Source organism: Nocardia sp. NPDC050378 (genome assembly GCF_040655675.1).
Taxonomy (GTDB): Bacteria; Actinomycetota; Actinomycetes; order Mycobacteriales; family Mycobacteriaceae; genus Nocardia; species Nocardia coubleae.
The window spans coordinates 1-56,188 of sequence record NZ_JBFAKI010000019.1; the positions used below are offsets into that span (position 1 = coordinate 1).

Here is a 56,188-nt window from a genome sequence, read left to right on the forward strand (position 1 = left end):
CCCACGACCGGGGGGTACGCGAAGGCTGGAACCAATAAAAATATTGGCACTGACATTCATCGACACACTATTGAGTTCTCAAAGAACACACGCACCAGCAGATCGCTGAATCTCTTCAGATCTTCCGCTGGGCAACTGTTCCAGCCTAACCCCGCTCCCAGGCGATGTCAATCGTTACCCTGGTCACTTGATCTTGGCCTGTCAGGCGCTCTCCGGCTCTTGCGTCCGTGTCGCTCTGACTTCCAATAAGTTACGCGCCGGATAACGCAACGTCAAATCGCCTGGACACCAGCGCATTCCCCCAGGTCAACGCTTCGACGGACGCCGTGGAGCCGGCCTGAATCACACGAATGTGATTCAGGCCTCCGCCTACGGCTCAGGCTATCCGACGCACGCCCGCCATGTTCTTCTTTCCGCGACGCAGCACCAACCACTGACCGTGCAGGTAGTCGGCGTCCGACGGGGTCCAGTCGATGTCGGCGACGCGCTCGTTGTTCACCGAGGCACCGCCTTCGTTCACCGCGCGCCGTGCCGCTCCCCTGCTCTCGCACAGGCCCGAGGCCACGAGCAGGTCGACGATGGTGTCGGGCTCGCCGGGCGCGACCTCGGCGACTTTGCCGTCGATCGCGGTCTCGCGCAGGGCCGCGCCGAGCGTCGACTCGGGCAGTTCGCGCAGGTCACCACGACCGAACAGGGCCTGGCTCGCCAGTTCCACCGCCCGGGTCTCGGCTTCGCCGTGCACCAGGGTCGTCATCTCGGCGGCCAGCCGCTTCTGGGCCTCACGTGCGAAGGGCCGTTCGGCGGTGGCCTGTTCCAGCTCGTCGAGTTCTTCACGGCTCAGGAAGGTGAACCAGCGCAGGTACCGGACCACATCGGCGTCGGCGGTGTTCACGAAGTACTGGTACCAGGCGTAGGGGCTGGTGAGTTCCGGATCGAGCCAGAGGCTGCCGCCACCGGTGGACTTGCCGAACTTCATGCCGTCGGCCGAGGTCACCAGGGGGACGGTGAGCGCGTGCACGTGCGCCCCGTCGACTCGCCGGTTGAGTTCGACGCCGGCGATGATGTTGCCCCACTGATCCGAGCCACCGACCTGCAGTGTGCAGCCGTGTTCACGACGCAGCTGCAGGTAGTCGTTGGCTTGCAGCAGCATGTAGCTGAACTCGGTGTAGGAGATGCCTTCGCCTTCGAGACGCCGTTTGACGGTGTCGCGGGCGAGCATGACGTTCACAGAGAAGTGCTTACCGATATCGCGCAGGAAGTCGACGGTGGTGAGCGGTCCGGTCCAGTCCATGTTGTCGACGATCACCGCGCCCGTCGGCGAATCGTCCAGGTCGACGAACCGCTCGAGCTGGCCGCGGATGCGCTGCGCCCATTCGGCGACCGTGTCCGTCGAGTTCATGGTGCGCTCGCCCACGTCGCGAGGATCGCCGATGAGGCCGGTCGCGCCGCCGGCGAGCACGATCGGGCGGTGACCCGCGCGCTGGAAACGCTTGAGCGCGAGCAGCGGAACGAGATGGCCCGCGTGCAGGCTGGCGGCGGTCGGGTCGAAGCCGGCATACAGCGTCAACGGCTGCGCGGCCGCGGCTGCGCGCAACTCGTCGAGGTCGGTGGACTGCGCGATCAGGCCGCGCCAGGTCAGTTCGTCGAAGATGTCGCCGGTCACGAGGATCTATCTTTGCGCATCGAGTCGGCCGGGCGCACCCCGGTTATGTCCTCAGGTCCGGGCGCGGGTGATCCAGGCGATCAGCTCGGCTTCGACCTCGTCGCGGTCGACCTCGTTGAGGACCTCGTGCCTGGCACCGGCGTACACCCGATAGGTGAGGTCGGTCAGGCCCGCGTCGCGGTAGCGCTGGACCAGCAGATCGCTCAGTCGCAGTCCCGCGTTGAGCGGGTCCTGGTCGCCGACCATCACATAGACGGGCAGGTCGGGACGCACGACCGGCTTCACCAGCCGCTCGGTGGCGACGGCGGCCAGCTCGCCGAGGTTCGTCAGGTCGATGGCGAAGCCACACCAGGGATCGGCGATGTAGGCGTCGACCTGGGCTTCGTCGCGGCTGATCCAGTCGGCGTCGGTGCGGGTCGGCTGGAATCGGGCGTTGAAGAAGGCGGTCAGGTCCCCGCCCGCCGCGGCGATCTCGGCGAACAGCCCGTCGACGGCGGTCGACCCGCAGAGCACGACGTCGTCGACGAGGTCGGCGTGATCGAGGATGTACTGCTGCACGGCGAAGGATCCGAGACTGTGTCCGAAGAGGGTCACCGGCAGTCCGGGATGACGTTCGCGCAGGATCTCGGTGAGCGCCACCAGGTCGGCGACGAGCAGGTTCCAGCCGTCGGGGCCCAGCTCGCCCGGTACCTCGCCCATGCTGAGTCCGTGGCCGCGGTGGTCGTCGGCGTAGACGGCGAAGCCGAGAGCGGACAACCGCTCGGCGAGATGGCCGTAGCGCTCGGAGTGTTCGCCCATGCCGTGTGCGATCTGCACGATGCCCTGCGGTTCGGTGTCCGACGGCAGCCAACTGCGCACATGTATCTCGGTGCCGTCGGTGCTGGAAAAACTGAACACGGGCGCTCCTGGGATGCGATCTCGAACCGGTCCCTGATCGTCGCACCTGCGTGGCGCGCGCCACAGTGGCTTCGCAGATGAGATCGGCGCCGACACTTTGTCTCCCGCGACCGAACCCACCGTTCGGTCGCGGGACTGCCCCGAACACGCCGAGATCACCGGACTCGGTGTCCGGTGATCGTCAGCGTGTCGGATTCTGGCTCATCGCGTCAGCGCGGTGATGGTGGCGCGGCGTTCGTAGGCGATCCAGGCGAAGATCGCGGCGAGCACCAGCGGGAAGATCGCCATTCCGGGCAGGTCGGCGATGAAGGCCTGAGTGGCGGCGGCGAGCACGGTGAGCACGGAGAGGCCGACGGCAGCGAGACCGCTGAGTCGCGGGACCATCAGGCCGATACCGCCCGCCACCTCGACCACGCCGATGAAGATCAACAGGCCGAAGGGGATGGTGAAGTTCGCGGCGCCGTTCTCCATCAGAGTGTTCGGGATGACGAGCTTGGGGCCGCCCGAGGCGATGATGAAGAACAGGCCGAGCACGATCTGCAGGGTCCACAGGACGCGGTTGCGGATCTTGCCGGGGCGGTAGGTGGCGGCGGTGGAGTTCGCGGAAAGCGTGGCGGTGGTCATCTTCTCGTCCTTCTGGTCGGTCGCGCTCGGTGGGTAGCGCGTTCAACTGATAGGACGGACCGTCGCCGCAGAACTCATCGCTGTCGGCGAAAAATTTCGAAATCCCGGCTAGATCACGGGTTTGGTGGCGCGGGGGCTGCGCCGGTAGGTCGAGACGGCCGACGAGCCGGGCAACCAGAACCGCCAGGGCACCTCGGCGGCCAGGCGCACCCCCACGCGCGGACCCGAGGCGACCTCGGCCGGCGGCACCGGGGGTTTCAGTTCGAGCCGCACCTGCGAGAACGGGTCGAACAGCTCGGTTCCGTAGTCGGACAGGCTGATTCCCAGCGCACTGCCCACATTGCCCGGTCCCCGCGCGAGGTCGGCGTCGGTGCGTGCGGCGGGCCTGCGCGCACGGGCGATCTCGGCCCCCTCGACCACTTCCCCGGCCCGGACGAGCACCGCGCACGCGACACCGTCGAAGCCGGCGGTCACGTTGACGCACAGGTGAATTCCGTACGAGCGGTACACGTAGAGCCGCCCGGCGGGGCCGAACATCACCGCGTTGCGCGCGGTCGGTCCCGGCCACGAGTGTGCCGCCGGATCCGGCCACGGCCCGGTCGCATCGCTCCCGTAGGCCTCGACTTCCACGATGCGCATCGCCACCGGCCCCGACCTCAACACCGATCCGAGTACCCGGCACGCCGCGGCGGCCGGGTCGACAGCGAGTTCCTGAGCAGACACGACGCCCATTCTCACCCGCAACGATCCGCGCGAGCGCCACACCCCCGTCAGCCGAGCAGGTCGCGACCCTGACTCAGGCCGGCGAGTTTGGTCGGGTTGACCTGGAAACGCAGGTTCTGGATCCGGCCGTCGACCAGGTCGAAGGTGAAGGCGGCGCCCGGCGTGCCCGCGAAGGTGATCAGTGCGCCGAGTTCACCGTTGATGTCGGTGGCCGCGAGTTCGGCGCCGGTCGACGACGGTTTGGCGAGCACACCGAGGATCCAGCGCGCGACATGATCGGGGCCGTGCAGGGGGCGGCGAGCGGCCGTGACGATACCGCCACCGTCGGACCAGCAGGTCACATCGGGAGCGAGCACGTTCATCAAGGCGTTCAGGTCCCCGCCGGAGCAGGCCGCCATGAACTGTTCGGTGACGCGGGCTCGGGCGGCCTTGTCGGCGTCGAAGCGTGGGCGTCGTGATTGGACGTGGCTCTTCGCGCGGTGCGCGATCTGGCGGATGCCCGCCTCGGAGCGGTCGAGTGTTTCGGCGATCTCGGCGTGGGAGTAGCCGAACACCTCGCGCAGCAGGAACACCGCCCGTTCCACCGGGGTCAGCGTTTCCAGTACGACGAGCATGGCGGTGGAGACGGTGTCGGCCAATGCGGTGTCCTCGGCGATGTCGGGTGTGGTGAGCACCGGCTCGGGCAGCCACGGGCCGACGTACTTCTCGCGGACGGCGCGGGCGCTGGTGAGCCGGTTGAGTGCGAGATTGGTGACGGTGCGGACCAGGTAGGCGCGGGGGTTGGCCACCGCCGACCGGTCGGTCTCGTGCCACTTCAGCCAGGCGTCCTGCAGGACGTCCTCGGCGTCGGTGACGGTACCGAGCATGCGGTAGGCGGTGGCGAACAGCAGCCTGCGATGGTCGACGAACGGGTCGTGCTCCTGCATGTGCTCAACCATGACGGACGAGATCGCGGGTCGCCGCGCCGCCCTTGGACAGCTGCACATCGACAGGCATCCGCTTGGTCACCTTGATCGCCGGTACGGGAGTGCTGCTGACCATTTCCTTGTAGGTGCGGGCGGCCCAGCCGGTGAGGTAGAACCGGCCGGGTGTGTCGTCGGCGCGGGTGAACTGGATGACGGCGGCGCGGCGCCCGAGGCTGACGGGCTGGTGGAAGTAGCCGAAACGGAAGGGGCGCACAGCCTTTCCGCGCAGCTCGGCGGCGATCGCATCGGCGGCGTAGGTGGCCGAGGGCAGCCCGCTCTGGCAGGTGCCGTGGATTCGGCCCCACGGTTGACGGATCGCGGCGGCGTCGCCGATGGCGCGAATCGTGGGGTGCGAAACCGACTTCAGCGTGGGTCCGACGACGATCAGTCCGCGTTCGTCGGTCTCGATCCCGGACTCGGCGGCCAGGGTTGACACGCGTACGCCGCTGGTCCACAGGGTCAGATCGGTGTCGATCCGCCGGCCGTCGGCGAGGACGACGGAATCGGCGGTCACCTCGGTCACCCGCTGACCGATCTGCCGCACGATGCCGAGCCGGTCGAGCACGGTGTTCAGATAGGCGCGGGCTTTGGTGCCCATCATGGCGCCGAGTTCGCCGGAGCTGACGAGGGTGACGCGCACGTCCGGGTGGCTTTCGGCGATCTCGGTGGCTGCCTCGATCCCGGTGAGGCCGCCGCCGCACACGGTGACGGCGCGGCAGGCTGTCACCCGTCGCGCGAAGTCGTGCGCGCGTCGGGGATCGTTCAGTGTCCAGGCGTGGTCGGCGACGCCGGGGACCATGGAGGTGTCGGTGCTGCTGCCGAGGGCGTAGATCATGTCGTCGTAGGTGATGTCGCCGAATCCGTCGACGTACACGCGGCGGGCGTCCGGATCGATGGCGGTGGCGAACCCCTGGACGAACCGGATTCCCGTGCCGTCGAGGATCGTCGGGATGTCGTGGTGCGCCAGCTCCTGACCGGCCGCGATCTGGTGCATCCGGAGCCGTTCGGTGAACCGGGCCGAGGGGTTGACCAGGGTGATGCGCACGTTCGTCTTCCTGGTGCGACGGGCCAGGCGGACGGCCGCGAGCAAGCCGGTGTAGCCGGCGCCGAGGACGACGATGCGGTGCGTGGTGGTGGTCATGTCCTGCTCCTTCTCGGTGAGGTTGTGCATGGGACAAGGCAGAAGCGTCGAATGTGACACCCGCCGAAGTGACCCGCATCACAGCGATGGTCGTCGAGCCCGGTCGTGCTCTCGCGACACTCCCGGGTCACGAACACTGACCCTTGCCTTGTCGCGGGTGTGGAGTTAAATTCATCAGGTAGTGAATTCAACACTTGATGAATTGAGGCGACCATGTCGCGCACCTCTTCACCACCCGCCGTGGAAGTGGTAGGACTGACGGTCCGCCGAGGGAAACGCACCGTGCTCCACGGACTGGATCTCCAGATCGCGCCGGGAACCATCACCGGGCTGCTCGGGCCGTCCGGATGCGGGAAGACCACCCTGATGCGCAGCATCGTCGGCACACAGCTGGTCGAATCGGGCACGGTCACCGTCCTCGGCGAAGCCGCCGGTAGCGGCGGGTTGCGACACCGGGTCGGGTACGTCACCCAGGCGCCGAGCATCTACGCCGATATCAGCGTCCGCGACAATGTCGCCTACTACGCGGCGCTCTACGGGCGCGCCCGCCACGACACCGAATCCGCCCTCGCCGCAGTCGGTTTGACCGATCACGCCGACCAACTGGGCGACCAGCTCTCCGGCGGTCAGAAGACCCGCGCCTCGCTGGCGTGCGCGTTGGTCGGCAGGCCAGAGCTGCTGGTTCTCGACGAACCGACCGTCGGCCTCGATCCGGTGCTACGGGTGGAACTGTGGCAGCGATTCCGCGAATTGGCCTCGGCGGGAACGACCCTGCTCGTCTCGAGTCATGTGATGGACGAGGCCGAACACTGCGACCGGCTGCTGCTGATGCGCGACGGCGAGCTCATCGCCCAGCTCAGCCCCGCCGAACTGCGGGAACGCACCGGCGAACAGAATCTCGAAACGGCGTTCCTCACCCTGATCACGAAGGGAACGCGGGCATGAGCACTCCCTACACCGCGACCACCGGCCGGATCCTGCGGCAGCTGCGCAACGACCACCGCACCGTCGCCATGATCCTCGTCGTCCCCGCCCTGTTGATGACGCTGCTGTATTTCATCTATCAGGACGCGCCACAGGCGCCACACACCCCACAGACCCTGTTCGACCGGGTTGGCATCACCATGCTCGGCATCCTGCCGTTCATCGTGATGTTCCTGATCACCGCCATCGCCATGCAGCGCGAACGCACCTCGGGCACCCTGGAACGGCTGCTCACCACTCCCCTGCGCAAACTGGATCTGCTCGCCGGATACGGCACCGCGTTCTCGCTGGCCGCCGCCGCGCAAGCCGCCATGGCATGTGTTGTGGCGTTCTGGCTGCTCGATCTCGAGGCGGCGGGCAGTCCGGGGTGGGTGATGCTGATCGCCGTGGTCGACGCCGTGTGCGGGGTGGCGCTCGGCCTGCTCGCCAGCGCTTTCGCCCGCACCGAATTCCAGGCGGTGCAGTTCATGCCGGTGATCGTCGCGCCGCAGATCTTCCTGTGCGGCTTACTCGTTCCGCGTGATCGGCTGCCCGGCTGGCTCGAGGCGATCAGCGATGTGCTGCCGTTGAGTTACGCGGTCGACGCGCTGCAGCAGGTGTCGACGCATCGCGATCCGACCGCGACCATGTGGCGGGACATCGCCGTCGTCGCCGGATTCGCGATCGTCGCCCTGTGCCTCGGTGCGGCGACGTTGCGCAGGCGCACCCCCTAAGTACCCGGAGAGGTCCAAGATGAGCGAATCAGGCTCGGGCACCGCGAAATCGGGGCGAACCGGGCGCAGGCCCGGCAACACCGACACCAGGACCGCAATCCTCGACGCCGCTCGAACCCGGTTCGCGGACAACGGTTTCCGCAATACCTCGATCCGGTCGATCGCCGCCGACGCCGAGGTCGATCCGGCGCTGGTGCACCACTACTTCGGCACCAAACAGCAGTTGTTCGCCGCGGCGGTGGACTTCCCCGCCGACCCGGACGCGACCTTGAACCTGGTCGACCAGGCGCCGCTCGACCAGTTGGGCGCGACCGCGATCCGGGCGGTGCTGACCGTGTGGGACTCCCCCGCGGGACCTGGGATCGTCGCCATGACCCGCAGCATGCTCGGCAGTGGGGAGCCGACGCTGGCTCGTGAGTTCCTGCTGCAGGTGGTGCTCGAGCGCGTACGGGCGCGCATCGCCACCCCCGACGACGACGGGCGCGCACGGGTGGCGCTGGCAGCGGCGCAGATGATCGGGGTGCTCACCGTGCGCAAGCTCGTCGGTGTGGAACCGCTCGCGTCGATGCCGATCGAGGCGGTCACCGAGGCGGTCGGGCCGAGCCTGCAGCGCTATCTCACCGGCGATATCGGAAGCGCCGCGAACTGAACCTCAGTTCGCGGTGCGAACCAGCACCGATGCTCGGCGAGATATCACGTGACAGCGGTGTGTGGCCGCTCCCGGACCGGGAACAGCGTCGTCGTGCTCGGATCAGGATTCGGCGAGGAAGAATTCGTGTTCGGCGTCGGTGACGTCGCGAGCCTCGTCGATCAGCAGCACCGGGATACCGTTGTCGACCGGGTAGGCGCGACGCAGGCGGGGGTTGTAGAGCACGCTGGCACCGGCTTCGGTGCGCACCAGCTGCAGCGGGCCCTTGTCCTGGGGGCAGGCCAGCAGGCCGAGCAGAGTTGCGTCGATGGTGGATTCGTGCGCCATGGTGCCCAACCTACCGCGCCCGCCGGAACGAGATGTATCGGTGTCCGAAGAAGCTGAGCACCGCGACCAGACCCATCACCACCACCGACGCGGGTTCGGCGGGAAACCCGAACGCCTTCACCGCGAGTTCCGCGAGCACCACGTTCAGGACGAGCCCGCCCGCGTTCACGCCACAGAAGGCGACGAAGTCACGCAGGAGCCTGCCGCTGACCCGGAACACCAGGGTGCGGTGCAGGACGAACGCCACCACCGTGCTCACCGCGTACGCGGCGACGACGGACAGGCCGGGGCGGTCGTCGCCGAGTACCTGCAGCCAGCACACGACGAGCACCATGCCGAGCAGCGTGTTGAATCCGCCGACGATCGCGAACGCCAGTTCCTGACGCTTGACGATCCGCAGCAGTGGGCCCGGCGTGGCGAGCACGCCGTCGGCGGGGACCGCCTCGGTGGTCATCGCAGCGCGTCCGCGAGTTCGGCGTCGCCGTCGGGGATGGTTTCCGCGGCGGGCGCTTCCTGTTCGGGCTTGCGGCCGCGCACGTACAGCCACTGGAAGAACGCGAGCCCGAGCAGGCCGAGGCCGATCGCGGCGCCGCCGATCTTCCAGCCCGGCGGACGCCAGGCCAGTTCGAGTTCGGCATCGGTGGTTCCGGCGGGGATGTCGACGGCGACGAAGCTCTTGGCGACCACCTTGAACGGGATGTCCTTGCCGTCGAGGCTCACCCGGTAGCCCGGCCAGCCCAGGCGCGCGAACACCACGCGGCCACCGTCGGCCGAACTCACCCGTACCTTGCTGGTGGTGTCGCTCTCGGAGGTGGAGACGGCGGTCGCGTTCTCGACGGCCGAGATGCGGCCGTTGCGGGTGGAGATCAGCCCGTCCTCACGTTCGAGCACCGCGATGTACTTCTCGTGGCCGGGATAGTCGACCCACTTCCAGCCCGCCGGGGCCGGTTGGGCGGCGGCGTCCGGGTAGAGGGCGCGGTGCAGGACCACCCGGTCGACGTTCATCAGGTCGACCACGGTCTTGCCGGTCGACGGCTCGACGGCGAACGCGCGCCGGTAGGCGTCGGGGCAGACGCTGGTGTCCCAGCGCATGCAGAGCATGTCACCGAACCAGTAGTGCCCGTTCGGGGTGTAGCCGCTGACGTAGGTGCGTTCGATGTCCTTGGCGTAGTTGCCGAACACCAGCGACCCGTAGGCGCCGTCGAGGGTGCGCTCCCCCGGCGGGATCAGGGCACGGTCACCGAGTTGCAGGGTGGTGCCCGCGAATTCGGGGAACGCGGCGCGGGCGGCGGCCCGGTCGCTCGGCAGATTCCAGCTCATGGGTGTCGGCTGGGCGCGTTCGACCTGGATGTAGGCGATGGGGAACACCGCGATGATCGCGACGGCGACCGCGGCGGTCGTGCTCTTCTGCACCGCCAGCCACACCACGGCCGCACCGAGCGCCGCGATCGCGAGCGCGGCGATCACATGGGCGATCCAGTTGTGCGGGTCGGCCGAGAACGACCGCACCCACAGCAGTCCGATCAGCACAGCCGCCGCGATCCCTCGCGCCCGCCAGTCCTTGAAGGTCGCGAACCGGCCGAGCAGCACACAGACCAGCAGCAGCAGACCGAGCGCGACCATCGGCAGCACCCGGGCCGGCCAGCGCAGCGGGCCGATGGTGCCGGGACCCGCGGTCCACATCAGTGCGGCGATCGCGAACACGGCGATGCCGGTGAGCTCACGCCACGCACCACGCGCTCGGTTCCAGTCCACGAATGCCAGTGCCGGAACGAGGAACCAGGCGATGTAGACCACCGGCATCGGCTGCACGTAGCCCCACCACGAGGTGAACGCGGGCAGCGTGGTGGGCAGGCTCGCGTTCAGCGACTCCGACCACGGCACGGTGAGGAACTGGTCGTTGTTGATCTGGGCGGTGCCGCGCCAGGTGACCTTCGCCGACAGCATGCTCGGCAGGTAGGTGGCCAGCCCGGCCAGCGCGGCGAGGCCGGAGACGAGCAGCAGTCGCAGCGTCGGTCGCCAGGTCCGCTGGTAGACGAGTTCGCCGATGGCGACCGCGCCGATCATCAGCCCGGCCTCGACCGCCGGGAAGATGTACTGCACCGAAATCGCCAGGTACAGGTACACGAAAACGGGGATCGGGCCACCGTTTCCGCGCGCGTAGCGCACACCGGACGCCCATGCGTGCACCATCCACGCGGTGCCGGTGAATGCCGTCATCCAGCTGGCCTCGTCGAAGAACAGCAGCCAGCCCGTGAACGGGATCGACACACCGGCCAGCGCCGCCCACTGCACGCGCGAGCCGTAGACCAGGCAGATCCGGTAGACACCGAGCCCGAGGATGATCGCGAAGATCAGCTTCACCACGGTCGCGTAGAGCACGAGGTTGTCCACCGAGGGCGCGATCAGATCGATCAGCAGCTGCGGCGGATTCAGCAGGCCCGCTTCCTCGATGGCGTAATTGCCCGCCATCCAGTGCTCGGGAACCATCACCGGCAGGTCGCCGTCGCGCAGCCGGTTGCCGAGCATCACCCACAGCGGCACGTACTGCGATTCGGTGTCGTCGGTGTAGAAGTGCCGGACGTTGGCGAGTAGCACCGCGCCATAGCCCGCGATCACGCCGAGGGCGGTGATCAAGCCCCAGATGTAGACGGAACGTCGGGACGGGTTTCTACTTTCCACCACGAGCACCAGACCCTACAGGCATCCCCGCGTGACAGCGCCTCGCACAGCCCGATCCGGCGCCGCCGACCCGTCACCGTGCGGTGTTAGAGTGCCCACACCCCTCGCCTGCCAAGACACCGAAAGTCGACCCATGCCGCTTCCCACCGCACATTCGTCCCGGTCCGGCGCTGTGCCACGCGCGGGCGCCGCCGAGCGCAACGGTTCGCATCCGGTGCATTCGGTGTCGGTGGTCGTCCCCGTCTACCGGGGTGAGGACACGATCGCCGCGCTGGTCGCCGAACTCGACGGGCTCACCGGGCCGAGTACGACCGCGGCGGGCGCACGGTTCGCGGTGGAGGAGATCATCCTCGCCCACGACAACGGGCCCGATCGCTCCGATGTGGTGCTGCAGCAACTGGAAGGCTCCTACCCGCAGGTGCGCGCGGTGTGGTTGAGCCGCAACTTCGGTCAAGACGCGGCGACCATCGCGGGCATGGCGGCCGCGCGCGGCGACTGGATCGTCACGATGGACGAGGACGGCCAGCACGACCCGGCCTTCATCGCCGACTTCCTCGACGCGGCACTGGCCTCGCGCGCGGATCTCGTCTACTCCAAGCCGTCCAACACCCGCCCGCACGGCTTCCTGCGCAACCTCACCTCACGCGGCGCGAAGATCGTGCTCGCCACGGTGTTCGCCTTCCCCGATTCCACCCGGTTCGAGAGCTTCCGGCTGATCCGCGGCGACATCGGCCGTCAGCTCGCCGAGGTCGCGGCCAACGGCGTGTACCTGGATGTGGCGCTCACGTGGGTGGTCGGCAATACGGTCTCGGTGCCGGTGGTGTTGCGCGCCGAGGGCCGCGACGAGTCCGGCTACAACTACCGTCGCCTGTTCTCGCTGTTCTGGAAGATGGTGTTGTGCAGCGGAACTCGCGGCCTGCGGCTGGTGAGCATGCTCGGTGTGAGTCTGGCGCTCGCCGGTGTCGCGATGGCCGCGTTCATCGTGGTGCAGGCGCTCACCCAGGACAATCACGACCCCGAGGGCTGGGCGTCGATCATCGTCGTGCTGCTGCTGTGCTCGGGCGCCACCCTGTTCTCGCTCGGCCTGATCGCGGAGTATCTCGGTGTGGCCCTGCACATCCTGGTCGGTAAGCCGCTGTACCTGACCGTGCAGACCCCGACACCGCGCCCGGATACGATGCACGCGCCGGTCTCCAACCATCGAGTCGACGTCGCGGTGCCGGCAACCGTGACGGACAAGGACCTTCGCGAGTGAACGACCGCATCATCTTCAGCAGGCCGTTCCGTGCCGCCGCCGAGCGCGCCAACCTGTCGGCCGTCCTGGATTCCGACCACAGCCACGGCGACGGCCAGTTCACCAAGTCCGCCACGGCCAAGATCAAGGCCATCACCGGCGCCGAACACGCGCTGCTCACCACCTCCTGCACGCACGCGCTCGAACTCGGTGCGCTGCTGCTCGAACTCGGGCCCGACGACGAAGTGATCGTGCCGAGTTTCGCGTTCACCTCGGCCGCCACCGCGATGGCGTTGCGCGGGTCGACCTGTGTGTTCGTCGACATCGACGACGCCACCGGCAATATCGACCCGGCCGCGGCCGCCGAGGCGATCACCGCGCGCACCAAGGCGATCGTCGTGATGCACTACGGCGGTGTCGCCGCCGAGATGGAACCGCTGCTGGCGCTGGCCGCGCAGCACGGTGTGGCGATCATCGAGGACAACGCGCACGGCCTCGGGGGTACCTGGCGCGGCAGGCAGCTCGGCACCATCGGCACGGTGGGCACCCAGAGTTTCCACGACACCAAGAACGTGCACTGTGGTGAGGGTGGGGCGCTGCTGCTGTCGGACGAGATCCTGATGGGTCGCGCCGAGATCATGCGTGAGAAGGGCACCGACCGGGCCCGTTTCCTGCGCGGGCAGGTCGACAAGTACTCCTGGCAGGACATCGGGTCCAGCTACCTGCCCAGCGAACTCAACGCCGCCGTCCTCGACGCGCAGCTGGCCGAGTTCGACACCATCCAAGCCGCCCGCCACCGGGTGTGGGACACCTACGCGGCCGCGCTGCCCGACTGGGCCGCCGCCAACGACGTGCGCCCGATGACGGTGCCCGCCGACCGTGGCCACACCGCGCACCTGTTCTACCTGCGGATGCCGACCGAGGACAGCCGCGACGGGATCATCGCGCACCTCGCCGAACGCGGGATCGTCGCCCCGTTCCACTACATTCCGCTCGATTCGAGCCCGGCGGGGCTCAAGTATGGGCGCACCCCGGTGCCGTGCACGCGCTCGGCGGAGTTCTCGGCCACCATCGTGCGGTTGCCGTTGTGGCCGATGCTCAGTGAGGCGCAGCTCGGCCGCGTCATCGATGCCGTCACGGAGTACCGCGTCTAGGTTTCGGATATGACGAGGGCCGCCCGGTTTCGCCGGGCGGCCCTCGTCGTCGATGTGTCAGTCGCCGCCGAACAGTGCCGCCGCGGCCGCGTCGGTGAGCACCTCGTAGGTGTCGGTCTCCCGGTTGTAGATCCAGGTGCCCGGCCCGGCCTTCGGGTATCCGGCCGCCTGGACCGCCGACGCCGAGGGCCGGAAGCTCGCGCTGCGCGGGATCTCCTCGACCAGGTAGACCAGGTCGGGCCGCTGACCGCGGTCCAGCGCACGCATCGCCTCGGTGACATCACCCGGTTCGATCCGGTACCCCTCGCGCACGCTCAGCGCGGCCGCGGCAAGGGTTCCCGAGGGGGTCGGCAGGGCGAAGGCCACCTCGAGGTCGACCGGGGTGATGTCGTTGAGCACGTCGACGATCGGCTGGGTGAACACCGGACCACGAGCGGTGCGGATCACCGTGTCGCGGCGGTCGACGAGCCAGTAGTCACCGTCGCTGTCGCGGCGGAACAGATTTTCGGTCGGCCACCAGGCGTCGCCCGCGCGGAACACCCCGCGCAGCCCGCCGTCGGAGATGTCACCGCCGTCGACGGCCTTGCCGAGCAGCAGGCCGGGTTCGTTGTCGGCGCAGCGCCGGGCGAAGCCGTCGTCGCCGACGAGGATCTGCTCGCTGACCGGGTCGTAGGCCACGAGTTCCACCGTCGCGGTGCCGGGAACCGGCCTGCCCTTGGCGCCGATCTTGGCGCCGGTGACATTGGCGAGCACCACGTCACCGTCGATGGAGGCGTAGAACTCGAGCACCCGCGCGGGCGCGAATTGCTCGGTGGTCCTTCGCCACAGCCCCTTGGGCATACCGGAGCCGATGAACAACCGGATCGGATGGTTGTACCCGGCCGGGAAGACCTGCGCGTCGAGCAGATCGCGCAGCATGGTCCAGGTGTAGGTGACGACGGTGACGCCATAGCGGTGCACCTCCTCGGCGAACCGGCCCGGGTCCATGTCCACCGGCCTGGCCAGCGCGATGCGGCTGCCGCCTGCGATCGCGCCACCGAGACTCACCAGCAGGCCGGACGAATGATGCAGCGGCGCGAGGCAGTACACGGTATCGCGACGGTCGAGGTCCGCGGCGCTCGCGGTGCCGAAGGCGGACAGGGCCCAGCGGTGGTTGGTGATGTACTTCGCCTCTAGCCGGTCGCCGGTGCCGAGCACCAGCACGAAGGCCAGTTCGCGGGCGAGGCCGGGGTTGGGCCGGTACCACGCGGGCACGCGAACCGTGTCGGGGTCGATCTGTTCGAGGTCGATCACCCGGTCGCCCGTCGGCACCGCGAGCCGACGCTGGTCTCCGCCGCCGAGCACGAGCACCCGGGCGTTCGTCCCGGCGGCGGCACGCAGATTCTCCGGGTCGGTGACGAGCGTCTTCACGCCGGTGAGTTCGATGGCCCGATCGAGTTCGGCGCCGGGGGCGAGCAGCACGGCGACGGCACCGAGGCGCGAGAGCGCGGCCACCGAGGCCAGCGCGCTCGGGCGGGTCTCCATCACGATGCCCACCCGCATGGCGGGCCGGATGCCGACGGAGATCAGGCCGCGCACCACATTGTCGACCCGCTGCTCGACGGCGGCATTGGTGTGCACGCGGTCGTCGAACAGAACCAGGTCTTTCTGGGGCGCGCGCTTGGCGTGTTCGCTGAGCAGTTTGCCCAGGGAGATACGAGTGTGCGGCTGGATCATGCCCAGGCGGGTCAAGCGCGGCAGGGCGCGCGCCGCCTCGCCCGCCATCTCGATGGAGCCGCGGATCGTGCTGCCCGCGACGCCTTCCAGCGCCTTGCCGACCCCGGCGCCGGCCTCGGCGAGGCTGGCGGCGGTGTGCACCATGCGGGTGGCCGCCGTACGCGGGGCGTTGCCCGGCACGTGTTCCTGCATCGGGACGATGGTCTCGGGCAGCGGGCCGTGACCGTCCATCCAGGCGATCCAGTCACGCACCATCGGCCAGGTGTGGTTGGTGGCGGTCGAACCGGCGACCAGACCGAAATGACCCGCGACGAGGCTGGCCTCGTACACCTCGGCGTGCGGCGCGGCGCGCACGATGCCGCGCACGGCGGCAGGCTGGCCGATGTCGTCGACCTCGCCGACGAAGGCGAGGATGGGGCACTTCAGTTCGGCCAGCGAGACGGGATGATCGCGAATCACGAAGCCGCCGAGCATCATCCGGTTGTGCGCGACGAACTGCTTGAGCAGGTCGGCGACGGCGGGCCCCGCGTATCCGACCCAGCCGTCGCTGTTGAGGAAGCGGCGCTGACGCTCCTTGGGCAGCAGCGCCTCCCGGTCGTGCAGCTGCATCAGGAAGTCGATGCGCGACTTCGCGGTCTTCACCGGGTCCAGCATCTGGAAGCCGAAGCGCACCATCGATTCGGTGATCGGCAGCCGGTGCATCACGTGGTCGGCCAGGAAGTCGGCCACCTCGGACACCAGGCCGTAGGGCAGCCCGAACGGCATGCCGGCCACGATGTCGACGGGGCTGCCGAAGGTGACGATGGAGGCGACGCCCTTGCCGTAGCGGTAGGCGGTGGTCTGGTAGGCGAACATGCCGCCCTGGGAGTAGCCCATCAGGTGTACCTGCGCGCCGGTGGCCTCGCACACGGTGTCGATGGCGGAGTTCACGGCGAGCACGTGATCGGCCAGGTCGCGTTCCCAGCCGCCCTCCTCGGTGGCGGGGGAACCGAAATCGATGACCCAGCAGTCTATTCCGCCCGCGTTCAGAATCCCGACGGCGCCGCCCGCCGCGTTCACGTCCCAGATGTCGGCGTTCACCATGAGCGGCGGAACCAGCAGCGCCACGGGACGACCGGGTGTCGTGTCGTCGGGGAAGTAGTGCCGCAGGCGGTACATGCGTCGGCGTTCGACGACCTCGAAGGGCGAGGACTCGACGTCGTGCGCCAGTCCGCCGAAGCGGATCACCTCCAGCCCGTTCTGCGCGGTAGCCAGCAATCGCTGCACCGAACCGACCACACCTTTTGGACTGATATTCACCGTTCCCACCTGACCCTACAGACTGTGATGCACCTCACACACCCCGATGTGCTCATATGAGCTAACCACACCGGACCTCCATTATGTGTCGGCTGTGACAGGCCGCATGTTGCGGCGTTTCATGTCACACCACGCCGGTCGGCGGCCCCTTCGCCACCGGCGCGGCCGCAGTCTGAAACGAGCGTGTCACGGAGCCGGAAGTCCAGGTGCTGGGCCGGCCGTTCACGGACACCGCCGTGTCCGCAATCGCCTATCGCACAAGGGATCTCCCGGTCAGGACGCGATTTTTCGCGATCGTGCGCGAGCGGGGCTTCCAGCACCTAACATCGTTGTCGTCCGGAACGCTCTGCCGCACATCGCTTTTCGTGCAACACGTTTCACACGCCGGGTTCACCCGCGCAGGACCATTCGCATTCGCTTCACCAACGTCCCAACCTGTCGTCGCGCGACGACAGGTCGATCGGCCGTACCCGAATCCACTCGAGGTGAGGATGCTATGACCATCGAAATGCCGCTGCCCACAGACAATTCAGTACGCAAGAGTCTGTCGACCACCGCAGCACAGAAGCTCACCCACACCACCAAGTCCGAGCCGCAGATGCAGGGCATCAGTTCGCGCTGGCTCTCGCGCGCACTGCCATGGGTGCAGGTGGCGGGCGGTATCTACCGGGTCAACCGAAGGCTCACCCATACCGTCGGCAACGGGGAGGTCGAATTCGTCGTCGACGGCGCCCGGGCCAGGGTGATCCCGCAGGAATTGCGCGAACTGCCCCCGCTGCGCGATATCGACGACGACGACCTGTTGCGTCCCCTCGCGGACAGTTTCGTGCAATACGATCTCGACCCCGGAACCGTGCTCGCGGAATTCGGGAATCCGATGGATCAGGTCATTCTCGTCGTCCACGGGAAACTGGCCAGGATCGGTTCGGGTGAATACGGGGAGGCCACCAAACTCGGTCTCCTGTCCGGCGGTGACTATTACGGCGAGGAGATGCTCACCGACCCGTCGGCGATCTGGCCGGACACCGTGAAAACGGTCACCAAGACCACCGTCCTCTGCCTGCCGAGGCAGGAATTCGAGCAGTTCCTCGAGTCGACCCCCGGCCTGGCCCGGATCCGGGCGGATACGTCGACCGCGCCGACCCGGAACCAGAATTCCAAGGGCGAGGCCGATATCGAGATCGCCTCGGGCCACTCCGGGGAACCGTTGCTCGAGGGCACCTTCGTCGACTACGACGCCAGTCCGCGCGAGTACGAGCTGAGCCTGGCCCAGAGCGTGCTGCGGATCCACACCAGGGTCGCCGACCTGTTCAACGACCCGATGAACCAGGTCGACCAGCAGTTGCGACTCACCGTCGAAGCGCTCTACGAGCGTCGCGAACACGATCTGGTGAACAATCCCGACTTCGGCCTGCTGCACAATTGCGATCTCAAGCAGCGCATCACCACCGAATCCGGCGCACCGTCCCCCGACGACATGGACGAATTGCTCAGCATGCGCCGTGGAACGAAATTCTTCCTCGCCCACCCGAAGGCGATCGCGGCGTTCGGTCGTGAATGTTCGCGCCGCGGTCTGTACCCCGACCCGGTGGAATTCCAGGGTCATCGGGTGCCCGGCTGGCGCGGTGTGCCGATTCTGCCGTGCGGCAAGATCCCGATCAGCGAAACCCAGACCACCTCGATCATGGCGATGCGTATCGGCGAGAAGGACCAGGGCGTGGTCGGCCTGCACCAGACCGGCATTCCCGACGAGTACGAGCCGAGCCTGAACGTGCGGTTCAAGCAGATCGACGATCAGTCGATCATGTCGTACCTGGTGAGCTGCTACTACTCGGCGGCGGTGCTGGTGCCCGACGCGCTCGGTGTGCTCGACGACGTGCTCGTCGCGCGCCGGGCCGACTGAACGGTCGGGCCATGTCCCTGCTCAGCAGAGCCGCCGCCCCTCCGGCGGCCGGCGACCTCGCCGCGACGGTCGTCGCCCTGTTACACGGCGCGTCCGCCCCGGCCGACGTGTTAGCGGGTGCGTCACCGGTCGCCCGGCCCTTCGCGCTCCACTCGAATCACGGCGCGGAGCTCATCGGCCGTCTCCCCCGGCTCGCGCCACCCACCTCGGCGGCGCGGGGCGGCACGTCCGATGTGGTGAACCCGCCCACCGCGCACCGGCTGCGCGGTCCGACCGGGCTCGGCACGTCGGGCCTGCAGGTGTCCCTGCTCGCACACCGCACCACCGAGCAGCCCGGAAGCGGCGGCAGACAAGACATCCCGGCGCTCTACTGCCCGCCGCCGGAACGTGACGACCCTGCCCTGGCCGAAGCCGTCAATGTCGGCCTGCTTGCCTGGGCCGCCGAGATCGGCCTGTACGAGGGCCGGCTCGACGAACTCGGCAAGGCCGATTTCGGCAGGCTCATCATGCTGGCCCACCCCGACTGCGACGACCCCGATCTGCTGCTCGCCGCGGCGCGCTGCGCCGTCGCCGAATGGTCGGTCGACGACTACTACTGCGAGGAGGACGCCCCTGGCGACACCGCACCCGACGGCACCCCGTCCAGCGCCGCCGCCGAACTCGGGCCACGGCTCGAACTCGCCGCAGCCGCCATGGACCCGGCCCACCTGCCCATGCGCTACGCGCCACGGCTCGAACAGGCCATGCAGGCCGACCCGATCCTTCGCGCGTTCCGCACCTCGTTCGCGCACCTGGCGGGGTACGCGAGCGACGCCCAGCTGGCCAGGCTCCGGACCGAGATCGCGGGCTGGTTCATCGCCCTCGGCGCCGAGGCGGGCTGGCGGGCGGCGGGGCGGATGCCGCCGGTGTGGGAGTACCTGACCAACCGGCAACCCCACAGTTTCCTGCCGTGTATGGCGCCGATCGACGCGGTCGGCCGATACGAACTCGGCGCCCCCGAGTACACCGACCCGGCCGTCCGGCGGGTCGTCACTACCGCGGCACTGGCCGCACAGATGGTCAACGATCTGTATTCGATGGCACGCGAAGACCTTTCGGGCGGGCGGGAGTTCAATCTGCCGACCGTCCTCGCCGCCGAGGAAGGGTGCAGCCGGGCCGATGCCGTGCTGCGCACCGCCGAGATCCACGACGAACTCATGCACCGCTTCGAACGCGAGGCCGCACCCCTGGCCGCCGCGGGTTCACCGCAATTGCGCCGATTCCTGACGGGCCTGTGGGCCTGGATGGGCGGCAACCGCGCCTGGCACGCCGACAGCCGCCGGTACCACGACACCGCACCACGAGAGGACGACCGATGACCATCGCGAACGCCCACACCGACAGCTCCGTGCTGCGCACCACCTACCAGCGTTCGGTCGCTGCCTACTGGAACAACAATCCCAACGACGACCGGGTCAACACGAAGCTCGGCGAGGTGGACGGCCTCTACCACCACCACTACGGCATCGGTGAACCCGACTGGTCGGTCATCGAGGGACCGGAGGACACCCGGCAGGAGCGCATCGTGCGCGAACTGCACCGCCTCGAGACCGCCCAAGCCGACCTCCTCCTCGACAACCTCGGCGCCATCACCCCCGCCGACCGCCTCCTCGACGGCGGTTCGGGTCGCGGCGGAACCAGCTTCATGGCCGCCGAGCGCTTCGGCTGTTCGGTCGACGGGGTGAGCATCTCCGAGTACCAGGTCGGTTTCGCCAACGACCAGGCCGTCGAACGCGGTGTCTCCGATCGGGTGCGCTTCCACTTCCGCAATATGCTCGACACCGGTTTCGACGACGAGTCGGTACGGGCCGTCTGGACCAACGAGACGACCATGTACGTCGATCTGTTCCCGCTGTTCGCGGAGTTCTCCCGCGTGCTGGAACCGGGTGGGCGCTATGTGTGCATCACCGGCTGCTCCAACGATGTGATCGGCGGCCGGTCCGCATCGGTGAGCTGGATCGATGCCCACTACGGCTGCATGATCCACCCGCGCAGCGAGTACTTCCGTGCGCTGTCGGAGAACGGCCTGGTGCCGACCACGGTCATCGATCTGACACCGGACACGATTCCGTACTGGGATCTGCGGACGCATTCGGAGCTCGCGACCGGGGTGGAACAGCCGTTTCTCACGGCGTACCGGGAGGGAAGCTTCCAGTATCTGCTGATCGTCGCGGACAAGGTCGCCTGCTGACCTCTCACTGACATCCCCTCGGAGTGCCCGGTAGTCGCCATCGACCACCGGGCACACCCGTTGCCCTCCTTGCCATCTTTCCCGGCCACCCCGGGTGAGCTGCACCCCATAATAGACACCGGATAGATGCGTATATCTACATTTGACTATGCCTCTGACTTCCTTGGCTAACTCACAGGCTCGCCACAGTCGCAAGCCAGGCCACGGGAGCATTCTCGACAGGGAACGCTTCCGCAGATGGTGAGTGAGGTAATGATGGTCGAACTCGAGGTCGACAACGACACGGTGACGGTCCATGTACTCGGCGGGCATCGGCTGCTCGCGCTGCGCCAGCAGGTCGTGATCGACCGTGCCGCCATCACCGAGATCACCACCGCCGAGGTGGACCTGCGCCCGCCGTGGGTCCGCGCGCCCGGCACCTTCATCCCCGGCGTGATCGCCGCGGGCGTCTACCGGGGCAAGGGCCGGAAAGAGTTCTGGGACACCACTTTCGGTGGAAACGCGGTCCGCATCGACCTGAACGGACCCGACTTCACCCGCCTGGTCGTCGACGTCGACAACCTCGACGCGGTGCTCGGCGCCCTGACCGGCGAGCTGGCCGACGCCTGACCTATTCCGACCCGAACGGTTCCAGCAGCCCGTACCGACCGGTCCCACGGGTGATTTGGCATGCTCGGGTGATGGGAGTTTCGACAGCGCAGTCGGTGGATCGCCGTTTCGTCCGTCTGGTCACCGTGTTCGACCAGTTGTTCCGCAAGCCTTCGCACGGGGGTGGCGCGCTGTGCGTGTACCTGCACGGCGAACCGGTGGTCGATGTGTGGGCCGGGTACGCACGCCCGGGTGTGCCGTGGACGGCGGACTCGGTGGCGCTGGCCTTCTCCACCGGAAAAGGCGTGGCCTCCACGGTGATTCATCAGCTCGCCGAGCGTGGCGAGCTCGACTACGACACCCCGGTCGCCGAGTACTGGCCCGAGTTCGCGGCAGCGGGCAAGAGCCGCATCACGGTCCGCGACGTACTCACCCACCGAGCCGGGCTGCACCGGTTGCGCGGCCTGATCTCCGGGCCGATCGACACTTTCCTCGACGACAAGGCGGTCACCGCCGCGCTCGCCGCCGCCACCCCGGACCCTCGTCATCTGGTCACCAGCGGATACCACGGGATCAGCTATGGGCACCTGGCCGCCGAGCTGGTGCGGCGCGTCACCGGCCGCGACTTCGTCGACGTCGTTCGCACCGAACTCGCCGAACCTCTCGACGCCGAGGAACTCTGGTTCCGCGTGCCCGCCGGGGAACGCCATCGCATCGCCACCACCTTCCCGCGCCTCACCGCGGCAGGCATGGATTGGGAACGCGGCTCCGACTTGCTCACTCGCACCCGATTCGCGGCGGCGGCCGAAACCACCCCGCGCGGTTTCGCCGACCTCATCGTCGACCCACGCGTGCACGACGCGGTGATGCCCGGCGTCAACGGCGTCTTCTCGGCCCGGGCCCTGGCCCGCGTCTACGGCGCCCTCGCCAACGGCGGCGAACTCGGCGGCACCCGCATCCTGTCCCCCGACACGATCCGCCGCGCCGCCACCCGTCAGGTCTTCACCCCCGACTATGTGCTCGCCTTCCGTATCCCGTGGGCGATGGGCTATCACGGCGTTCCCATGAAACCCTCACGTGCCGAACCGATCTCAGCCTTCGGCCACTTCGGCCTCGGCGGCTCCGGCGCCTTCGCCGACCCGGAGACCGGCCTGTCCCTCGCCTTCGTCACCAACCGCCTCGGCGGCAAACTCACGCCCCTCGGCGACGCTCGCCTCACCCGCCTCGGCACCATCGCCCACAACATCGCCAAAGCCGCCCTCCGCACCTGACCTGCTCATTCGATCACCACGCCCTGGTGACGGCAGCGCCCGAGTGGCAGCCGCCAGCAGAGCGTGGTGATCGCGCGTCCGGGTCCGTGTGGAGGCGGCGGCTGGCACGATGGGGCGATGGACAGCGTTGAGTTCGGGCAGGTGGAGGCCGCGGCGCGGGTGGTGGGGGCGGTGGTGCGGCGGACGCCGGTGGTGGGGTCGCGGGTGTTGTCGGAACGGGCGGGGGTGCCGGTGTGGTTGAAGTGCGAGAACCTGCAGCGGACCGGGTCGTTCAAGCCGCGGGGCGCGTACAACCGGATCGCGAATCTGTCGCCTGCGCAACGGGCTCGCGGAGTGGTGGCGGCGAGCGCCGGCAATCACGCGCAGGGGGTGGCGTGGTCGGCAGCGGAGCTGGGGATCACCTCGACGGTGTTCATGCCGATCGGGGCGTCGTTGCCCAAGCTCGTCGCCACCCGCGCCTACGGGGCGGAAGTGCATCAGGTCGGTGAGACGATCGATGAATCACTGGTCGCGGCAAAGGAATTCGCGGAGCGCACCGGGGCGACACTGATTCATCCCTTCGATCATCCCGACATCGTCGCCGGGCAAGCGAGTGTCGCGCTCGAGATTCTCGAGCAGGTGCCGGAGGTGCGGACGGTGGTGGTGCCGACCGGCGGTGGTGGGTTGCTCGCGGGGGTGGCGATCGCGATGAATCATTGTGCGCCGCAGGTCGGAGTGGTCGGTGTGCAGGCGGCTGAGGCGGCGGCGTGGCCGGATTCGCTGCGGGCGGGCACGCCCATGCGGGCGTCGCGGATGTCGACGATGGCCGACGGTATCGCGGTGGGGATGCCGGGTGCGGTGCCGTTCGGTCATGTGTCGAAACTGGTGTCGCGGATCGTGACCGTCGACGAGGAATCGCTGTCCAAGGCATTGCTGCTGTGTCTGGAACGGGCCAAACTCATTGTCGAACCGGCGGGTGCGGCAGGGGTCGCGGCGTTGCTCGGCACCGAGTTGCGTGACCTGCCCGGTCCGATCGTGGTGATTCTGTCCGGCGGGAACATCGATCCGCTGCTGCTCACGCGGGTGATAAACCACGGCCTGAGCGCGGCCGGACGCTATCTGGCGATGCGGGTGACGATCTCGGACCGGCCGGGAGCGTTGTCGGCGCTGCTCGGAGTGGTCGGCCGGGCCGGGGCGAGTGTGGTCGACGTGGTCCACTCCCGAACCGGGACGTGGCTCGCGGTCGACGAGGTGGAGGTGTCACTCACGGTGGAGATGCGGGGACCCGCGCACCGCGATGATGTGCTGGACGCGCTGCGCGACGCGGGCTTCCGGGTCCGCGCCGAGTTGTGAGCCGAGCGCGATTCGCGTCGGCGCCGTCCGAAGTCAGTGTGTACCACCGAGTTCCAGTGCCAGCACGCCGAGAATGACCAAGCCGATTCCACCGACCTGCACCAGTGACAGCCGCTCGCCCAGGAACAGCACACCGATCAGGGCGATGGCGGCCACTCCGACGGCAGACCAGACGCCATACGCGACGCCGATACCCATCCCCCGCTTCAGCACCTGGGACAGGAAGTAGAAGGCCGCACCGTATCCGAGCACGACCACCACCGACGGCACCGGTTTGGTGAATCCTTCCGACAGTTTCAGCGAAACGGTCGCGGTCACCTCGGATGCGATGGCCAGCGCCAGCAAGAGCAGGGTCATGGCGGCAGACTAACGGGCGCCGTGCTCGATCGGTCACCGACACCTCGAGCGAGTGGGGGGCCGAGGGTTTCGCGGCCGACACGCTCGGCGTTAGCGACGATGCCCTCGGATTCCAGCGTGTCCGAACCGCAGGGAGGTGCGCGGCCGCCGACGGTAGATGCCGAACGATCAGCCGCGCAACCGATCCCGGACGCCGCTCGGGGAGGCGCGGCCGACTGTTCAGTTCAGCCAGGCACGTGCTTCGTCGGCGTTCTCGCGGACCTCGTCGAGTTGCTCGGCGACGCGGACGCCCGCAGTGCCGCCGCGGGCGTTGCGGGAGGCGATCGAGCCGGGGACGGTGAGGACTTCGCGCACACCGGCGGTCAGGGACGGGTCGATGGCGGCGAATTCCTCGTCGGTGAGTTCGTCGAGGCCGACACCACGTGCCTCGGCGGCGCGCACGCACGCACCGGCCGCTTCGTGGGCGACCCGGAACGGAACACCTTGGCGCACCATCCATTCCGCGATGTCGGTAGCGAGAGTGAAACCGGCCGGGGCGAGTTCGGCCATGCGGTCGGTGTGGAAGGTGAGCGTGCCGACGAGGCCGGCGATGGCGGGCAGCAGGAGTTCGAGCTGGGCGACCGAGTCGAACAGGGGTTCCTTGTCCTCCTGCAGATCCCGGTTGTAGGCCAGCGGTTGGGCTTTCAGGGTGGCGAGCAGGCCGGTCAGGTTGCCGATCAGGCGACCCGCCTTGCCACGGGTCAGCTCGGAGACATCAGGATTCTTCTTCTGCGGCATGATCGACGAACCGGTCGACCACGCGTCGGCGAGGGTGACGTAGCCGAATTCCGGTGTGCTCCAGAGGATGATCTCCTCGGCCATGCGACTCAGGTCGACACCGATCATGGCGAGCACGAACGCGGCCTCCGCGGCGAAGTCACGTGAAGAGGTGGCGTCGATCGAATTGGCCGCTGAGGCAGTGAAATTCAGTTCAGCAGCGATCTGCTCGGGATCGAGGCCGAGCGAGGAACCGGCGAGCGCACCCGAACCGTAGGGGGAGATCGCGGCACGCTTGTCGAAGTCGCGCAGGCGCTCCAGATCGCGCAGCAGCGGATGCGCGTGGGCGAGCAGGTGGTGGGCCAGCAGCACGGGCTGGGCGGCCTGCAGATGGGTCTTGCCCGGCATCACCGCGTCCGGGTGCGCGGCAGCCTGGGCGACGAGCGCGTCGACCACGTCGAGCACACCGGCGGCCACCCGGCGCACACCGTCACGCAGCCACATGCGGAACAGGGTGGCCACCTGGTCGTTTCGCGACCGGCCCGCCCGCAGCCTGCCACCGAGCTCGGTGCCGACCCGCTCGATCAGCCCCCGCTCGAGCGCACCGTGCACGTCCTCGTCGGAATCGGCGGGACCGAACGCCCCCGAGGCCACGTCGGCAGCCAGCGTGTCCAGCCCGGCCAGCATGCCGGTCAGATTCTCGTCGGACAGCAACCCCGCCTTGTGCAGCACCCGGGCGTGCGCCTGGGAGGCACGGATGTCATAGGGAGCCAGCGCCCAGTCGAAGTGCGTCGACTTGCTCAGCGCCGCCATCGCCTCGGCGGGCCCGGACGCGAAGCGCCCACCCCAGAGGGCACCGGTGTTCGTGCTGCCGCCGTCGGTCATGGTCGCTGTCTCCTCGGATCGATGTGCGTGGGGTTGCCGGGCCGGTACGGTGCGCGAAGTCCGGCCCGCTGCCGACACCACCGTAGCCACGACCGTCGGCCTGATCGGACGGAGGTCGTAGCAGTCACCGCGGGCGATCGCACAAGCGACGAACGAGACGATGGCGCGGGTGCGCGAATCGCCAGACCGGGCAGCATCGGCTCGGCCGCGCGCGGCTCACGCAGCGGAGGCGGTCAGCGGTGTCGGGCGGACAGGCGTTATACGGACGCGGAGCCGGTCAGTGGCACGAGGCGCCACCGTGGCGTGGTAGAGCCGGGTCCCCGAGCCGTGTGCGCTCGGCCCGGGGACGTGCGCGGCTTCTACTTCTGGTTGAGGTCGCGACGCGCGGCGACCTTCGAGGACAGACCGTGGATCTGGACGAAGCCCTTGGCCAGGGACTGGTCGAAGGTGTCGCCCTCGTCGTAGGTGGCCAGGTTGAAGTCGTAGAGCGACTGCTCGGAGCGACGCCCGTTGACCACGGCGGAACCACCGTGCAGCACCATCCGGATGTCACCGGAGACCTGCTGCTGGGTGTCCTGCACGAAGGCGTCCAGGGCGCGCTTGAGCGGGGAGAACCACAGGCCGTCGTAGGCCAGCTCGCCCCAGCGCTGCTCGACCTGCCGCTTGTAGCGGCCCAGCTCGCGCTCGATGGTGACGTTCTCCAGAGCCTGGTGCGCGGTGATCAGCGCGATGGCGCCGGGCGCCTCGTAGATCTCGCGGCTCTTGATACCGACGAGCCGGTCCTCGACCATGTCGAGGCGGCCCACGCCCTGGCGACCGGCGCGGGTGTTCATCTCCTCGATGGCCTGCAGCACGGTGACCTGGCGGCCGTCGATGGCGACCGGCACACCCTTGTCGAAGGTGATGATGACCTCGTCGGGGGCTTCGAAGTTCACCGTCGGGTCGGCGGTGTAGTCGTAGACGTCCTTGGTCGGCGCGTTCCACAGGTCCTCGAGGAAGCCGGTCTCGACCGCGCGGCCCCAGACGTTCTGGTCGATGGAGAACGGCGACTTCTTGGTGACGTTGATCGGGAGCTTGTTCTCCTCGGCGAAGGCGATGGCCTTCTCGCGGGTCCAGGCGTAATCGCGGACCGGGGCGATGACCTCCAGGTCGGGGGCCAGGGCGCCGATGCCGACCTCGAAGCGGACCTGGTCGTTGCCCTTGCCGGTGCAGCCGTGCGACACGGTGGTGGCGTTGTGGAACTTGGCGGCCTCGACGAGGTGCTTGACGATCAGCGGCCGGCTGATGGCCGAGACCAGCGGGTACTGGCCCATGTACATGGCGTTGGCCTGGATGGTCGGCAGGCAGTACTCGTCGGCGAACTCGTCGCGCGCGTCGACCACGATGGCCTCCACGGCGCCGCAGTCCAGGGCTCGCTGGCGCACCACGTTCATGTCCTCGCCGCCCTGGCCCAGGTCGATGGCGACGGCCACGACCTCGGAACCGGTCTCCTTCGCGATCCAGCTGATGGCGACGGAGGTGTCAAGCCCACCGGAGTAGGCGAGTACGACGCGATCGGACATGTCTGTTGCGCTCCTTGAACTGGTGTCTGTGGACGGCTCGCGCCGTTGCTGCAAATGATTATGCACGATGATGCAAGCTCATTCATCACCGGGGTGCGACTCCTCGACGGCCGACACCATCTGTGAGACGCTGGTCACAGTAGCTACTCATCCAGTCGGGGTCGAGGAGTAAACATGCAGCAATTACGTGATTTCGCTCAGGCCAACTACGACCTCATCGGGCTCGTCGTCATCGGCGTCGGGAATTTCGCCCTGACCGTCGGCAAGACCCTGTTCGACCTGAGCACCCCCATTCTCCAGGATTTCTTCGCCTGACCCCCGGCACCGGAGGACACCATGGAAGACGCCATCCTGCAATTCCTCATGGAGAACTACGAGCCCGGCGCGGCGGTCGGCCTACACGTGGGCCGCGTGCTGTTCGACCTCAGTTCGCCCCTGATCCTCGCAGTCCTGAATTTCCTCGCGTCCTGAACGCGGTCGTACCGGCTCGCGCAGGCGATGCGCGTTCAGCTCGCGCAACTCCGCAGCGAAGTCGGCGAGCCGCCGTGCGCGCCAGGCAGGTCTGAACGCCGTCTGCCTGCGGTACCGCGCGGGCGGGGGTCGGCCCACGGTTTGAAGGGCGCGAGATCGGGAAGCACCCTCGCAGGGTAGTGCGCCGTACACGGTGTACGGCACTCTGGGACAGCACTATTCGACTCGCCAGAAGTGAGGACGAACAAGATGCTCCATTACATCGCGCAGGAATTCTCGACGCTCGGCAACGGTGTGCTCGATGTCGGTCGCGCCGTGGTCGAGCTGGTGCAGGACATCATCGATGTCGCCACACCGGGCCACAACGGTGGCGCGGGTGGCGGCGACTACCCGTTCAACTGATGTCGATCGGCGCGGGCTGCGCCGGATGACGGGCCCGCGCCGATAGTCTCCCCGGCATGAGCGACGACGTGCGACTCAGCGCCGGTACCGCGACAGTCACCATCGCCCCCGACGACGGCGGTGCGATCCACAGCCTCACCGTGGCGGGCACGGAATTGCTGCGCCAGGACCCCGGGACCGGGTGCTTCGTGATGGCGCCGTGGGCAGGTCGGCTCGGTTACGGCAAGCTCACCGTGGGTGATCGCACCTACCAACTGCCGATCGACAACCCGCCGCACAGCATTCACGGCACCGTCCGCGACCGGGCGTGGGAAGTCGTTTCCAGGACCGCGAACGAGGCAATACTGCGTTGCCGGTTGACGGCGCCTTGGCCGTTCGCGGGCACGGTTGTCCAGACTTTCACCCTCACCGAGTCGGGCCTGACCCTGGCGATGCGCATCACCACCGACCACGATCCGTTCCCCGCCCAGGGCGGCTGGCACCCGTGGTTCCTGCGCGATGTCGCCCCTGCCGCCGGCCCGCTCGAACTCGACTTCCACCCGGCATGGATGTACGAACGCGGCCCCGACTACCTCCCGACCGGCCGCCACATCTCACCCACTCCCCCACCGTGGGACGACTGCTTCGCCATGCCCGACGGCGTCCACGTCCGCCTCACCTGGCCCGGTTTCCTCGAGTTCACGATCACCAGCCCCGTCACCGATGTGGTGGTGTGGACACTGCCGGAGGAATCGCTGTCGGTCGAAGCACAATCCGGACCACCGAACGGGCTCAACACCGATCCGAGAATGGTTACGCCTGCCAAACCGCTGGATGTGCGGGTCGACTGGAATTGGCGGGAACTGTCGAACAGCTGACCCTGTCGCCGATCACCGCGGGATGTGGTGGTTCTGTGCGCACTCTCGGCAGATCGCGTGTACGCCGATCTTACGCACGCGACGTCGGATTACGTTGAGCTGGTGCCGCTTACGCTCGCTCATCCGCTCGCGGTCGTGCCGTTCTTCCGCTGGCTTCCGCCCGCCGCGCTGATCGCGGGCGCGGTCGCTCCCGACTCGGTCTACTACGTCCCGATCCCGCTCACCGGCAGCGCAACTCATTCGGCATGCGGTGTGCTGAGCTGGAATGTGCTGCTCGGACTCGCCCTACTGGCGGCTTTCCGACTATCGGCGGAGCCGGCCACCGCGCTGACGTCGTTCCGCGTACCGCTTCGTCCTCTTCCCGAGCACCGGAAGGACCGCACCGGTCGACGAACTCCCGCCCCATCAGGTGCCGCCCCGGCAGTGTCACCCTGCACGATCGGCGCGATCGTGATCGGCGCTTCGACCCACGTGCTGTGGGATTTCTGCACGCAGACAGCGGGTTTCGCTGTCCAGCACTGGGAGGTGTTGCGACTACCGGTCATCGAGCCACACAAGGTGTACAACGTGCTCGGATACGTCTCATCAGTAGTCGGCACGGTGGCATTCGGCGTCGTGATCTGGCGCCGCGCCGAACGAGTGCCGTCGATGCTGCCGCCCCTGTGGCGCTCGACGATCGTCACCGTGCTTCTCGGTGTCGCCCTCCTCGGCGCGCTTCTCGCTGTCACTGATCCCCTCGCCCACCCGAGCCCCTACGACCTGGTCCGCCTCGTGATCATCTCCGCAGCCGAGTGTCTCCTCTGTGCCTGGGTCGGCTACGTGACGCTCTGGTGGGTCGCCCGGCTAGGTCGGCGGTGGCGCGCAGGGCATCAGCGGATCGCGGGCATCCGACTACCGCACCCGCTCAGGCCAGGCTTTCGATCTTGGCGGCGAGTTCGGCGCCGGTGAGGGGTTCGCGGGCGATGACGGCGATGGTGTCGTCGCCTGCGATGGTGCCCACGATGTAGGGCAGGGCGGCGCGGTCGAGGGCGCTGGCCAGGAAGTGGGCGGCGCCGGGTGGGGTGCGCAGGACCGCGAGGTTGCCGCTGGCGTCGGTGGAGACGAGCAGGTCGGCCAGCAGTTTCGACAGGCGGCCGGTGCCGCCGGTGACGCCGCGGACGGGACTGCCGTCCTCGGGAACGATGTAGACCCCGGCGCCGCCGTCGGCGGCCCGCAGCTTCACCGCGCCGAGTTCGTCCAGGTCACGCGACAGGGTGGCCTGGGTGGTTTCGATGCCCTCGGCGGCCAGTAGCGCGGCCAGTTCGGTCTGGCTGCGCACCGAATGCGCCGAGAGCAGTTCGACGATGCGGGACTGGCGACCGGCGCGGGTGCGGGCGATGGTGCCCTTCTCGGGGGCGCTCATCGTCGCACTCCCGCGCCGGTCCCGATTCGCGGTCTCATGCGGCGGCTTTCGCGAGCAGCCACACCAGCAGCGCCTTCTGGGCGTGCAGCCGGTTCTCGGCTTCGTCCCACACCACGCTGTGCGAACCGTCGAGCACCTCGTCGGTGATCTCCTCGCCGCGGTGGGCGGGGAGGCAGTGCAGCACAAGCGCTTCCGGGTTGGCGGCGGCCAGCAGTTCGGTGTTGAGCTGGAACGGGCGGAACGGCCCGACGCGGTCGAGGCCGTCGTTCTCCTGCCCCATGGAGGTCCAGGTATCGGTGACGAGCACATCGGCCCCGGTGGCACCGGCGACGGGATCACCCGTCACCGACACGGTCGCACCGGTTTCGGCGGCGCGCTTGGCGGCGGCCTCCATGATCCAGGGCAGCGGCTCGAAACCAGCAGGGGCGGCGACAGTCACGTTCATGCCCGCGGTGACGCCACCGAGCAGCAGCGAGTGCGCCATATTGTTGGCGCCGTCGCCGAAGAAGGTGAGGTTGAGCCCGGCCAGCGAACCCTTGCGCTCGGCGATCGTCTGCAGATCGGCGAGGACCTGGCACGGGTGGAACTCGTTGGACAGCGCGTTCACCACGGGAACCGTCGCGGTGGCGGTCATTTCGTCCAGCCGCGACTGCTCGAAGGTGCGCCACACGATGGCGTCGACGTAGCGCGAGAGCACGCTGCCGGTGTCGCCGAGGGTCTCCTCGCGGCCGAGCTGGGTGTCACGACCGTCGACGACCACGGCGTGCCCACCGAGCTGGGCGATACCGAGCTCGAAGGAGAATCGGGTGCGGGTGGAGTTCTTCTCGAAGATCACCCCGACTCCGCGCGGACCGTCCAGCGGGCGGTGCGCGAAGGGGTTCTGCTTGAGTTCGGCGGCGAGAGCAAGGATTTCGGCCTGTTCGGCCTGGCTCACGTCGTCGTCGCGCAGGAAATGGCGCAGGGTCACTTGGTCGCTCCCTTGGCATCGGCGGCGGCCTTGTCGAGAATCTCGGGCAGGTCGGCGACGAAATTGTCGGCCTGGGTTTCGGTGAGCACCAGGGGTGGTGCCAACCGGATCACGTTGGGCTTGGCCGGGTTCAGCAGATATCCGGCCTCGCGGGCCCGTTCGTCCACGTGGGCGGAGATGTCGTTCTTCAGCACGATCCCGATGAGCAGCCCGGCGCCACGCACGTGGTCGATCTCCGGGTGCTCGAGCAGGGCGATGCCGTCGCTGAGTTTCTTGCCGACCCACTCCACATGGCTCAGCAGATCCTCGTTGTCGATGGTGCGCAGCACGGCCAGAGCCGCTGCGGCACAGACCGGATTGCCACCGAAAGTGGTGCCGTGCAGCCCGGGGGTGAGCAGTTCGGCGGCGCGACCCTGCGCCAGCACGGCGCCGATCGGCAGGCCACCGCCGAGGCCCTTGGCCAGGGTGATGGCGTCGGGCACGATGCCCGCGGCCTGGTGTGCGAAAAACGTTCCGGTGCGGCCGATTCCGGTTTGCACCTCGTCCAGGATCAGCAAAGCGCCTGCCCGCGAGGTGATTTCGCGGGCCTTGGCCAGGTAGTCGAACGGCGGGACGACCACACCGCTCTCCCCCATCATCGGCTCCAGGAACACCGCGGCGGTGTCGGCGTCGACGACGGCCTCCAGCGCGGCGGCGTCACCGTAGGGCACGTGCACGACGCCGGGCGGCATCGGCTCGAACGGCGCCCGCTTCGACGGCTGCCCGGTGAGCGCGAGCGCGCCCATGGTCCGGCCGTGGAACGCCTCCTCGGCGGCGACGATCTTGGACCGCCCGGTGAGCCGCGCGATCTTGAACGCGGCCTCGTTGGCCTCGGTGCCGGAGTTGCAGAAGAACGCCTTGCCCTCGCCGTCACCGAAGTGGGCGAGCAGCTTCTCGGCCAGCTCGATCACGGGTTCGCTGGCGTACAGGTTCGACACGTGACCGAGGGTGCCGAGCTGCTGGGTGACCGCCTCGAGGATGGCCGGATGCCCGTGGCCGAGGCTGTTCACCGCGATCCCACCGAGGAAGTCGACGTAGCGTTTGCCGTCGGCGTCGTAGAGCACCGCCCCGGCGCCGCGCACCAGCGCCACCTTCGGAGTGCCGTAGTTGTTCATCATCGCGGCCGACCACCGCTGCCGCAGTTTCGCCACTTCACTCATCGTCGTCCTCCCCCGGGGTCACCATGGTTCCGATTCCTTCGCCGGTGAACAGTTCCAGTAGTACCGAATGCGGGACGCGCCCGTCGATGACGTGGGCACTCGGCACCCCGCCGCGCACCGCGCGCAGACAGGCCTCCATCTTCGGCACCATGCCCGCGTCCAAGCTCGGCAGCAACTCGGCGAGCGCGTCGGCGTCGATGCGGCTGGTGAGCGAGGAACGGTCCGGCCAGTCGGTGTAGAGGCCCTCGACATCGGTGAGGACGACGAGCTTCTCGGCGCCGATGCCCTCGGCCAGCGCGGCCGCGGCGGTGTCGGCGTTGATGTTGTGCACCACGCCGTCGGCGTCGGGGGCGATGGTGGAGACCACCGGGATGCGGCCCGCGTCGATCAGGTCGAGCACGGCGCCGGGGTTGACCTCGGTGACATCGCCGACCAGGCCGATATCGGTGGCCACCCCGTCGACGGCGACTGTGCGCCGGGTGGCGGTGAACAGGTGCGCGTCCTCACCGGAGATGCCGACCGCGAACGGCCCGTGCGCGTTGATCAGCCCGACCAGTTCGCGCCCGACCTGACCGAACAGCACCATCCGCACCACGTCCATCACCTCGGGGGTGGTGACGCGGAAACCGCCACGGAATTCGCCTTCCATACCCAGTTTTTTCAGCATGGCATTGATCTGTGGGCCGCCACCGTGCACGACCACGGGGTGCACGCCGACGGTGCGCAGGAACGCCATGTCGGCGGCGAAGGCGGACTTGAGATCGTCGTCGATCATCGCGTTGCCGCCGTACTTCACGACGACGATCTTGTCGCGGAACTTCTGCAGCCACGGCAGCGCGTCGGCGAGGACATGCGCCTTGTCGAGGGCCGAAAGGCTGTGCAGCACACCGGCGTTCATGAGCTGTACGCCGAATTCTCTTCGACGTAGCCGTGCGAGAGGTCGGTGGTGCGCACCATGGCGGTGCCCTCACCCACATTGAGCTCGATCAGCACGTCGATATCGGCACCGGACAGGTCGACCTCCCGCGCGCCCGGAGCGCCGACACTGTCGACACAGACCGGATTGCCGTTGAACGACACCGCGATCCGATGCGGGTCGAGGGTCACCGGGGCGATCCCGACGGCGGCGAGCACCCGGCCCCAGTTCGGGTCGGAACCGAACAGCGCGGTCTTGACCAGGTTGTCGCGGGCCACGGCACGGGCGACGGTGAGCGCCTCGTCCTCGGTGGCCGCGCCGGTGACGGTGACCCGCACCCGCTTGGTGACGCCTTCGGCGTCGGCCATGAGCTGAGCGGCCAGGTCGTCGCACACGGTGAACACGGCGGCGTCGAGGTCGTCCTGCGACGGGGCGACGCCACTGGCGCCGTTGGCCAGCAGCAACACGGTGTCGTTGGTAGAGCAGGAGCCGTCGACGTCGAGCCGGTCGAAGGTGTACTTCGTGGCCTTGCGCAGCGCCTCGTCGAGCTGTTCGGGGGTGGCCACCGCGTCGGTGGTGAGCACGACGAGCATGGTGGCCAGCGAGGGAGCGAGCATGCCGGCACCCTTGGCCATGCCGCCGACGTTCCACTTGTCCTCGTGGTGGAAGGCCGATTCCTTGGGAACCGTGTCGGTGGTCATGATGGCGTGGGCCGCGTCGGAGCCACCGGTGAGGCCACCGCCCATCTCGTGCACGATCTCGGTGATCGCGGGGACGAGTTTGTCCATCGGCAGCCGGTCACCGATCAGGCCGGTGGAGCAGACCGCGATTTCGCCCGCGCCGGTCTCGGTGCCCCAATTGCTCAGTGCCGCAGCGAGTTCCTCGGCGGTCCGGTGGGTGTCCTGGAACCCGCCGTGGCCGGTACAGGCGTTGGCGCCACCGGAATTGAGGATGACCGCGCGCACGTGACCGGACTTCAGTACCTGCTGTGACCACAGCACGGGGGCGGCCTTCACCTGGTTGCGCGTGAATACGCCCGCCGCCGCGTATTCGGGGCCCTCGTTGAGCACCAGGGCGAGGTCGGGCTTGCCGCTGGCCTTGATGCCCGCCGCGATGCCCGCCGCGCGGAAGCCGAGCGGGGCCGTGACGCCCTGGGTGTGGATGAGTTTGCCGTGGTCCGGCGCGTGCGGATCAGGGGTTGTCACGGTGCCACTCCTACGGTGGAAAGTCCTGCGGTCTCGTCGAAACCGACGGCCAAATTCATCGATTGCACCGCGGCGCCCGCGGTGCCCTTGGTCAGATTGTCGATCGCGCCGATCACCACGAGCAGGCCCGCGTCGGCGTCGACGGCGACCTGCAGGGTGATGGCGTTGGAGCCGAGCACCGAACCGGTCTGCGGCAGCATGCCTTCGGGCAGCAGGTGCACGAAAGGTTCGTCGGCGTAAGCCTTTTCGTAGACGGCCCGGGCCTGCGCGGCGTCCACCTTCACCGGTGCGGTGCAGGTGGCGAGGATGCCGCGCGGCATCGGCGCGAGCACCGGCGTGAAGGACACCGAAACATCCACGCCGCCCGCGGCTTTCAGGTTCTGAGCGATCTCCGGGGTGTGCCGGTGCGCCCCCGCCACGCTGTAGGCGCGCACGCTGCCCATGACCTCGGAACCGAGCAGGCCGATGTCGAGTTTGCGGCCCGCTCCGGAGGCGCCGCTCACCGCGACGACGTTGACGGTGGGCTCGATGATGCCCGCCGCCACGGCCGGGGCGAGCGCGACACTGGACACCGTCGGGTAGCAGCCGGGCACCGCGATGCGGCGGGCACCGGTGAGCCGGGCGCGCGCGCCGGGCAGTTCGGGCAGACCGTAGGGCCAGCTGCCCGCGTGGGCGCTGCCGTAGTACTTCTCCCAGGCGGCGGGGTCGGTGAGCCGGAAGTCGGCGCCGCAGTCGATGACGACCGTCGAGTCGGGCAGCGCCTGGGCGATCGCGCCGGACTGACCGTGCGGCAGACCGAGGAACACGATGTCGTGCCCGGCCAAGGTCTCCGGGGTGGTTTCCTGCAGGACGCGGTCGGCCAGCGGCAGCAGCTGCGGCTGCAGTGCGCCGAGGGCGGTGCCCGCGTTGGATCCGGCGGTCAGCGCCCCGATCTCGAGGCGCCCGGCTCGGTATTCGGGATGGCCGAGCAGCAGACGCAACACCTCGCCACCGGCGTACCCACTGGCACCGGCAACCGCCACCCGTAATACGGGTCCTCCGGACGTTTCCACCATGTGATGATTATGCACGAGTATGCAAGCTCATTCATGCGCGGGTGTGACGGACTCGGCGCCACGTGCCCCGATCAGTCGCGCGACCAGCGGGAACACCAACACCGTCGTGGCGCCCGCGGCCACCAGTATCGAGGCTACCTCGCTACTGAGCAGGCCGGTGCGGGTCGCGACCTGCGTCACCGCGACGATGATCGGCAGACCGGTGGCCGCGTAGAGGGCCAACTGCAGCCGCTCACGACCGGTGGGAAGGTTCAGTCCGTGCGGCACGAAACGCTCGCTCAGCCACACCGGCAGACCGCGCGCGATCGCGATGGTGACCACGAACCACACCCACAGCGCCGGGTTACCCGCGACGGCGGACACGTCGATACCCATTCCGGAGACCACGAAGAACACCGGGATCAGCAGGCCGTAACCGATGGCCTCGAGTGAGGCGTCGACGTCGGGGTGGCCCGCGGCGATGAGCCTGCGCAGGATCATGCCCGCGGCGAAGGCGCCGAGTACCACGTCGAGGTCGAATTCCTCGGCGATCACCATGAGGACGAGCAGTAGCAGCACGACTCCGCGCACCGGGAGCTGCGACGTGCCGCCGTCGAGCCGGCCGAGCGCCGAGCCGAGGTCGGGTATCCGGTCGAGCATGCGCACCGGGATCAGGCCGACGAGCACCGCCGCGACCAGGAACATCAGTACGGTGACGAGCGCCGACATGGAGTCGCGGCTGCTCAGCAGCACCGACATCGCGACGATGGGCCCGAGTTCACCCACCGCGCCGTGCGTCATCACGGCGCGACCGAGCGGCGAGTCGGCGATTCCGGCCTGTTTCAGAATCGGCAGGAGCGTGCCGAGCGCGGTGGAGGTCAGCGCGATGGCCACGGCGATGCGCGTGCCCGTCGACCGGTCGGTGGCCAGGGTGACGATCCCGAACGCGAAGACCAGGCACACGAGCCAGACCAGCCAGGCTGTTCGCCCCGATTTCCCTCGCAGCAGGGCCGGGTCGAGTTCGTAGCCCGCGAGTAGGAACAGCATGCCCAGTCCGAGCTCGCTGACGAGGTCGACGCCGCCCCCGGTGTCGGCCCACCCGAGCACGTACGGGCCGAGCACCGCACCCGCGACCAGCAGGATCACCACATCGGGCAGATATCCGCGCAGCAGGCGCGACACCACCGGGGCGAGCACCGCGACCAGCGCGATCCAGAACAGCGACACGATCGGCGTCGGCCCGTCGGCACCGGCGGAAGCGAGCAGCTCCATGCGGGTCATCGTGGCACAGCGCACCAGCCGATCCCCGACACCGCGCGCGGGCGATCCGTCACCTTGCTCGCGGTGAATCGGGTTGCAGGTGCGCGAGGAGGAGCTTGATCAGCAGTACCGGGCCGAACCAGAGGAGGAAGGTCGGCACCGTGAGCATCGACGTGGTGATCGCGACGCCGAATACGGTGCCCGCGAAGGCAACCGGCACGCGCAGCTGATCGGGCACCGAGAGCACGACGACGGCCGCCGCGAGGACGAGGCTGTAGATGGTCGCCGCGACCCACCAACCGAACCCCGGGACCACCAGGGCCAGCAGGAACGGTTGGCCGTGGATGGCGACAAAGGTGAGGTGATGACGGGCGCTTCGGCCGGGTCGATGGAACCAGTTCTTGGCCGACGCTGTCGCGTTGACCACGGCGCCGCCGAACAGGTCGAAGCCGATCAGGGCGACCACCGCCACCACCAGCGCGGAGCCACCCGCGCTTCTCGCGAGCAGCGCGGCCGTCACCCCACCGGCGGCCGCCGCCGAATAGCACAGGGCTGCTTCGCTTCTCGTCGCGCCGGGCGCGATCAGCCGGTCGGTGATCGTCATCGGCGGATACCTTCCACGCACACCTGCACCAGAGGTTCGGTCATCTCGGTGAGGGCGACGCGGTCGTCGGCCAGCCACTGCACGAGGCACCCTTCGATCGCGCCGACGATCACCGCGGCGTGCGCGTCGCCGATGCCCGCCCGCAGTTGCCCCTCGGCGTCGGCCGCGCGCAGCAGTTCCGCGACGGCCGCCCGGTAGCCCTCGTAGACGGCGGCCATATCCAGCGGTGTCCTGGCCGACCACACGTCCAGCAACACGCGCGCGTAGTCCGGGTGGGCTGCCAGCATCGCCACCGTCGACCGGATCAACTGCGCCAGCCGATCGAGCGCGGGACCGGTTCCGGGTGCGGCGAGTTGCTGTTCGGCGCGCGCTCGGTACTGGTCGAACGCGGCGGTCAGCAACTCCTCCCGGCTGCTGACTGCGAGGTAGACACTCCCTTTCGCGACCCCCGCCTCCGCCGCCACATCCTCGATCCGCGACGCGGCGAACCCTTTTCTGGCGAAGACCCGGACGGCCGCCTCCAGAATCTCGGTCCGCCGCGCATCCACATCCACTCGCTTCGGCATGACTTTATAATGACTGACCAGTCAGCCATAGTCCATAAGAAATCGGACACGCGATTACCACGCCGTGATGGCGCTGGCACGATACGGACGCGGTGGTGATCGAGTGACCAGCGTCGGGCGGTGGTGGGATTCAGCGTTTGGTGACGACTCGTTCGCCCTCGCCGGGTTTCCAGATGGTGATGGCGAGCTGGTCCTCGGCGACTTCGACCGTGGAGGCGCTGGTGAGGTCGGCGATGTAGAAGTGGTCGAATTTCTGGCCGCGGATGTCGAAACCGCTGTCGTCGAAGAGCTTCTGCGCGAAGCGGGCGTGGACGGATTCGTCCTTCAGGTCGGTGACGGTGCCGAAGAGTTTGGCGTCGCCCTCGGTGACGTTGGTGTCGACGGTCGCGGTATGCAGGCAGAAGCGTGGGTCGCGGGCGAGGTCGTCGAACTTGCGCGTGTCCGGCATGCCCGCCAGCACCAGCATGTCCTCGAAGACCATCGGCTCGATCGGGCTGATCCGTGGCCATCCGTCGGCGCGGAGAGTGCCGAGCATGCACAGCTTGCCGGTGGCTCGATGTCTGCGCAGGAACAGCTCGGCGATGCGCGGCGCTTCCTCGGTGAACTGGCTCCAAGTGGTCATACGCTCACGCTACGACTCAACCTTGACATCCTGTGTCAAGGTTGGCGACTAGTCTCGGCGTATGCGAGCGAGCAGGTTGGTGCAGCTGCTGCTCCTGCTGCAAGCCAACGGCGGCGCAACGGCCGGGGAGCTCGCGCGGGAGCTGGAGGTGTCGGTGCGCACGGTGTACCGGGATGTGGAGGCGCTGTCGGCGGCGGGTGTGCCGGTGTACAGCGAACCCGGGCGCGGCGGTGGGGTGCGATTGGTCGACGGGTACCGAACCCGGCTCACCGGCCTCACCTCCGACGAGGCCGACGCCGTCTTGCTGGCCGGCCTACCGGGCGCCGCCGCCGACCTCGGACTCGGCACCGTCCTCGCCACCGCCCAGCTGAAAATGCTGGCCGCGCTGCCACCGGAACTGCGCGGCCGGGCAACCCGCATCGCCGAGCGCGTCCACATCGATATGCCCGGCTGGTTCCACCGCCCCGACGAAACCCCCACTCTCGCGACGATCGCCGACGCCGTCTGGCACGACCGCCGCCTCACGATCACCTACCGGCGAGGTGACGTCGCCGTGGAACGAACGGTCGACCCGTTGGGCCTGGTGATGAAGGCGGGCACCTGGTATCTCGTCGCGCGGGTCCGCTCCGATATCCGTTCCTATCGGGCGAGCCGGATCGCCACGGCCGACCTCACTGGTGAACTATTCACCCGCCCAACAGATTTCGATCTTGCTGCCCACTGGCAGGCCGCGGCAGTCGCCTTCGGGCGGTCCATGCTGAAAGTCGACGCGCGATGCCGGATCGCCACCGAGCACCTCGGCCTGTTGCGCCTCATGAACGACCCGGCGGCCGTCCACGCCGCACTGGCCTCCCTCGGCCCCACCGGCCCCGACGGCTGGGCCGACATCACCATCCCGTCCGAGTCCTACGAAGTACTGGCCCACGCCCTACTCCCCCTGGCCGACCACGTCGAGGTTCTCGGCCCGCCCGAGTTCCGCGCCCGGCTTCGGGCGATCACCGAGGCGATGGCGGCGCGTTACCGCACTGCCAGGGCCTGACAGGACACAGGCACGCTCGAGCGGACCAGCGCTCCAAAAAGCACTCCCCAACCCGAGATCACGGCACCCAATCCAAAACCTTTCCCAGCGAACGAAACTGAGCACTGGCCGGAGTAACCCGCAAAGCCGCGTCCCGAACCCCGACCAACGGGCGCGCGGACAATTGAGCGATGACCCCGATCGTTCCCGACCGCCGGGCGATCATCTGCGTGCGAGGCCGACGCTCGGAGTCATAGCGACTCAGACCATCAGTCGTACCGGCCAGCCGTGAAAGAACAACGGCATCCTCGAGCGCCTGACACCCACCCTGCCCGAGATTCGGTGTCATCGCGTGAGCGGCATCGCCGAGCAGCGCGAGACGACCCGCGGTGAAGGTCGTCAACGCGGGCAGTTCATAGATGTCGTTGTGCAGCACCGTGTTCGGATCGGCAGCTGCGAGCAGCGCCGGAATGGGATGGTGCCACGCGGCGAAGCGGGCACGCACTTCGGCGAAACTGCCAACGGAACCTTCCTCGGCGTCGTAGACCGCGAAGCAGTAGATGCGTCCATCGGGCAGCGGTGCCATGCCGAAACGTGCTCCCCGACCCCATGTTTCGCCGAATTCGGTCAACGGCTCGGCGATACCGACCACCGCGCGCCACACCGTGTATCCGGCATATCGCGGCGCGACCTCTCCACAGACGGCCCGCCGGACGACGCTGCGGATACCGTCTGCGCCGACGACCAGGTCGGCAGTGGAGCCGACCTGGCCGACGTCTCGCCCCGAACCGGCCGAATGCACGACCGTCCCGTCCAGGTCGACCCGCTCCACCGAAACCCCTGTCTCCACAACTCCTTCCGGCAGAGCACCCCGGAGGATATCCAGCAACGCTGCCCGGTGGATCATCACCGGAGCCCCGAACCGACGCCGCATGGTCGCGACATCGGTCCGCGACAGCCATCGCCCCCGCTCGTCGCGAATCCCCGCCGACACATCGTCCAGACCCTGCGCCCGCACCGCCTCACCGACTCCGAGTGCGTCCAGCGCTCGCAGGGCATTGGGCCACAGCGAGATTCCCGCCCCTACCTCGCTGTACCGCGCCGCCCGTTCGAACACCCGCACCGACCAGCCGCGTCGGATCAACCCGAGGGCGACCGCCGTCCCCCCGATTCCGCCGCCGACAACTATCGCTGTAGCCATTTCCGAACCCTTCGTATCGAGAGACGATCCCTGTCCGGGTACTACCTACGGACCGGAGAGGCTTCCGCACGACGCCTCCCGGTGCGATGCCACCCTACTACAGCTGTAGTGCCCTACACTACAGCTGTAGTGACGATCACTACGCCCGTAGTATCGATGTGTGGCAACCAAACGCGAACAGCTTCTCGACGCGGCCATCGAGGTATTGGGCACGCGCGGCTCACGTGGCCTTACCCATCGCGCCGTAGACCAAGCCGCCGAACTACCCGCCGGCTCCACGTCCAACTACTTCCGCACCAGGGAGGCGCTGTTGTGCGGGGTGGCCGAGCGTCTCGAGCAGCGCGATCACGCCGACTGGACCGCCCTGCACCGCGTTCTCGGACCGCCCACCGTCGACCATCTCGTCGACGCACTCGCCCGATTCATCACCCACGCGACGACCACCGACCGCATCCGCACCCAGGCCCGGCTCGCCCTCTTCGGCGAATCCCAAGCCATGCCGACCGTCGCCGAATCGCTGCGACGCGGGCACGGCCGACTACGCGAGCAGGCGGTCGAGCTCGCCGCTCAGGCGGGCATCGATCCGATCAATGCCGGAATCCTGGTCGACTACATGGACGGCGCGGTCATCCACCGTCTCACCGGCGCGGAGCACGGCAAAGATCCCCACGAGGCGCTCGAACGGCTGACTCGAACACTGTCGCCGCCTACCCGTAAGGCGCGCTGACGCACCTCGCGACCGGCGCCGCCCCGACTACCCGAACAACGCGCCGACGCGTTCCGCCGCATCCACGCGACTGAATCCGACGCACTCCGGACATTCATCGACGATCGGGTGTGTACAGCGCAGGACGTGGCTGAGGAAATCGATGGTGCGCGTGAGATCCCGCACACGCGCGCCGAGTTCGGCCTGCTTGCCCGCGAAGAGTTCGACCCGCTCCGCTCGCGACCGCGCCGCGAACAGGTCTTTGATCTCGGCCAGCGAAAGCCCGGCGCGCTGACAGAGCAGCACGAGACGCGCCCGCACCACCAGGTCGTCGCTGTAGACCCGATGACCGCCCGGCGCCCGGGGCGGGACGAGCACGCCGACATCCTCCCAATGACGCAGCACATGGGCGGCGACACCCAGTTCGACGGCGACATCACCGATTCGGCGCGGTCCGGCGGTATCGGTCACGTTCGCCTCTTTACTTCAGGTCGACCTGAAGTTTTAGCGTAGCTCCATGACAACCGAAGACAACCTCGGACTGGTGGGCGAGCGAGTAGCGACACCGGATGTGTGGCGATGCTGCCGCGCCGCGACGACGGCGATCACCGGTGCGGTGCTGCCGCGCCGACCCGATCGCCGATTCCTCTCCGCACTGCGGGACAACGGATTACCGCGTGGCTCGACAACGGTCGAGCTGGTCGCCTTGGCGCAGAACGCCCGCAGCGTGCCGACCGCCGCCGTCGTCGAAGGTGTGTTCACTCCACGCCGGATCGAGTCCGCGATGACGGCCTTCGTTGTGCGGCACCCGCGGGCGAGCTTCCTCGTCGACCCGGGCATCTGCGTCGACGTGCGGCGACGGGCGGTAGCCGAACTACCGAGAGTGCTGCGACCCGCGGTGAACCCACCGAGCGATGTGCTCGACATCCGAGAATCCCTGCAGCGCAGTGGAATCGATGCCGACGACATCGACTTCGCACTGCCGACCCACCTGCACTGGGATCATGTCGCCGGACTGCTCGATCTGCCGGACCTGCCGCTGCGGCTGCATCGACCCGAACACCGCTGGGCGATGACCGGCCCGGTCGCCCCCGTCGGCGGCGTGCGGCAAGCCGTCCGAAATCGCCCGCTCGACTGCTACGAACTCGACGGTCCGCCCGTCCTCACCTTCGCCGCGAGCCACGATCTGTTCGGCGACGGCGCGGTGGTGCTGGTCGATCTGTCCGGCCACACACCGGGCAGCATCGGCATTCTGCTCCGCACCGCACGCGGACCCGTCCTGCTGGCGGGCGACGCGGTCTGGCACAACCTCCAGACCACCGAGCTGCGGCAGAAGTCGGGCTACCCCGGTGCGCTGGCCGACGACGACCGCACCGGGGCCTGGCGAACGATCCACCGCCTGCACGCCGTTCGCGATACGGTCCGCATCATCCCCAGCCACGACCACCGGGCAGCCTGCGGATGGAACGAAGACAAGGCGGCCGGGCTGCCCACCCAGGACAGCCCGGCCGCCGACAGCGCCTAGACGATCGAGAACAGCAGCGCCGCGACCGCGAAGCTCACCACTGACAACACGGTTTCGAGCACCGTCCACGTCTGCAGTGTCTGTTTCACCGTCATGTTGAAGTACTTCGCGATGATCCAGAAGCCGCCGTCGTTCACGTGGCTGAGGATGATCGAGCCCGCGGCGATCGCCATGGCGATCAGGGCGATCGACATCTGAGAGTAGTTCTGCTCGGCGACCAACGGGGCGACGATGCCGCCGGTGGTGACGATGGCGACCGTGGCCGAACCCTGGGCGATGCGCAGGCCGCAGCTGATGAGGTAGGCGAGCACGATGACGGGCAGCCCGGCCGCCGACATCGTGTCGGCCAGGGCGGTGCCGATACCGGTGGCCGAGATGACCTTGCCGAAGAACGCGCCCGCGCCGACGACCAGCAGCACCATGCCGACCGGTTTGAGCGATTCGGCCGTGATGACGCTGAGTTCCTGCACGGTGGAACCGCGCCGGATACCGAGCAGGTAGAACGCCACGAGCACGGTGATGAGCAGCGCTACGGCAGGCGTACCGAAGAAGGTGAGCACCTGCAGCAGGGCCGAATCCTTGTCCAGCAGTTGGTATCCGAAGGTGGCGCCGAGGATCAGCACCAGCGGGATGGCGATGATGGCGCCGATCAACGCCACCGAGGGCGGGGCCTTGGTGACCACACCGGTGGCGACGATGCCGCCCTCCTCGTCGTCGGTGTCGGGTTCGAGCGGCACGAATTCCTCGGGCACCGAGACGATGACCCGCTTGCCGATGTAGGTGCCCCAGAGGATGCCGGAGGCGATGAAACCCGGTATGCCGCAGACGAAGCCCATCACGATCAGCCAGCCGAGGCTCACCCCGAGCAGTCCGCCGAGCGCGACCGGTCCCGGATGCGGCGGCAGGAACGCGTGCGTCATGGACAGACCGGCCAGCATGGGCATGGCGTAGAGCACCAGCGAGCGTCCACCGCGCTTGGCCGCGACGTAGATCAGGGGTGCCAGGACGAAGATGCCGATGTCGAAGAACACCGGGATGCCGAAGATGAGGCCGAGGATGCCCATCGCGACGGGCGCGCCCTTCTCACCGAACACCCGCAGCAGCTTGTCGGTGAGAACATCGGCGCCACCGGATCTTTCGAGGATCGCACCGAGCACGGTGCCGAGCCCGATGATCACCGCGATGTGTCCGAGAATACTGCCGAAACCGGTCTCGAGCAGCGACTCACCCGCCTTGAGCGGGGTGCCGACGATCTGGGAGACCGGTAGTCCGGCGGCCAGTGCCAGCAGCAGACCGGTGAGCAGCAGCGCGACGAACGGCTCCAGTTTGATCTTGATGATAGCGATGAGCAGTACGGCGATCGCGAGACCGCACAGCACCAGCAACCCGGGGGTGGTGGTGCGCAGCCAGTCGACTGTGGCGCCCATGGACAAACCTCTCAATCCAGCGAATGAACGAAACGTGCGGCCCGCGAGCCGATCTCGGACCAGCGCGAGCTCGCGACGTCCAGGGGCGCGACCACCTCGGTGCCCGCGGTGACGGCGACGGCGCCCGCCTGCAGGTATTCCCGCGCGTTGTGCGCGTTGACGCCACCGGAGGGAATCAGGAACACATGCGGGAACGGGCCGAGCAGGTCTTTGAGATAGGCGGGGCCGAGCGAGCGAGCGGGGAAAATCTTCACCGCTGCCGCACCAAGGTCGACCGCCGCCAGTACCTCGGTGGGCGTGAAAGCACCCATGATGACCGGGATCTGGTTCGCCACAGCGACTTCGGCGACCTCCGGGCGCACCGCGGGGGTGACGAGGAACTGCGCGCCGACGTCGACGGCCGCCGACGCCTGGTCGCGGGTGGTGACGGTGCCGACGCCGATCACCGCGTCGGCGGCGCGGCGCGCCTTCGCGATCGCGTCGAGCACACCGAGGGTGGTGAAGGTGAATTCGACCGCACGCAACCCCGCCCCGGCCAGTGCCTCGGCCAGTGCGACGGGATCGGGGACGGCGGGCGCGCGGACGACGGTGAGCGCCCGGTCGGCCCGGATCACCTCCATCGCCCGTGACGACGAGCTCAGCAGTGGATTCATCGGGTCTCCTCTCGCGTGGCGTCCATGCGCAGGGCACGACCGGCGCGGACCCCGGTCGCGGTGCCGTTCTCCACGGCGAATTCGCCGTTGACCAGCACGTGCTGGATACCACGCGCCTGCTGACGTGGCTGCTCGAACGTGGCCGTGTCGTGGATCGTCGCCGGATCGAACACCACCAGGTCGGCGGCGAATCCGGGCCGGATCAGGCCGCGCTCGGCCAGCCGCAGCCGGGCGGCGGGACGACCGGTCAGGTGATGCACGCAGTCCTCGAGACCGAGGACGCCGAGCTCACGGACATAGCGCGACAGGTAGCGCGGGAAGGTGCCCCACGCGCGCGGATGCGGGCGGGCACCGACCAGCAAACCGTCGCTGCCGCCCATGTGCCCGGCGTCGACCATGATCGCGCGCACGTTCTCCTCGTGGCCGACGTGCTGCAGGATGGTGGTGGCCAGCTGGTCGCGGACCAGGAGCTCGAAGAACACCTCGACGGGCGCGGTGCCGCGCTCGGCGGCGATCTCGGCGACGGTGCGGCCGACGTGCTCGGCGAGTTCGTCGTTGCCGACACCGCTGATCTGGATGGTCTCCCACTCGACGGTGACTCCGTGACACCCGTCGGACCCGTGCACGTCCACATCGGCGGTGATGCGGCGGCGCGCGGCCGGGTCGCCGAGCCGGTCCAGCGCGGCGTCGGGACCGCCCGACATCGCCCAGCTGGGCAGCAACGCCGACAGGGTGGTCGAGCCGGGCAGGTACGGGTAGGTGTCGAGGGTGATGTCGCAGCCGTCGGCGCGGGCCCGGGCGATCATGGCGAGCAATTCGGGTGCGCGACCGCGATTCACGCCGAAGTTCATGGTGGCGTGGGTCAGGTGCAGGGCGCAGCCGGTGGCCTTCGCCAGACCGATCATCTCGGCGTAGGCCTCCAGTGCGCCGGCCCCGTAGGAGCGGGTGTGCGGGGCGTAGAAGCCGCCGTAGGAGGCGACGACGGCGCACAGGGCGGCGAGTTCACCGGTGTCGGCATACATGCCGGGCGTGTAGGTGAGCCCGCTCGACATGCCGACCGCGCCCTCGTCGAGCCCCTGCGCGAGCAGCGCGCACATCCGATCGATCTCGGAGGTGGTCGCCGCACGCTGATCGGCGCCGACGACGAGCAGGCGCAGCGTCCCCTGCGGCACCAGATAGGCGGCGTTGGGAGTGATGCCCTGGTCGAGCCGGTCCAGGTATTGACCGACGGTGCGCCAGGAGAAGTCGAAGTCGGTGGGGTTGCCGTTCCAGCCCGCGATCTGCTTGCGCACCAGCGCGAGTGCGGCATCGTCGATCGGTGCGTAGGACAGCCCGTCCTGCCCGATCACCTCGGTGGTGACGCCCTGGGTGATCTTCGGAATGTGCTCGGGGTGGGTGAGCAGGTACAGATCGGAGTGGGCGTGCATATCGATGAAGCCCGGCGCGAGGACCGAGCCCGGCCGCACACCGGCCACGCGGGCGTCGGTGTGGATCGAGTCGGCGATCTCGGCGATGCGGCCGTCGCGCACGAGGACGTCACCGTGGGTGCGTGGTCCGCCGGTGCCGTCGACGATATCGATGTCGCGAAAGAGCAAGGAGGTCATGGTCGTCCGTCAGAAGTAGGTGCGGATGAGGTCGACCACGCGCGGGTGCGCCGTCTCGGCGGAGTCGATCACGGGAATCAGCCGCCATTTGTCGAAGGCGGTACAGGGGTGCGAAAGACCGAGCCGCACCACACTTCCCACGGGAAGATCCGCGAACGTGGCGCCGGGCAGTCGCAGGAAGGTGTGCTGGTCGTTGAGCGCGCTCACCTGCGCGCCCGACGGGAGTGCCGACCCGCCCACCACGAGTTGCGGTGTCGGCAGGCCCTCGTCGAAGGGGAAGTCGCGTTTGCCGCCGTCGAGCAGGGCGAGTTCCGGCTCCGGCCGGGAGACGACCCGGGCCCAGCCGTGCATCGCCGAACGCAAGCCGGGGTCGGCGGCGGGGGCGCTCAGCGGGGAGATGCCCGCGTAGAAGCCGTCGTCGTGCACGAGGTACGCGCCGCTGCGCAACACCACGGTGGTCGATCCCGGTGCGGTCGGTTCCCGCCGGTCCGATGCCAGGCCCGCCAGTTCGTCGACGACCAGTTCCGGATAGGCACTGCCGCCCGCCGAGACGATCGCGGGCCCGGGGTACACGGCGCCGAGTTCGGCATGCAAGGCGGCGAGTTCACGCAGATATCCGCGCACCGCGGCCAGCGCCGCGGTGGTGCGATCGTGGGCGAGCGCGCCTTCGTACCCACCCACGCCCGCCAGCACGAGACGTTCGCTGCCGACCAGGGCGTGCGCGACCGCGAGCGCCTCGGCACGGGTCCGAGCCCCGGTACGACCGTGCGCGCCACCCAGTTCGACGAGCACGCGGACCCGCGGCCCGGGCGCGGTGTCGCGCAGGATCTTGTCCATCAGCTCGACGGTGGCGACGCTGTCGGCCCAGCAGTAGAACTCGAAATTCTCGTCGCGCGCCGACTCCTCGGCCACCCAGGCCAGCCCGATCGGGTCGACCAGCGCGTTGGCGAGCAGGATCCGGCCGACCCCGAAGGAGCGGGCGAGCTGTGCCTGCCAGGCGGTGGCCAGGGTGATCCCCCAGGCACCTGCCCGCAGCTGTTCGCGCCACAGCTGCGGCGCCATGGTGGTCTTGCCGTGCGGGGCGAGCGCGACACCACCGGCACTGCTCCAGTCGGCCATCAGCGCCCGGTTGGCATCGAGGGCAGCGCGGTCGAGGGTGAGCAGCGGCGTCTGCCAGTGCGTGAGTTGCGGTGTGCCCGTCAAGTATTCGCGGACCGTGTGGCCCCACGCGGCGGGTGGGGCGCTCTTGATGTGCGGACCGAGCAGCTCGGCGGCCAGCGCGTCGACGACATCGTTGTCGATGGTCACAGCATCCCTTTCCCGGCGGGTACAGAGCCAGATCGGACATGTCCGGCAGCTATTGCACTATGTGCAACGAGAGTTGCACTGAATGTTTCTGCTCGTTATTGTGCATGCAGACAGCAGTGACCGCAACCACGAAAGGTCCGACGAGGTGACCCACGTAACAAAGGCGCAGCCCAGGGCGGTCACCGTTGGCGAGGGATTGGCGGTGCTCGTCGCCGAGCCCGGCCCGCTCGAAGGCTCCGGAATGTTCGAGCGTTGCGCCGGTGGCGCCGAGGCGAACGTGGCCTCGGTGCTGGCCCAGCTCGGGATATCGGCGGCGTGGCTGTCGCGGGTCGGTGACGACGGGTTCGGGCGCTACCTGACGGCCGAGCTGGCCCGTGCGGGAGTGGACGTGGCAGCGGTCGCGGTCGACCCGATGCGGCCGACCGGCATCTACATCAAGGAACGCGGCGGCGGCTCGGACGCGGCACACGACCTACCCCGGGGCGAGAGCCGCATGCACTACTACCGGTCCGGGTCGGCCGCCAGCGCCCTCTCGCCCGCCGACCTCGACGCACCGCCACTGACACGAGCCGACCTCGTGCACTTCACCGGCATCACCCCCGCGCTGTCCGATTCGGCGTGTGCGCTCACCCGCGGTCTGCTCGACCGTCCACGACACGGTTCGCTGGTCAGCTTCGACCTGAATTACCGCCCGGCCGTGTGGGGTTCACGTATCGGCGCGGCCGCCGACGAACTCGCCGCGCACGTGCGTGGCGCCGATGTCGTGTTCCTCGGCGCCGACGAAGCCACCGAGATCTTCGGTACCGGTGATCCGGCGGCCCTGCGTGGCCTGTTCCCCGAACCGGGGCAGCTGATCGTCAAGAACGACAAGCACACCGCGATCGGGTTCGACGGTGATCACGTAATGGAAGTTCCCGCGCTGAACCTCACCGTCACCGAACGCATCGGCGCCGGTGACGCCTTCGCCGGTGGCTACCTCGCGGCACTGCTGCACGGCGCCGACCTGCGCACCCGCCTGCGCTACGGGCACCTGTGCGCGGCCGCTACCCTCACCGACGCGGGCGATTCGGCGAAACTTCCACCGTCCCAAGAACTCCGGCGACTGGCCGCGCTTTCCGACGACGCCTGGACGGGGCTCACCTATCCACCGCGAGCAGATGGGACGATCGGGCCATGAGTCAAAGCGTGTCGCGAGCCCTGTCCATTCTGATCGCGCTCGGCGAGGACTCCCAATCCCTCGACGAACTGGCGGGCCGGCTCGGGGTGCACAAGTCGACGGTGCTGCGGCTGCTGCAGACCATGCAGGCCGAACGATTCGTGGTCCGCGACGCCGCGCACCGCTACTCACTGGGCAGCCGCATGTTCGAATTGGCAAGCCACGCACTGGAAAACCGTGACGTGCGCACCGTCGCCCGGCCGCATCTGAGCGCACTCGGCACGACCACCGGCCAGACGGTGCACCTGGCCGCCTACGAGTCCGGTGACGCGGTCTACATCGACAAGGTCGATGCCGAACAGTCGGTGCGGATGTACTCGCGCATCGGCAGGCCCGCTCCCCTGCATTGCACGGCCGTCGGCAAGGTTCTCGTCGCTGCGCTGCCGCGATCCGAATGGGTCACGGTGGCAGCGCGTTTGGACTACCACCCGTTCACCCCACGCACCCTGCGTACGCCGGAGCGATACCTCGCCGAGCTGGAAAGGGTTGCCGCCCAGGGCTTCGCCGAGGACCACGAGGAACACGAGAGTTTCGTCAACTGCATCGGCGTGCCCGTGCGCGACGGCATCGGCAATGTGGTCGCCGCCGTGTCGGTCTCGGTGCCCGATGTGCTGCTCGATCACGACCAGGTGCTCGCGCTGCTCCCCCAGGTGCGTGCGTGCGCCGATGCCATCTCCACCGAACTCGGCTGGGATCCCCGCCGAGCCGTCCCCGCGAGGAAAGGCTGAACCAATGTCCGACAAGATCGCCGTCCGCACCGCCGACGCTCCCGCCCCCGCCCACACCTTCTCCCAGGGCGTGCGCAAGGGACCGTTCGTCCAGGTCTCCGGGCAGGGTCCGGTCGATCCGGAAACCAACGAGTACCTGCACCAGGGTGACGTGGCCGCCCAGACCACCCGCACCCTGATGAACGTGAAGGCCATCATCGACGCGTCCGGCGCCACCTTCGACGATGTGGTGATGTTGCGCGTGTACCTCACCAAGCGCGAGGACTTCGCGATCATGAACGAGGCGTACGGCCAGTTCGTCACCGAGCACACCACCGACGGGGTGCTGCCGTCGCGCACCACCGTGTTCACAGGTCTGCCGCGCGCCGAGATGCTCGTGGAGATCGATGCCGTGGCGATCGTGACCGATTGAGCGACTGCGTTTCCCACGATGCGAAGGACACCGGAGCGGGGCTCGTGTTGAGATGGGTCGGGCCCCGCCTGGGGCCTGTTCGACCCGTCCTACCCGAGGATCAGCCTATGTTCGTCAAGACCGCCCGTCCGCTCGCCGTCGCCGCACTCGCCCTGTTCGTCACCGCCACCGGTGCGGGCACCGCCTCGGCCGCCACCGCGACGCCCGTCGTCGGTTCGGTGTCGATCTGCACCGGCATCCCGGTCGGGCCGCTCACCATCAGCGTGTGCCTGTGACCTAGCCCGAGTTGCGCAGGGCGGTGGCGAGACCGTTCATGGTGAGCAGGATCCCCCGTTTCACCAGTTCGGAATCGTCACCGCCGCGCAGCCTGCGCAGCAGGTCGACCTGGAGCTGGTTGAGCGGTTCCAGGTAGGGGAAACGATTGTGGATCGACTCCGCCAGTGACGGGTTGTCGCTGAGGAGTTCGTCGTGGCCGGTGACCGCCTTGTACATGCGGATCGTTCGCGCGTGTTCGTCGCGGATCATCCCGAAGATCGTGTCGCGCAGGTGTTCGTCGTCGACGAGGTCGGCGTAGCGGGCGGCGATGTCGAGGTCGCTCTTGGCCATCACCTGCGCCAGGTTCGACAGCACGGTGCGCAGGAAGGGCCAGCGCTGGTAGAGATCGGTGAGCCGGGCCAGGCGCGCCGGATCGTCGCCAACCCAGTCCTGCAGTGCGGTGCCGGTGCCGTACCAGCCCGGCAGCATGACGCGGGCCTGGCTCCAGGCCATCACCCACGGGATCGCACGCAGGTCCGACACCGAATTGGTCGGTTTGCGCGAGGCCGGGCGGCTGCCGATATTGAGGTCGCCGACCTCGGCGACCGGGGTGGACTGGCGGAAGTACTCGACGAAGCCGGGGGTGTCGTGCACGAGGTGCGCGTAGGCGGCGCGGGCCCGGGTCGCCAGGTCGTCGAGCAGTTCGTAGGCGGGTTCGGCGTCGTCGCCGAGGCCCTCCACGTCGAGCAGGGTGGATTCGAGGGTGCCCGCGATGAGTGATTCCAGGTTGCGGTGTGCCGCACCGGATTCGGAGTACTTCGCGGCGATCACCTCGCCCTGTTCGGTGAGCCGCAACGACCCGCGTACGGCGCCGGCCGGCTGGGCGAGGATCGCGTCGTAGCTGCGACCACCACCACGTCCGACGGTTCCGCCGCGACCGTGGAAGAGCCGCAACCGGATTCCCGATTTACGCGCCACCTCCACCAGGTCCAGTTCGGCGCGGTAGAGCGCCCAGTTCGCGGCCAGGTACCCCCCGTCCTTGTTGGAATCGGAGTAGCCGAGCATCACTTCCTGCCGCATGCCTGCGGCGGCGACGAGGTCGCGGTACACCGGAACCTCCAGTGCGGCAGCGAGAGTCGCCGCGCCCGCACCGAGGTCCTCGATGGTCTCGAACAGCGGGACGATCCCGACCGGGCTGTGCGGTGAACCGTCGGGCGTGCCGGGATCGAGAATCCCTGCCTCCTCGAGCAGCAGGGCGGCCTCGAGCATGTCGCTCACCGAGGTGCACATGCTGATGATGTAGTTCGGGACGGCGGCGGCACCGAAGGTGTCGATCACGTCCTTGGCCGCGCGCAGCACACCGAGTTCCTTGGCCGCCAGCTCGCTCAGCTGTGTGTTCGGGCCGAGAAGTGGCCTGCGCGTGCGCAATTCGGTGGCCAGCAGGTCGACCCGTTCGGCTTCGCTCAGGCTCGCGTAGTCCGGGTGCACACCCGACCAGGCGAGCAGTTCGGCGACGACCTGTTCGTGCACCTCGGAGTTCTGGCGCAGGTCGAGGCCCTGCAGGTGGAAACCGAAGGTCTCCACGGCGTGGCGCAGGGCGGAGAGGCGGTCGTCGGCGAGCAGGGCGTCACCGCTGGCGCGCAGGGAGGCATCGATCGCGTCCAGGTCGTCGAGCACGGCCTGCGGCGTGGGGTAGGGCTCGGCGTCGGCGGTGAGACCGTGGTCCGGGAGGCGGTCGAGCGCGCGTCGCGCGGTGGCACTGAGGCGGGCCCGGATCGCATGCAGCGCACGGCGGTACGGTTCGTCGGCGAACACGGCCGGGTCGTCGTAACCGGCCGCCGCGAGCGCGGTGACCGCCGGGCTCACCCGCACCAGCCGCGCCGACTGCGACAGCGACTTCTCCAGTTCCACCAGCTCGCCCAGGTAGCGGCCGAAGGCGTAGGCGGCGGCCTGCTCGGCGGCGGTGTGCACGACTTCGGCTGTCACATAGGGGTTTCCGTCGCGGTCGCCACCGATCCAGGACCCGGGGCGCAGGATCGGGCGCTCGAGCAGGTCGACATCGGGCCAGCGGGAACGCAGGGCCGCACGGACCTCGGCGTTGATCGCGGGGATCACGTCGTAGAGGGTCAGGTCGTAGTAGCGCAGGCCCACCGAGATCTCGTCCTGAATCCGCAAGCGCGCCAACCGGATCAGCGCGGTGCGCCACAGGGTGAGGACTTCACGGCGAATGCGCATTTCGGTGTCGTCGAAACCGGGGTCGCCGGGCTCGAGCCTGCGCCGCAACCGCATCAGGGCGGTGATCTTGGCCTGCACGTCGAAGACCGTACGCCTGCGCGTCTCGGTGGGGTGCGCGGTGATCACCGGGGAGACCAGGGCGTCGGTGAGCTGTTCGGCCACGCTCGTGCCGTCGAGGTCGGCGGCGTCGAGCTTGGCGTAGGTCGCGGCCAGCGAGGAGTCCTGCGGTGGTTCACCCGCCGCCACGTGCGCGGCGCGGCGGCGGTCGCGCTGGATGTCCTCGGCCAGATTGGCCAGCAGCACGAAGTAGCTGAACGCCCGGATCAGCGGCAGCGCCACTTCGGTGGGGGTGCCGTCGAGCATGTCGGCGACCGCGCTGCGTTCCACTTCCTCGCGACGCACCCGGAACGCCTCGATGCGGACCCGCTCGATGAGGTCGAACACCTCGGGTCCTTCGTGGTCACGAATGGTGTCACCGAGGATGCCGCCGAGGAACCGGATGTCCTCGCGCAACGGCCGGGTGGCTTCCTGCTCCTGCACGACTCGCGATTGGCCCATGAACAGACAGTATTGCCGCCGACCCACCGAACGCGACCCGGCGACGCGCGGATCACACCTACAGCGCCCGGATCACCCTGGCCGGATTGCCCGCCGCGAACACGCGATCGGGCAGGTCGCGGGTGACCACGCTGCCCGCGCCGACCACCACGTCGTTGCCGATGGTGACCCCGGGGCACACGATGACTCCGCCGCCGAACCACGCGTTGTTCCCGATCCGGATCGGCGCCGCCGATTCCCATCGCTGCCTGCGTTTTTCGTGATCCTGCATCGGGTGAAGGGCGGTGAGCAGCTGACAGCGCGGCCCGATCGAACAGTCGTCCCCGATGATGATCGGCGCGCAGTCGAGCAGGATCGCGTCGTAGTTGAGGAAACTGTTGGCGCCGATCTCGATCAGATAGCCGTAGTCGCACTGGAATCGCGGCATGATCCACGACCCTTCCCCCAGTTTGCCGAGGAGATCGCCCAGCAACTCGGTCCGCCGATCGGTTTCGTCGGGCCCGGTGCGATTGAACTCGTCGCACAACCGTTGCGCTCGTCGACGTTCGGCCACGAGTTCCGGGTCGTTGTCCTTGTACAGATCCCCCGCCAGCATGTGCTGCTTCTGTTCGCCCACCCCGCCGAGTGTAGGGGTGAGCGAACAGGAAGCTGCGCGCCTACTTCGCCGGGTCGACGCCGAAGGTCGCGGCGATGTCGTCGAGTACCGCGTGTGCGCCGGTGAGACCGACCGAGGTCAGCCAGACCAGGTCGTCGACCGGGGTGATCTTGCCCCGCAGCTGATTCCACAGCGGGTTGGCCTCGGCGGCCGCCTTGCGCTGGGTGGCGGCGTCCTCGCCGCTGCTGGTGAGGAAGACGTAGTCGGCGTCGGCGTCGAGCAGACGCTCCGGGCTCAGCGTGATCGCGAAGTCGTTCTTCGGGTCGGTCGACTTGTCGGGCTGATTCAGGCCGGTGTCGGCGAAGATGTCGCCGATGAAGCTGACCCGCTGCATGAGCCGGTCCTCCTTGCCCATGAAGCGCAGCAGCGAGACGGTGGGCGCGGTCCCGCCGTTCTTCGCCTTGATCGCCGCGCCGATCGCGGCGGCCCGGTCCTGGTAGGCGATGAGTTTCGCCTTGGCGAGGTTCTCCTTGTCGACCGCCTTCGCGAGCAACAGCAGGTTCTCCTTCCAAGTGGCGCCGGTGGTCTGGCTGAACACCACCGGCACCGTGCCCGAACCGAGCTTGATGCCACGGAACTGCTCGTACTGCTTCTCGTGCCGCACCTTGGCCGAGACGATCAGGTCCGGGCGGGCACCGGCCAACTTCTCGATGTCGGGGGTCTGGACGCTACCGACGTTCACCGCGCGGCTGCCGCAGGTCTGTGCCGACGCACCGAGGAACGCGGGCAGCTTGTCCCCCATGGATTGGTAGGTCGTGTACGCGACGAGTTCGGTGTTGAGCACCAGCGCGGCGTCGACGAACGTCTGATCGAGCGCGGCGACGCGGACCGGGCGGGTGGCGATGGTCGCCGGGTCGACGACGGTGCCGACATTCGCCCCTGCCGCGTCCTTGACCGCGCCCTTCTCGATGGTGCGCGGGTAGGCGCCGCCGTCGAGATTGCTCGCGGTGTCGCAATCACTGCCTGCGGCGCCGGTGGTCGCGCGTTCCTGGCCGCACGCGGAAAGACTCAGTACAGCGGCGGCGACTACCGCGGCGGCGGCGAGCCGACGGCTCAGTGGGGTATTCATCGACGTCTCCCGGGTGGTTCGGTTGTCCTCAGGGTTGCTAACGTAGCGAAGCCTTACCTAATTACCAACTACGAAGAGGGACAGTGACCGCATCGCCGCCCGGAGCCGTGTTCGCCGACACACGGTCTCGCCGGTTGCTACTCATCGCGGGTCTGCTGGTCGCGGTGCTCACGGCCGTGCTGCTCAGCATGGCCGTCGGCTCGAAATTCATCCCTCCGCTGGAGGTTCTGCAAGCACTCGGCGCCACCACCGACACCGAGACCGGTGCCATCGTCAACGGTCTTCGGCTGCCGCGCACTCTGCTGGGGATCCTCGCCGGGCTCGCGCTCGGCATCGCGGGCGCGGTGATCCAGGGCCACACCAGGAACCCGCTCGCGGACCCGGCGCTGCTCGGCATCACCCAGGGTGCTGCGCTCGGCATCGTCGCGGCGGTGATGGTCGGTGGCATCTCGAGCCTG

Annotated in this window: 56 protein-coding genes (1 of these 56 cut by a window edge); 24 read left to right on the forward strand and 32 right to left on the reverse strand. The window is 68.4% G+C overall.

Features of this window, described 5'->3' with window-relative positions; all coding sequences use genetic code 11:
- Positions 1-376: 376 nt before the first annotated feature.
- The 6 genes from tyrS to AB0I35_RS27990 all read right to left on the reverse strand — a co-directional run bounded on the left by tyrS (position 377) and on the right by AB0I35_RS27990 (position 6,013).
- Positions 377-1,663, reverse strand: a complete 1,287-nt coding sequence (tyrS, locus tag AB0I35_RS27965; RefSeq protein ID WP_357399326.1) for a tyrosine--tRNA ligase — start codon at positions 1,661-1,663, stop codon at positions 377-379.
- A 51-nt stretch (positions 1,664-1,714) separates the two neighbouring features.
- Positions 1,715-2,560 (reverse strand): alpha/beta hydrolase, encoded by an 846-nt coding sequence (locus tag AB0I35_RS27970; protein WP_357399327.1) that lies wholly within the window; start codon positions 2,558-2,560, stop codon positions 1,715-1,717.
- A 201-nt stretch (positions 2,561-2,761) separates the two neighbouring features.
- Positions 2,762-3,184, reverse strand: a complete 423-nt coding sequence (locus tag AB0I35_RS27975) for a DoxX family protein (protein WP_357399329.1) — start codon at positions 3,182-3,184, stop codon at positions 2,762-2,764.
- Between the two features lie 108 nt (positions 3,185-3,292).
- On the reverse strand, positions 3,293-3,916 hold the full coding sequence (locus AB0I35_RS27980) for a DNA-3-methyladenine glycosylase (protein ID WP_357399330.1): 624 nt from the start codon (positions 3,914-3,916) through the stop codon (positions 3,293-3,295).
- 38 nt (positions 3,917-3,954) lie between these two features.
- Complete coding sequence (locus AB0I35_RS27985) at positions 3,955-4,833, reverse strand: RNA polymerase sigma-70 factor (RefSeq protein WP_357399332.1); 879 nt, start codon at positions 4,831-4,833, stop codon at positions 3,955-3,957.
- 4 nt (positions 4,834-4,837) lie between these two features.
- On the reverse strand, positions 4,838-6,013 hold the full coding sequence (locus AB0I35_RS27990) for an FAD-dependent oxidoreductase (RefSeq protein WP_357399333.1): 1,176 nt from the start codon (positions 6,011-6,013) through the stop codon (positions 4,838-4,840).
- 213 nt (positions 6,014-6,226) lie between these two features.
- On the opposite strand from AB0I35_RS27990, the gene AB0I35_RS27995 reads away from it, so the two are divergent.
- The 3 genes from AB0I35_RS27995 to AB0I35_RS28005 are packed head-to-tail and all read left to right on the forward strand — an operon-like array spanning position 6,227 to position 8,359.
- Positions 6,227-6,958: an ABC transporter ATP-binding protein gene (locus tag AB0I35_RS27995; RefSeq protein WP_357399335.1), complete on the forward strand. Its 732-nt coding sequence runs from the start codon at positions 6,227-6,229 to the stop codon at positions 6,956-6,958.
- On the forward strand, positions 6,955-7,710 hold the full coding sequence (locus AB0I35_RS28000) for an ABC transporter permease (RefSeq protein WP_357399336.1): 756 nt from the start codon (positions 6,955-6,957) through the stop codon (positions 7,708-7,710). Before AB0I35_RS27995 ends, AB0I35_RS28000 begins: the two co-directional genes overlap by 4 nt.
- A gap of 19 nt (positions 7,711-7,729) precedes the next feature.
- Positions 7,730-8,359 carry a TetR family transcriptional regulator gene (locus AB0I35_RS28005; RefSeq protein ID WP_357399337.1) on the forward strand — a complete coding sequence of 210 codons (630 nt, stop codon included), beginning with the start codon at positions 7,730-7,732 and terminating at the stop codon, positions 8,357-8,359.
- A 102-nt stretch (positions 8,360-8,461) separates the two neighbouring features.
- On the opposite strand, the gene AB0I35_RS28010 is transcribed toward AB0I35_RS28005, so the two are convergent.
- From AB0I35_RS28010 to AB0I35_RS28020, 3 genes are read right to left on the reverse strand one after another with little or no spacing between them, the layout of a single operon-like run.
- Positions 8,462-8,686: a Trm112 family protein gene (locus AB0I35_RS28010; protein ID WP_067499129.1), complete on the reverse strand. Its 225-nt coding sequence runs from the start codon at positions 8,684-8,686 to the stop codon at positions 8,462-8,464.
- A 10-nt stretch (positions 8,687-8,696) separates the two neighbouring features.
- Entirely contained in the window at positions 8,697-9,140 is a 444-nt protein-coding gene (locus AB0I35_RS28015) for a GtrA family protein (RefSeq protein WP_357399339.1), read from the reverse strand.
- Positions 9,137-11,368 carry a hypothetical protein gene (locus tag AB0I35_RS28020; protein ID WP_357399340.1) on the reverse strand — a complete coding sequence of 744 codons (2,232 nt, stop codon included), beginning with the start codon at positions 11,366-11,368 and terminating at the stop codon, positions 9,137-9,139. Before AB0I35_RS28020 ends, AB0I35_RS28015 begins: the two co-directional genes overlap by 4 nt.
- Positions 11,369-11,582: 214 nt before the next feature.
- On the opposite strand from AB0I35_RS28020, the gene AB0I35_RS28025 reads away from it, so the two are divergent.
- Complete coding sequence (locus AB0I35_RS28025) at positions 11,583-12,623, forward strand: glycosyltransferase (RefSeq protein ID WP_357399422.1); 1,041 nt, start codon at positions 11,583-11,585, stop codon at positions 12,621-12,623.
- On the forward strand, positions 12,620-13,756 hold the full coding sequence (gene rffA, locus AB0I35_RS28030; RefSeq protein WP_357399341.1) for a dTDP-4-amino-4,6-dideoxygalactose transaminase: 1,137 nt from the start codon (positions 12,620-12,622) through the stop codon (positions 13,754-13,756). Before AB0I35_RS28025 ends, rffA begins: the two co-directional genes overlap by 4 nt.
- A 57-nt stretch (positions 13,757-13,813) precedes the next feature.
- On the opposite strand, the gene AB0I35_RS28035 is transcribed toward rffA, so the two are convergent.
- Positions 13,814-16,771, reverse strand: a complete 2,958-nt coding sequence (locus tag AB0I35_RS28035) for an AMP-binding protein (protein WP_357399343.1) — start codon at positions 16,769-16,771, stop codon at positions 13,814-13,816.
- A gap of 496 nt (positions 16,772-17,267) precedes the next feature.
- On the opposite strand from AB0I35_RS28035, the gene AB0I35_RS28040 reads away from it, so the two are divergent.
- From AB0I35_RS28040 to ilvA, 6 genes are all read left to right on the forward strand, one after another.
- Positions 17,268-18,674 carry a family 2B encapsulin nanocompartment shell protein gene (locus AB0I35_RS28040; protein WP_357399344.1) on the forward strand — a complete coding sequence of 469 codons (1,407 nt, stop codon included), beginning with the start codon at positions 17,268-17,270 and terminating at the stop codon, positions 18,672-18,674.
- An 11-nt stretch (positions 18,675-18,685) separates the two neighbouring features.
- A complete protein-coding gene (locus tag AB0I35_RS28045) occupies positions 18,686-20,032 on the forward strand; it encodes a family 2 encapsulin nanocompartment cargo protein terpene cyclase (protein WP_357399345.1) in 1,347 nt (448 codons plus the stop codon).
- Positions 20,029-20,904: a geranyl diphosphate 2-C-methyltransferase gene (locus AB0I35_RS28050; protein WP_357152839.1), complete on the forward strand. Its 876-nt coding sequence runs from the start codon at positions 20,029-20,031 to the stop codon at positions 20,902-20,904. The genes AB0I35_RS28045 and AB0I35_RS28050 overlap by 4 nt, the downstream gene beginning before the upstream one ends.
- Positions 20,905-21,141: 237 nt before the next feature.
- Positions 21,142-21,513: a hypothetical protein gene (locus tag AB0I35_RS28055; protein WP_357399347.1), complete on the forward strand. Its 372-nt coding sequence runs from the start codon at positions 21,142-21,144 to the stop codon at positions 21,511-21,513.
- Between the two features lie 71 nt (positions 21,514-21,584).
- Positions 21,585-22,763: a serine hydrolase domain-containing protein gene (locus AB0I35_RS28060; RefSeq protein WP_357399348.1), complete on the forward strand. Its 1,179-nt coding sequence runs from the start codon at positions 21,585-21,587 to the stop codon at positions 22,761-22,763.
- Between the two features lie 117 nt (positions 22,764-22,880).
- A complete protein-coding gene (ilvA, locus tag AB0I35_RS28065; RefSeq protein WP_357399350.1) occupies positions 22,881-24,095 on the forward strand; it encodes a threonine ammonia-lyase in 1,215 nt (404 codons plus the stop codon).
- A gap of 33 nt (positions 24,096-24,128) precedes the next feature.
- Here the strand turns inward: ilvA and AB0I35_RS28070 are convergent, their stop codons facing one another.
- The 3 genes from AB0I35_RS28070 to AB0I35_RS28080 form a co-directional block, all read right to left on the reverse strand.
- On the reverse strand, positions 24,129-24,452 hold the full coding sequence (locus tag AB0I35_RS28070; RefSeq protein WP_357399351.1) for a multidrug efflux SMR transporter: 324 nt from the start codon (positions 24,450-24,452) through the stop codon (positions 24,129-24,131).
- Between the two features lie 219 nt (positions 24,453-24,671).
- Positions 24,672-26,093: an argininosuccinate lyase gene (argH, locus tag AB0I35_RS28075; protein WP_357399352.1), complete on the reverse strand. Its 1,422-nt coding sequence runs from the start codon at positions 26,091-26,093 to the stop codon at positions 24,672-24,674.
- A gap of 359 nt (positions 26,094-26,452) precedes the next feature.
- Positions 26,453-27,655 carry an argininosuccinate synthase gene (locus AB0I35_RS28080; RefSeq protein ID WP_357399353.1) on the reverse strand — a complete coding sequence of 401 codons (1,203 nt, stop codon included), beginning with the start codon at positions 27,653-27,655 and terminating at the stop codon, positions 26,453-26,455.
- A gap of 174 nt (positions 27,656-27,829) precedes the next feature.
- On the opposite strand from AB0I35_RS28080, the gene AB0I35_RS28085 reads away from it, so the two are divergent.
- The 5 genes from AB0I35_RS28085 (at position 27,830) to AB0I35_RS28105 (ending at position 30,333) form a co-directional block, all read left to right on the forward strand.
- Positions 27,830-27,970, forward strand: coding sequence for a hypothetical protein (locus tag AB0I35_RS28085; protein ID WP_166655845.1), 141 nt, complete (start codon positions 27,830-27,832; stop codon positions 27,968-27,970).
- Between the two features lie 21 nt (positions 27,971-27,991).
- Positions 27,992-28,126, forward strand: coding sequence for a hypothetical protein (locus AB0I35_RS28090; protein ID WP_255284058.1), 135 nt, complete (start codon positions 27,992-27,994; stop codon positions 28,124-28,126).
- Between the two features lie 249 nt (positions 28,127-28,375).
- The gene (locus AB0I35_RS28095; protein WP_157102182.1) at positions 28,376-28,528 is read left to right on the forward strand and encodes a hypothetical protein; all 153 of its coding nucleotides are present in this window, start codon (positions 28,376-28,378) and stop codon (positions 28,526-28,528) included.
- 56 nt (positions 28,529-28,584) lie between these two features.
- The gene (locus tag AB0I35_RS28100; protein ID WP_357399355.1) at positions 28,585-29,385 is read left to right on the forward strand and encodes an aldose 1-epimerase; all 801 of its coding nucleotides are present in this window, start codon (positions 28,585-28,587) and stop codon (positions 29,383-29,385) included.
- A 102-nt stretch (positions 29,386-29,487) separates the two neighbouring features.
- On the forward strand, positions 29,488-30,333 hold the full coding sequence (locus tag AB0I35_RS28105) for a DUF4184 family protein (protein ID WP_357399357.1): 846 nt from the start codon (positions 29,488-29,490) through the stop codon (positions 30,331-30,333).
- Here AB0I35_RS28105 and AB0I35_RS28110 read toward each other — a convergent pair.
- From AB0I35_RS28110 to AB0I35_RS28155, 10 genes are all read right to left on the reverse strand, one after another.
- A complete protein-coding gene (locus AB0I35_RS28110) occupies positions 30,290-30,787 on the reverse strand; it encodes an arginine repressor (RefSeq protein WP_357399358.1) in 498 nt (165 codons plus the stop codon). The genes AB0I35_RS28105 and AB0I35_RS28110 overlap by 44 nt on opposite strands.
- Before the next feature lie 34 nt (positions 30,788-30,821).
- Positions 30,822-31,754, reverse strand: coding sequence for an ornithine carbamoyltransferase (argF, locus tag AB0I35_RS28115; RefSeq protein WP_357399360.1), 933 nt, complete (start codon positions 31,752-31,754; stop codon positions 30,822-30,824).
- Positions 31,751-32,953 carry an acetylornithine transaminase gene (locus tag AB0I35_RS28120; RefSeq protein WP_357399361.1) on the reverse strand — a complete coding sequence of 401 codons (1,203 nt, stop codon included), beginning with the start codon at positions 32,951-32,953 and terminating at the stop codon, positions 31,751-31,753. The genes argF and AB0I35_RS28120 overlap by 4 nt, the downstream gene beginning before the upstream one ends.
- A complete protein-coding gene (argB, locus tag AB0I35_RS28125; RefSeq protein ID WP_357399363.1) occupies positions 32,946-33,851 on the reverse strand; it encodes an acetylglutamate kinase in 906 nt (301 codons plus the stop codon). Before argB ends, AB0I35_RS28120 begins: the two co-directional genes overlap by 8 nt.
- Positions 33,848-35,074: a bifunctional glutamate N-acetyltransferase/amino-acid acetyltransferase ArgJ gene (argJ, locus tag AB0I35_RS28130; RefSeq protein ID WP_357399364.1), complete on the reverse strand. Its 1,227-nt coding sequence runs from the start codon at positions 35,072-35,074 to the stop codon at positions 33,848-33,850. Before argJ ends, argB begins: the two co-directional genes overlap by 4 nt.
- On the reverse strand, positions 35,071-36,129 hold the full coding sequence (argC, locus tag AB0I35_RS28135; RefSeq protein WP_357399365.1) for an N-acetyl-gamma-glutamyl-phosphate reductase: 1,059 nt from the start codon (positions 36,127-36,129) through the stop codon (positions 35,071-35,073). Before argC ends, argJ begins: the two co-directional genes overlap by 4 nt.
- Before the next feature lie 27 nt (positions 36,130-36,156).
- On the reverse strand, positions 36,157-37,380 hold the full coding sequence (locus tag AB0I35_RS28140; protein WP_357399367.1) for a cation:proton antiporter: 1,224 nt from the start codon (positions 37,378-37,380) through the stop codon (positions 36,157-36,159).
- 58 nt (positions 37,381-37,438) lie between these two features.
- On the reverse strand, positions 37,439-37,972 hold the full coding sequence (locus AB0I35_RS28145) for a hypothetical protein (protein ID WP_357399368.1): 534 nt from the start codon (positions 37,970-37,972) through the stop codon (positions 37,439-37,441).
- Positions 37,969-38,538 carry a TetR/AcrR family transcriptional regulator gene (locus AB0I35_RS28150; protein ID WP_357399369.1) on the reverse strand — a complete coding sequence of 190 codons (570 nt, stop codon included), beginning with the start codon at positions 38,536-38,538 and terminating at the stop codon, positions 37,969-37,971. Before AB0I35_RS28150 ends, AB0I35_RS28145 begins: the two co-directional genes overlap by 4 nt.
- A 130-nt stretch (positions 38,539-38,668) precedes the next feature.
- Positions 38,669-39,160, reverse strand: coding sequence for a pyridoxamine 5'-phosphate oxidase family protein (locus tag AB0I35_RS28155; RefSeq protein WP_357399370.1), 492 nt, complete (start codon positions 39,158-39,160; stop codon positions 38,669-38,671).
- Positions 39,161-39,221: 61 nt separating this feature from the next.
- Between AB0I35_RS28155 and AB0I35_RS28160 the strand changes: the two genes are divergently transcribed.
- On the forward strand, positions 39,222-40,199 hold the full coding sequence (locus AB0I35_RS28160) for a YafY family protein (protein ID WP_357399371.1): 978 nt from the start codon (positions 39,222-39,224) through the stop codon (positions 40,197-40,199).
- A gap of 58 nt (positions 40,200-40,257) precedes the next feature.
- Here the strand turns inward: AB0I35_RS28160 and AB0I35_RS28165 are convergent, their stop codons facing one another.
- Positions 40,258-41,379 carry an FAD-dependent monooxygenase gene (locus AB0I35_RS28165; RefSeq protein WP_357399372.1) on the reverse strand — a complete coding sequence of 374 codons (1,122 nt, stop codon included), beginning with the start codon at positions 41,377-41,379 and terminating at the stop codon, positions 40,258-40,260.
- Between the two features lie 160 nt (positions 41,380-41,539).
- Here AB0I35_RS28165 and AB0I35_RS28170 point away from each other — a divergent pair, with 160 nt between their 5' ends.
- Complete coding sequence (locus tag AB0I35_RS28170) at positions 41,540-42,106, forward strand: TetR/AcrR family transcriptional regulator (RefSeq protein ID WP_357399373.1); 567 nt, start codon at positions 41,540-41,542, stop codon at positions 42,104-42,106.
- 27 nt (positions 42,107-42,133) lie between these two features.
- On the opposite strand, the gene AB0I35_RS28175 is transcribed toward AB0I35_RS28170, so the two are convergent.
- Positions 42,134-42,556 (reverse strand): MerR family transcriptional regulator, encoded by a 423-nt coding sequence (locus AB0I35_RS28175; protein WP_357399374.1) that lies wholly within the window; start codon positions 42,554-42,556, stop codon positions 42,134-42,136.
- 46 nt (positions 42,557-42,602) lie between these two features.
- Between AB0I35_RS28175 and AB0I35_RS28180 the strand changes: the two genes are divergently transcribed.
- Complete coding sequence (locus AB0I35_RS28180) at positions 42,603-43,610, forward strand: MBL fold metallo-hydrolase (RefSeq protein WP_357399375.1); 1,008 nt, start codon at positions 42,603-42,605, stop codon at positions 43,608-43,610.
- Here AB0I35_RS28180 and AB0I35_RS28185 read toward each other — a convergent pair.
- The 4 genes from AB0I35_RS28185 to AB0I35_RS28200 are packed head-to-tail and all read right to left on the reverse strand — an operon-like array spanning position 43,607 to position 48,602.
- On the reverse strand, positions 43,607-45,037 hold the full coding sequence (locus AB0I35_RS28185) for a gluconate:H+ symporter (protein WP_357399376.1): 1,431 nt from the start codon (positions 45,035-45,037) through the stop codon (positions 43,607-43,609). The genes AB0I35_RS28180 and AB0I35_RS28185 overlap by 4 nt on opposite strands.
- 11 nt (positions 45,038-45,048) lie before the next feature.
- The gene (gene eda, locus AB0I35_RS28190) at positions 45,049-45,690 is read right to left on the reverse strand and encodes a bifunctional 4-hydroxy-2-oxoglutarate aldolase/2-dehydro-3-deoxy-phosphogluconate aldolase (protein WP_357399377.1); all 642 of its coding nucleotides are present in this window, start codon (positions 45,688-45,690) and stop codon (positions 45,049-45,051) included.
- The gene (locus AB0I35_RS28195; RefSeq protein ID WP_357399378.1) at positions 45,687-47,294 is read right to left on the reverse strand and encodes a D-aminoacylase; all 1,608 of its coding nucleotides are present in this window, start codon (positions 47,292-47,294) and stop codon (positions 45,687-45,689) included. Before AB0I35_RS28195 ends, eda begins: the two co-directional genes overlap by 4 nt.
- Positions 47,295-47,303: 9 nt before the next feature.
- The gene (locus AB0I35_RS28200) at positions 47,304-48,602 is read right to left on the reverse strand and encodes an amino acid deaminase (RefSeq protein WP_357399379.1); all 1,299 of its coding nucleotides are present in this window, start codon (positions 48,600-48,602) and stop codon (positions 47,304-47,306) included.
- Between the two features lie 145 nt (positions 48,603-48,747).
- Here AB0I35_RS28200 and AB0I35_RS28205 point away from each other — a divergent pair, with 145 nt between their 5' ends.
- From AB0I35_RS28205 to AB0I35_RS28220, 4 genes are all read left to right on the forward strand, one after another.
- Positions 48,748-49,779, forward strand: a complete 1,032-nt coding sequence (locus tag AB0I35_RS28205) for a sugar kinase (RefSeq protein WP_357399380.1) — start codon at positions 48,748-48,750, stop codon at positions 49,777-49,779.
- On the forward strand, positions 49,776-50,546 hold the full coding sequence (locus AB0I35_RS28210; RefSeq protein ID WP_357399381.1) for an IclR family transcriptional regulator: 771 nt from the start codon (positions 49,776-49,778) through the stop codon (positions 50,544-50,546). Before AB0I35_RS28205 ends, AB0I35_RS28210 begins: the two co-directional genes overlap by 4 nt.
- A gap of 4 nt (positions 50,547-50,550) precedes the next feature.
- The gene (locus tag AB0I35_RS28215; RefSeq protein ID WP_357399382.1) at positions 50,551-50,958 is read left to right on the forward strand and encodes a RidA family protein; all 408 of its coding nucleotides are present in this window, start codon (positions 50,551-50,553) and stop codon (positions 50,956-50,958) included.
- A gap of 107 nt (positions 50,959-51,065) precedes the next feature.
- Positions 51,066-51,233 (forward strand): hypothetical protein, encoded by a 168-nt coding sequence (locus AB0I35_RS28220; RefSeq protein WP_166655834.1) that lies wholly within the window; start codon positions 51,066-51,068, stop codon positions 51,231-51,233.
- A 1-nt stretch (position 51,234) separates the two neighbouring features.
- Here the strand turns inward: AB0I35_RS28220 and ppc are convergent, their stop codons facing one another.
- Genes ppc through AB0I35_RS28235 form a run of 3 tightly spaced genes read right to left on the reverse strand, consistent with a single transcriptional unit; the run spans position 51,235 to position 55,730 of the window.
- Positions 51,235-54,006 carry a phosphoenolpyruvate carboxylase gene (gene ppc, locus AB0I35_RS28225; protein ID WP_357399383.1) on the reverse strand — a complete coding sequence of 924 codons (2,772 nt, stop codon included), beginning with the start codon at positions 54,004-54,006 and terminating at the stop codon, positions 51,235-51,237.
- 58 nt (positions 54,007-54,064) lie between these two features.
- Entirely contained in the window at positions 54,065-54,622 is a 558-nt protein-coding gene (locus AB0I35_RS28230) for a sugar O-acetyltransferase (RefSeq protein WP_357399384.1), read from the reverse strand.
- A gap of 40 nt (positions 54,623-54,662) precedes the next feature.
- A complete protein-coding gene (locus AB0I35_RS28235) occupies positions 54,663-55,730 on the reverse strand; it encodes an ABC transporter substrate-binding protein (RefSeq protein WP_357399385.1) in 1,068 nt (355 codons plus the stop codon).
- Between the two features lie 83 nt (positions 55,731-55,813).
- Between AB0I35_RS28235 and AB0I35_RS28240 the strand changes: the two genes are divergently transcribed.
- Positions 55,814-56,188: the beginning of an iron ABC transporter permease gene (locus tag AB0I35_RS28240; RefSeq protein WP_357399386.1), read on the forward strand. The gene runs 657 nt beyond the window's last position; the window shows 375 of its 1,032 coding nt (coding positions 1-375); its start codon is at positions 55,814-55,816; its stop codon lies off the right edge, out of view.

Excerpts from the sequence above, each read along its gene's own strand:
- AB0I35_RS27975 (WP_357399329.1), bottom strand. The coding sequence starts at position 3,184 with ATGACCACCGCCACGCTTTCCGCGAACTCCACCGCCGCCACCTACCGC.
- AB0I35_RS27980 (WP_357399330.1), bottom strand. The coding sequence starts at position 3,916 with ATGGGCGTCGTGTCTGCTCAGGAACTCGCTGTCGACCCGGCCGCCGCG.
- AB0I35_RS27985 (WP_357399332.1), bottom strand. The coding sequence starts at position 4,833 with ATGCAGGAGCACGACCCGTTCGTCGACCATCGCAGGCTGCTGTTCGCC.
- AB0I35_RS27990 (WP_357399333.1), bottom strand. The coding sequence starts at position 6,013 with ATGACCACCACCACGCACCGCATCGTCGTCCTCGGCGCCGGCTACACC.
- AB0I35_RS27995 (WP_357399335.1), top strand. The coding sequence starts at position 6,227 with ATGTCGCGCACCTCTTCACCACCCGCCGTGGAAGTGGTAGGACTGACG.
- AB0I35_RS28000 (WP_357399336.1), top strand. The coding sequence starts at position 6,955 with ATGAGCACTCCCTACACCGCGACCACCGGCCGGATCCTGCGGCAGCTG.
- AB0I35_RS28005 (WP_357399337.1), top strand. The coding sequence starts at position 7,730 with ATGAGCGAATCAGGCTCGGGCACCGCGAAATCGGGGCGAACCGGGCGC.
- AB0I35_RS28010 (WP_067499129.1), bottom strand. The coding sequence starts at position 8,686 with ATGGCGCACGAATCCACCATCGACGCAACTCTGCTCGGCCTGCTGGCC.
- AB0I35_RS28015 (WP_357399339.1), bottom strand. The coding sequence starts at position 9,140 with ATGACCACCGAGGCGGTCCCCGCCGACGGCGTGCTCGCCACGCCGGGC.
- AB0I35_RS28040 (WP_357399344.1), top strand. The coding sequence starts at position 17,268 with ATGACCATCGAAATGCCGCTGCCCACAGACAATTCAGTACGCAAGAGT.
- AB0I35_RS28045 (WP_357399345.1), top strand. The coding sequence starts at position 18,686 with ATGTCCCTGCTCAGCAGAGCCGCCGCCCCTCCGGCGGCCGGCGACCTC.
- AB0I35_RS28050 (WP_357152839.1), top strand. The coding sequence starts at position 20,029 with ATGACCATCGCGAACGCCCACACCGACAGCTCCGTGCTGCGCACCACC.
- AB0I35_RS28055 (WP_357399347.1), top strand. The coding sequence starts at position 21,142 with ATGGTGAGTGAGGTAATGATGGTCGAACTCGAGGTCGACAACGACACG.
- AB0I35_RS28060 (WP_357399348.1), top strand. The coding sequence starts at position 21,585 with ATGGGAGTTTCGACAGCGCAGTCGGTGGATCGCCGTTTCGTCCGTCTG.
- ilvA (WP_357399350.1), top strand. The coding sequence starts at position 22,881 with ATGGACAGCGTTGAGTTCGGGCAGGTGGAGGCCGCGGCGCGGGTGGTG.
- AB0I35_RS28070 (WP_357399351.1), bottom strand. The coding sequence starts at position 24,452 with ATGACCCTGCTCTTGCTGGCGCTGGCCATCGCATCCGAGGTGACCGCG.
- argH (WP_357399352.1), bottom strand. The coding sequence starts at position 26,093 with ATGACCGACGGCGGCAGCACGAACACCGGTGCCCTCTGGGGTGGGCGC.
- AB0I35_RS28080 (WP_357399353.1), bottom strand. The coding sequence starts at position 27,655 with ATGTCCGATCGCGTCGTACTCGCCTACTCCGGTGGGCTTGACACCTCC.
- AB0I35_RS28085 (WP_166655845.1), top strand. The coding sequence starts at position 27,830 with ATGCAGCAATTACGTGATTTCGCTCAGGCCAACTACGACCTCATCGGG.
- AB0I35_RS28090 (WP_255284058.1), top strand. The coding sequence starts at position 27,992 with ATGGAAGACGCCATCCTGCAATTCCTCATGGAGAACTACGAGCCCGGC.
- AB0I35_RS28095 (WP_157102182.1), top strand. The coding sequence starts at position 28,376 with ATGCTCCATTACATCGCGCAGGAATTCTCGACGCTCGGCAACGGTGTG.
- AB0I35_RS28100 (WP_357399355.1), top strand. The coding sequence starts at position 28,585 with ATGAGCGACGACGTGCGACTCAGCGCCGGTACCGCGACAGTCACCATC.
- AB0I35_RS28110 (WP_357399358.1), bottom strand. The coding sequence starts at position 30,787 with ATGAGCGCCCCCGAGAAGGGCACCATCGCCCGCACCCGCGCCGGTCGC.
- AB0I35_RS28120 (WP_357399361.1), bottom strand. The coding sequence starts at position 32,953 with ATGAGTGAAGTGGCGAAACTGCGGCAGCGGTGGTCGGCCGCGATGATG.
- argB (WP_357399363.1), bottom strand. The coding sequence starts at position 33,851 with ATGAACGCCGGTGTGCTGCACAGCCTTTCGGCCCTCGACAAGGCGCAT.
- argC (WP_357399365.1), bottom strand. The coding sequence starts at position 36,129 with ATGGTGGAAACGTCCGGAGGACCCGTATTACGGGTGGCGGTTGCCGGT.
- AB0I35_RS28140 (WP_357399367.1), bottom strand. The coding sequence starts at position 37,380 with ATGGAGCTGCTCGCTTCCGCCGGTGCCGACGGGCCGACGCCGATCGTG.
- AB0I35_RS28145 (WP_357399368.1), bottom strand. The coding sequence starts at position 37,972 with ATGACGATCACCGACCGGCTGATCGCGCCCGGCGCGACGAGAAGCGAA.
- AB0I35_RS28150 (WP_357399369.1), bottom strand. The coding sequence starts at position 38,538 with ATGCCGAAGCGAGTGGATGTGGATGCGCGGCGGACCGAGATTCTGGAG.
- AB0I35_RS28155 (WP_357399370.1), bottom strand. The coding sequence starts at position 39,160 with ATGACCACTTGGAGCCAGTTCACCGAGGAAGCGCCGCGCATCGCCGAG.
- AB0I35_RS28160 (WP_357399371.1), top strand. The coding sequence starts at position 39,222 with ATGCGAGCGAGCAGGTTGGTGCAGCTGCTGCTCCTGCTGCAAGCCAAC.
- AB0I35_RS28165 (WP_357399372.1), bottom strand. The coding sequence starts at position 41,379 with ATGGCTACAGCGATAGTTGTCGGCGGCGGAATCGGGGGGACGGCGGTC.
- AB0I35_RS28180 (WP_357399375.1), top strand. The coding sequence starts at position 42,603 with ATGACAACCGAAGACAACCTCGGACTGGTGGGCGAGCGAGTAGCGACA.
- AB0I35_RS28185 (WP_357399376.1), bottom strand. The coding sequence starts at position 45,037 with ATGGGCGCCACAGTCGACTGGCTGCGCACCACCACCCCCGGGTTGCTG.
- eda (WP_357399377.1), bottom strand. The coding sequence starts at position 45,690 with ATGAATCCACTGCTGAGCTCGTCGTCACGGGCGATGGAGGTGATCCGG.
- AB0I35_RS28195 (WP_357399378.1), bottom strand. The coding sequence starts at position 47,294 with ATGACCTCCTTGCTCTTTCGCGACATCGATATCGTCGACGGCACCGGC.
- AB0I35_RS28210 (WP_357399381.1), top strand. The coding sequence starts at position 49,776 with ATGAGTCAAAGCGTGTCGCGAGCCCTGTCCATTCTGATCGCGCTCGGC.
- AB0I35_RS28215 (WP_357399382.1), top strand. The coding sequence starts at position 50,551 with ATGTCCGACAAGATCGCCGTCCGCACCGCCGACGCTCCCGCCCCCGCC.
- AB0I35_RS28220 (WP_166655834.1), top strand. The coding sequence starts at position 51,066 with ATGTTCGTCAAGACCGCCCGTCCGCTCGCCGTCGCCGCACTCGCCCTG.
- ppc (WP_357399383.1), bottom strand. The coding sequence starts at position 54,006 with ATGGGCCAATCGCGAGTCGTGCAGGAGCAGGAAGCCACCCGGCCGTTG.
- AB0I35_RS28235 (WP_357399385.1), bottom strand. The coding sequence starts at position 55,730 with ATGAATACCCCACTGAGCCGTCGGCTCGCCGCCGCCGCGGTAGTCGCC.